The following is a 57,671-nucleotide window of genomic DNA, read 5'->3' on the forward strand; positions in this document are numbered from 1 at the left end:
TACCCTGCCCATAAACGGTAATCAGGTATGTTCCGGTTATTGTCTTTGTAAGTTTATAAGTTGTACTAAATTTATTATTCTGCACCTTTATTTCTTCTACAAAAACAATGTTCCCTCCGGCATCCTTTATTTCCAGCGCGATCTTATCGGATGTTGTTTCTCCGCTTATATATACCTGCTCATTTAATTGATATTTACTTTGATCAGTTTTAACCAGTAACTCATCTGCAGCCAAAACGGGTGTAGCGAGCAGTAGAATAAAAAACAAAGATACTATATAAACAGTAGTTTTTTTAAACACTTAAAAGCACCTCACCCCAGATCAATATATCAATTAATCAACTACAATGTTAATACTCATGCTCTCAGCTAACGGCTTACCATTATTAGATAACCAGTTGCTCCATACAAAAACTTCTGCTATATATTCTCCTTTATTATCCGGGGTAAATAACGTATAGTATTCATTGGTTTGTAGTGCGTTATACTGCGTTTTAATAGCATCAAACTGAACAATCTCTCCTTTATTATTGGTTACCTTCGTAATAACCAAAGCCGGGACCATAGAATCGGTTAAATTTGTTATTTTAGTGTTTAAGTAATACTGATTACCTTTTATTAGATTTTTATTAACCAGATTAAAGGAATTATCTAAAATACCAATCGCAGGGTCTATAGCAAAGCTTGTTTGTTCTGGCGGTGATTCAATAAAGGCAACCGGCAATCGGCCCTCTAGCCCGGCAGAACCGGTAACTTCTATCATAATCACATTGCCTGCAAACCAAGGCTCTACAATTATTTTCATATCTTCAAGATACAATGTTGCTGCATCTGTAGAAGTACCGTTAACCTGCCAAACCGCAACCCGTTGATTTTGCTTATACCCGACAAAATCAAGGGCTACACCGTTATCGCTGTCCTCGTCAATATACACCCACCTGGCTCCTTCCGGCAGTGCCATCTTGACAGTGCGCCCACTGATTAGGCTTTCGGAACCTAGCTCAGAAATTTGAATATCAGCTATCCTATGGGCTATTCCGGTCTGTATTGTGGGAATATGACCAGTATATATTTCCACCCCATAATCTTCTAATTCCGCAACAACAATGCTTTCTGAAGTTGTTTTGTTTCCTGATATTTCTACTACTACTACATCTGAAGTAGTTTCTTCCGGAACATTAATCATCAACCCTGACAAAGAAATAAATCCCGGTTGGCTGCCGCTATTACCTTGGGTAATTTCTATACACAATGTTTGCTCTTCCCAGCCGGCAGCAATTTCCGCTTCTAATCCGTTTGTACCTGTTATGCTAAAATTATCACCTAATACCCAGCGAAAACCTTCAGGAAGCGTTAGTTTAATATAATCGGTAGCACTTGCTTTCAACAATCCTGGCGTAGTTTCGCTTATTCTAATTGTTCCAATTTCTTCGGTGGTGCCTATCTTAATATGGTTAACTTTGGAGATTGTTGTTATAGTATCACCACTAAACACCCGAGCAACGGTAACAAATTCCGAAGTAACAGCAGTTCCCAGTGCACAAATCTCAACTTTAATATCACCTGTTACATCTCTGTCAACATCTACACAACTGAAATCAGGTTCGTTAAAATGAAAATATAAGGTGCTTTCTCCGCCGGTATTGGCATAATCTTCTGTGGCATTAGCTTTTACCGAAATAAAGTCATCACCTGCTGCAACAATTTCCCACCATAAAATTCCTTGCTCTGAGCTTCTTCTATCCACATATGATAGATATTTAAGGGCATTATCATCGCTAACACCCTGCCCTTCCGCATAAACAACCTCTCCAACCGTAGCAATACCGGCATATTCTACACCGGAAAGCAAAATAACGGTAATTACATCATCGGGCTTAAAAAAGGCGTCAGTATCCACGTCTTCTCTTATAGCAATTGATCCCAGTTCGCGGTTATCACCGGTTTCAATTATAGGCACAGTTACTGCATAATTATCGGTTGCCGCTTCCGCTGCTGAATAGTTAGACAGTTGTAAGAAAAGCAGGGCACATAATAATAAGGCGATTTTTCTAAACACTATAATAACACCTCCTGAATTTTCTAAATACTGAATTAGAAGAAATGTTGCAAATTCCTTTAGCATGTTTTGTCGATTACTGTAAATTAACGACAGTCGTCAGGCTATTGCTTTAAAAATTAACTAGAATAGAAAAATTTCTTCATTGGTAAAGCGTTCATGCGGTTGCTGCCTATGATAAGAATAATTAATTCCCTCTGATAATCAGTAGCCGCCATAATTTTTTGAGGACATCATCCCAGAAGACTATCCTCTGCCTGACTTTAAAACCCAAATAAATAACCCGTGTTCTACACGGGTTTTTAGTCGTGGCGGTAAGCGGCATTTTAGAAGCCAATAATTTCTTTAGCGGCAAAAAATACGATTGGAACAAATAAAGAGGGCAGCATATCTATTGTTCGGCAGTCTTTTATTTTTAAAATGCTGATGCCGGAGCTGGCGATTAAGATTCCGCCCACAATGGAAAGTTCAGTCATTAAATCGCCGGTAAAGAAGGAGGCGGATAAGTAGCGGGCTACCAGGTAAATGCTGCCCTGCCAAATAAATAAAACCGGAGCGGCAAAGATCATGCCGATTCCGTAGGTGGATGCCAGCACCATAGAGGTAACCAAATCTAAGGTGGCATTGGTATATAAAAAGGTATTATCGCCGTAAAGGGCACTCATTACCGGGCCCAATATCGAGAGGGTTCCGATACAGTACAGCAGTATTCCCGTTGACAACCCCTGCCCCAAGTTAGACTGGGAGTATTTCCCCACCAGCTTATGAAACCTGTCTTCAATTCTAATTTTATAGCCAATTAAGCTGCCAAGAGCCAAGCTTACTATAAACAACACCGGATAATTGCTGTTGGGCAGATTGTTTACTATGGCGTTAATGCCCAGTGCGGCAGCGGCAAAGCCCATGGCGTTAAAGAGCGCTTCTTGATATTCCTCTTTGATTCCCCTTTTAACGATGCTTCCGGCAACGGTGCCGATAATAATGGTGGCGGTATTTATAATGGTTCCTAACATAAAAAAATCACCTCTACAAGTCTGTCATTAGGCCTATAGAGATAATATTAAACCATCCGGAAGGCAAATGGTCAACTATTTTTGTCTGCCTTTAGCCATGCCAGCGGGCGGGGCCCTTTAATCTTACGTCTACATGGGTAAATGCGCGGTAGCGGCCAATGCCGGCAAAGCCCAGTTTTTGCGCCGCCGCGGCAACTGCACCGGGAGTGATACCGCTGACAACAATGTCGGCAGCATTGCCATATAAATGCTGGCTGTTGCTCACGCCCTTTACTTGTTGGTTGTGTTTTGGACAGCGATAGCCGGAAGTGATTATAATTGGCTTGTTTCCCAAATTTGCTCGCAGTTGTTCCAGCATGCTGATTAAAAATATGTTTACCCTGACCGTGCCGCAGCAGCGGCAGGCAAATTCCGCATCATTAAAGTGTTCGCTTAACCGCCCGCTGGGCCGGTGAGGAAGCAAAAGTTTTAACGCTTTTTGCGAAACCGGGCCGTAAATACCGTCGGTTGCAATCCGGCAGGTGCGCTGCAGCTTTATCAGTGCCCCTTTGGTTTGCGGGCCAAATTCACCGTCTACCGGGCCGGGTGAAAAGCCGGCGGCTGCTAGGTTTCGCTGTAGCTGCTGTACCTCTCGCCCCTTGTCTCCAATTTTCAGCATTACCCTCGCCCCTTGATATCGATTATTTGGCGCATTTGTTCTATATCGATATCGGATTGTTTGGCCACCACCAGCGTGAGCAGGGTAATAGATTTTTGTAAGTCTTTAATTACCGGTTCCAAGCGTACCAGTAAGTAACCGGCAACCACCATCGGAAAGCCGTAGTTGCCGATTAGTTGGAATGCTTGTTCCATTGTGTTTAACCCTCCTTTGTTAAAGATGTGTGGTGTTAAAGGGAAAATAATCGGTTTCCATGCCGCCCCGTATCCGATAGCGTTACCCCGTACATTTCCAAGTTCATGCCCCCTGCACAATGAGCAGCTTGCGCTTTGCTGCTGCCTTTTGTTGTGGCGGAACGCTCAAGGGCGTTCCCTACATTTTGTTTGTCAGCATATCGTTCAGCATAACCGCATATCGTTCAGCATAACCGCACAATGGTTTGCTTTGAGCTTAGTTGTGCCTTTTATCGCAGCGTAACAAGGGGGCGCAATTTTTCGCGCCCCCACACCTCTACTGTTACTGGTTAATTGCCAGCTCAACGGTTTCACGGCTGATTATGCGAGCGCTGTCTATTGCCGCCAAATCGCCGCCCCTGGATGAAAAAACATTTTTGTCAATGATTGTTTCCATCGCCGTTTTCACTTCTTCGGCGGTAAGCCCTTCTTTGGGGTCATTTACCCGAATGGTTACTTTGCCGCCGGCTTCATTTAAAAATCTCAGTTCCAGGTATTTAGTAACTTCATCAGGCATTTAGCATCGCTCCTTTCTTTTTAAATTAGTTAATAAACTAGACTTCTACCAGTGCGCCGGTGTCAATGCGGTTAATTGCGTACAAAGGATACTCCTGCAGTTCGCTGAGAACAAGGCCTACATCGTGTACATCCTGATCCGGGGCATCGGTTTTAATATTGCCGTAGCTTCTTTTGCGGATAACCGGGTTGCCGTTTTGGTCGGTATCCACAACAACTTCTAACTGCAGGCGAGAGTCAACCACGCTTTTTACCACTGCCATCCTACCGTCCTCCTTTTTAGTTTTTTACTTGCGGCAGGGCTAAGCCGGAAAGCCCTGCCTTAAGATATGAAAATATATAAAAAAAGCCGGAAAATTTCTTTCCGGCTTGGTTAGAATGTAGCACAAGTTTTGTATGGGAACAAGTGTTTTTTTTAGTTTAATTTTTCATTAATTTGGTCTCTAAAGGCTTCTACCTCATCCGTCAACTTGTAATTGTTGCTCTTCAGTATTTCCAGATAATCGCTTAATGCCGCCAAATATTTGCTGTCTCCGGTGTTTTCCACCGCTTTGGTGTAAGCTTCCAGAGCCTCGGAGTCCATTGTTTGGTCAGTGTAATCAAATAGGGGCGTATTATTTAAACCGTTAAAGGTAAAAAGCAAATACTTGTCATACAACTCCTTAACTTCTTCAATTTTAACGGAATCACTGTAAGTGTTGATAAATTTTTCTAAGTTTAATGCCCTGTTAATTACCTCACTCCAGCCGATTACCAGTGCCCCATCTTTAGCGGGCACTTGGCTTGATTCAACAGCCATAATATCAATGTAGGCTTTTAAATCATCGGTTACATAATTGCGGAAGTTTTGGTAGAACCGGTAATCAATTACCGGGAAGTAACTTCCCTCGGCAGTTTCCAGCTTGTAGCCGCTGTTTGCCAGTTTGGTTAACAACTCTTTTAAGGCGGCATCTTCAACCTCGGCCTCTTTACTGATAATTCCTTGATATGCATTGTGCATTTTCATCTGCATATCTTCGGTAAAAATAATTTCTTCAAACTGGGCAATGCCGTCTTGCTGGATTTTTTCAAACTGATTGACCATCTCACTTGCCTCTTGTGCCGAAACCCGGGCAATATTTTGGTTAATAAAATCTGCCACCTGTTCTACCCCTGTGTAATCTTGGATGAGAGCATTAAAATCTGCCATAATGGCTTTGCTCTCTTCAGAATCCTTTTCGGAATCGGCACTTTGCCGGGCACAGCCCACCACCAGCAGCAGGCTAAAACAAAGCAGTATTACAGTTAGTTTTTTAAACATTAAAGAGCCTCCCTTAGAATGTCTTTTTATTAAAAGACTGTTTACCTAAGGGAAACGTTTCAGTTAGTATAAATAAAAATTTTTCCAATTGCCTGCAACCGCACCATGATTAGGTTGGGGTATAGGGCAATTAATCATTCACCAGTGCTTTGAAATAATTTACCGGTGATACGGTAACAAAATTGCCTTCGGCAAAAACAACACTTTTTCTCTTTTTAATCTGCACTTGATTCAGTATCCTGATTAATTCTGTACGTTCGTTTTCGTCAATGTTAAACTCAATGCCGTATTCATACAAGTTATGCTCCAGCTCCCCCCGCCATACGGGGTAGCCGTATAACTTAAGTTCTTTGCCTATTAGTTGAGTAGTAAACTGCAGAATAATAAATTTCTTCACCGGGAACCTGATATTAGAAATAAAGCATAATCCTCCCGGGCCGATATTTTTCACCAGCACTTTGGTATTGCCGACGTCTACCTTTTTGCCGTTAATTTCTAAAATAGTTAAATCAGCTTCTAACAACTGCAAAAACCTTATTCTAAAATACCTGCGCCGGTTTTCCCTCAGCATTAAACTGCCGTTACTTACAATCAGCGGATTAATTTTGCCCCTAGCCAATATTTTGGCAAAATCTTCAGCCGGTTCCGGTTTGCCGTAAATGTACCCCTGCCCGCAGTAACAGTTTAAGTCTTTTAAGACCGATAACTGCTCTTCATTTTCTATGCCTTCAGCCACCATTTTAATTTTCAGCTCTTTAGCTAATTTTATAAGTGCATTTACAATCACGACACCGGCTTGGTTGGAAATTGATTTTTTAATTAACGAACCGTCAATCTTTAAAATATCAATGTTATATTGATTTAGATAAGCCAGGGAAGAAAAACCGGTTCCAAAATCATCAAGAGCCACCTCTATGCCATAGGATTGTAAACCTTGAATCTTGGAGGCTATTCTTTCGGTGTGTTTTGTTAACATGCTTTCAGTAATCTCGATAATTAAAAACCGCGGATCCAGTTTAAATTCTTCAATTATTTTAATGATGTTATCGACAAAATCTTTTTCTAAAAACTGAACAACAGAATAATTAACGGATATTTTAATATCAGGCAACCCGGCCTGCCGCCACTGCCGATAAAGGCGGCATACTTCACGCAAAACCCATTTGCCCAAGTCAACAATTAGCCCCGTTTCTTCGGCTAAATAAATAAAATCGTCAGAGGATACCGTTCCCCAGTCCGGGTGCTGCCATCTAATTAACGCTTCCGCTGCCAGTATTTCGTTAGTTTGCAAATTAACCATCGGTTGAAAATATACTTTAAATTGTTCTTTTTCTATCGCATGATGCAAATCATTGCGCAGCACAAATTCTTTATAATGCTGAATATCTAAATCAGAAGAATAGAATTTGTATGTGTTTTTGCCCTCTTTTTTGGCGCGCAGCAGGGCTATTTTGGCCTGCTTGCCCAGGGCGTCAATACCTTGTTCATTGGGATAAACGCATATGCCGATATTTACCGATAAATCTATTTCGTACTTGTCCACGTGAAAATGTTGGGCAAAAGAGGCAATTATTTGCTTGGCTATATCTTCATATTTAAGATTTGTGCCTGGCTCCGGAACTATCAGCGCAAAATGGTCTCCTGAGTAGTGACTGATAAATATATCGTCACCTAAACATTGCATTAACCGCCACACAACTTCTCTAAGTAACGGTTTTTCATAGTCGTACCCTAAGGAGTAATTTATATATTTTAATCCGTTAATTTCCAGCATCATTAGGGCAAATTTTGTTCCGTTTTTTTGCGCCATTTGACACTGTTGCCTTAATTGCTTTTTAAAATAAACACTGTTCGGAAGCCCGGATATTTCATGATGGGTAGCCATGTAGGTAATTTCTTTTTCCAGCGCTACCCGGTCGGTAACATCGCGAAAATTTACCGTAATACCTTCCACCGCCGGATCATGCAGCATATTCTGCAAATGCACGTCTAAATGAATTTCTCTACCGTTCGAGGTTTTTAGCTTAACATCCCCCTGCGCTTCCCGACCGTAGCCGGCTAAAACAAAGTTTAGCATACCGGTTAACTTTGCCGGTTCCGCTAGCGCAAAATCTTTAAATATGTTTTTGCCGATTAATTCTTTTGGTTTTACGTCATACACTTTCTCTATCGTTTCACCGATATATTTAATGGTTCCGTCGGAAGCAAGAACGGCAAAGACATCAATAGATTTTTGCACTAAATATTCTAAACGCCTTCTTATTTTGTTTATTTGCTGCGGCGTTTTTACTTGCAGCTGCCGGGTTAGCGGTTTGTTATCGGCGATATTTTCTTTTTCAATCATTTCTCTATCTCCCCCAATTTTTTTCGACACACTTTTTCGCAAAAAAGTTATTAGCTAGTTTACTAACATTTTAACAAGGTGCAGTGTTATATTGTTAACTTTTTAAAAATGTTTTAAAAAAGGCACTTAACTATTTTATAGCCACATTGTACTATTATTGGTATTTTTCTGCAATACTTTATAGCATTTTGGGGATATAAGTAACTTTTTATCGTATTTTCTAAATATTATGTGAATTATATGGTAATATAAGGTAGGTTTTTCTTTTGCCTGCAAACACAGCCACCGATTTATAATCATCAGCTTTATTTGGCTGCAAGAAAGCGGTGCATCCACAATTTAAGATAAACAAGTAATTCATATCAGTATTATTTATGTTTGCCATACGGCATTTATAATGTAAATGTAATAAATTGGAAAACAGCAACCTGCGCTGCACCTGTTGTTGTTCGCAAACAAAAAATCATGGAAGTAAAGTTAACAGTGGAGGGATTTTTTAATGACCTATAGGGTAAAAGGGGGAGAAATTGCCCAACCGGCAAATTCAAGATTTGCTTTGGATTATGGTAGGAGATAGCTGCTGACAGATTTGCGGTGCTTATATTTCTAGGGGCTGGGGGATTTTATCAGCAATTTTAGCAATTAGTTAGGGTGGCTTGCACGCCACCCCCTAGGCTTGTTCGTTTATATGTACTTCACACAACCGCACAATAATTATATCAACTGCAACAACCTTACTCTAAAATAGCTGTACCGGCTTTTCTCTAAACTGCCATTGTTAACATAAGTTTAGTTTTGCACTTAGACAATTTTTGGGCAAAGTGTTCAGCCGGTTCCGGCTTGCCGTAAACATGCCCCTGTCCGTAATGACAGTTTAAGTCTTTTAAGAGAGATAACTGTTCTTCATTTTCTATGCCTTCAGCCACCATTTTAATTTTCAGCTCTTTAGCTAATCTTATAAGTGTACTTACAATCACGACACTGGCTTGGTTGGAAATTAATTTTTTGATAAACGAACCGTCTATCTTTAAAATATCAATGTAAAACTGATTTAGATAAGCCAGGGAAGAAAAACCGGCTCCGAAGTCGTCAAGGGCCACCTCTATGCCATAGGATTGTAAACTTTGAATCTTGGAGGCTATTCTTTCGGTGTTTTTTATCAATATGCTTTCAGTAATTTCGATAATTAAAAACCGCGGATCAAGTTTAAATTCTTTGATAATATCGATGACGTCATTGACAAAATTTTTTTCTAAAAACTGAGCGGCAGAATAATTAACGGATACTTTAATATCGGGCAACCCGGCCTGCTGCCATTGCCGATAAAGGCGGCATACTTCACGCAAAACCCATTTGCCCAAGTCAACAATTAGCCCCGTTTCTTCGGCTAAATAAACAAATTCGCCGGCAGATATCATTCCCCAGTCCGGGTGCTGCCATCTAATTAGCGCTTCCGCTGCCAGTATTTCGTTAGTTTGCAAGTTAACCATCGGTTGAAAATATACTTTAAGTTGTTCTTTTTCTATCGCATGATGCAAATCATTGCGCAGCAGAAATTCTTTATAATGCTGAATATCTAAATCAGAAGTATAAAATTGGTATGTGTTTTTGCCCTCTTTTTTGGCGTGCAGCAGGGCTATTTTGGCCTGCTTGCCCAGGGCATCAACATCTTGCTCATTGGGATAAACGCATATGCCAATATTTACCGATAAATCTATTCCATACCGGCCAACTTGAAATTGGCGGGCAAAAGAGGCAATTATTTGCTTGGCTATATCTTCATATTTAAGATTTGTGCCTGGCTCCGGAACTATCAGCGCAAAATGGTCTCCTGAATAGTGACCGATAAATATATCGTCACCTAAACATTGCTTTAACCGCCACACAACTTCTTTAAGCAACGGTTTTTCAAACTCGTATCCTAGGTAATAATCTACGTACTTTAAACCGTCAATTTCCAGCATCATTAGGGCAAATTTTGTTCCGTTTTTTTGCGCCATTTGATGCTGTTGCCTTAATTTCTTTTTAAAATAAACACTGTTCGGAAGCCCGGATATTTCATGATGGGTAGCCATGTAGGTAATTTCTTTTTCCAGCGCTACCCGGTCGGTAACATCGCGAAAATTTACCGTAATACCTTCCACCGCCGGATCATGCAGCATATTCTGCATATGCACGTCTAAATGAATTTCTCTGCCGCGCGGGGTTTTAAGCGCGACATCTCCCTGCGCTTCCCGACCGTAGCCGGCTAAAACAAAGTTAAGCATAGCAATTAACTTTGCCGACTTATATCCCGCTAAATCTTTAAATATGTTTTTGCCGATTAATTCTTTTGGTTTTACGTCATACACTTTCTCTATCGTTTCACCGATATATTTAATGCTTCCGTCGGAACTGAGAATGGCAAAGACATCAATCGATTTCTGCACTAAATATTCTAAGCGCTTTTTTAGTTTGTTTATTTGCTGCGGCGTTTTTACCGGCAGCTGCCGGTTTAGCGGTTCATTATCGGCTATATTTTCTTTTTCAATCACTTGCCATTCCTCCAAGTTATTCCGGGATATTTTTATATCCGCAAAACGTTATTGGTAAACTTGCTAATTTTTTAACTAAGCACAGTGTTGCCTTGCTAACACTTTAACAAAAGTTAAAGCAATGCACTTAACTATTTTATAGCCACATTGTACCATCATTGGTATTTTTTTGCAATACTTTATTTTATTTTTAGCATAAAAGTAACTTAATGTCACTTTTTCTAAAAATTTCGAAAACAATAATGTATTTTAGGAAGAATTGCCTTTTTCTTAAAAACTGCCACTGCAAACAAAAGCATCCCCTAAGAAGGCAAAATAAGCAGAATGGTAAAAACGAAGGCGGCAAAAGGCATTGATGATCATGATCATCACATATTTTTATTTTTGTTTTTGTTTTTGTTTATGTTTATATAATGTGCCCCTTTTGATGTTCTAACTGTGCTCCTTTTGTGGCACCTTCTGTTTCACCACCTGTTGTCCCTTCTGTTGCCCCTTTTGAACAATCGAAAACTGTTTCATGCAAAGTAATTCTCTCTGCCATCCGATCTTGCCGCAAACAGCCGGCTGTTTTGACGATTTTGACTGTAATGCAGCTGCACCGGCAGGCAGCGGGTTTACCGCTTCCGTTTCTGATGCTAAAACCTTAAGCTAAGTAATTGCCTAGATATCAGCTTTTAAATCTATATAAATATTAACTTAGGTATAAAAATTTGATACCTTTTTAATATCTTTGCTGGTACCTTTTTCTTTTCCAAACTTAGGTCTTTTTAATTAATTTTATTCGCATTTCGCAAGCGTGTCAAGGGCGGCTTCCGTATGTTTACTTTTTCTTGCTCGCATCATGTGTCAGCGCTCGTTGAGTTAAAACCCAACCCGGCGGCCCTGATATCTCAACAATAACGCCACCTTCTTTTTTACCGCTCAAAAATAAAAGAACCGCAGCACCTTTAAAAATAAAGGGTTTGCGGTTCGGAAGTCGGTAATTAAGTTATATTTCCATGATAATCGGCAGGATCATTGGCCTTCTTCTTGTCTTTTCATATAAAAATTTGCCCAATACATCTTTAACATGGGATTTGATGGCAGACCATTCTTTAATGTTGCGTTCGCAGCATTTTTCCAGTTCTCGTGTGACACGTTCTTTTACTTCATCCATCAAAGCCTCAGATTCACGCACATATACGAACCCCCGGGATACAATATCCGGGCCGGATACAATCATGCCGCTGTCGCGGTTAATGGTAACCACTACAATTAAGATGCCGTCTTGAGACAGCTGTTTTCGGTCGCGCAGCACAATATTCCCCACATCGCCCACACCCAGACCGTCAACCAGCACCCGTCCGGCAGGAACACGACCGGCTATCCGGCCACGCCTTTTGGTAAATTCCAAAACCATACCGTTTTCCGCTACAAAGGTGTTTTCTTTCGGTATTCCTAACTGCTGCGCCAGTTCGGCATGCTTAACCAGCATACGGTGTTCCCCGTGAACGGGAATAAAGAACTTTGGCTTCAGCAGGTTAAGCATTAGTTTCAGCTCTTCTTGCGCCGGGTGACCGGAAACATGAATGCCGTCTACGGATTCATATATTACTTTTGCTCCCCTTCTAAAGAGTAAATCAACTACTCGCGCTACCAGTTTTTCATTGCCCGGAATAGGGTTGGCAGAAATAATTACGGTATCGCCGGGCAGGATTTCCACCTGTTTGTGGTCTGACATCGCAATGCGGGTCAGGGCGGACATCGGCTCACCTTGACTGCCGGTGCACAGCAGTACCACTTTATTTTGCGGCAGGCGGTTTGCTTCATCCAGATCAATCAGCAATCCTTCGGGAATTTGCAGATAGCCCAACTCATAAGCAATGTTCACCACATTAAGCATGCTGCGTCCAATAATCGCCACTTTGCGGTCATACTTACAGGCGGCCGAAATGACCTGTTGCAGGCGATGCACGTTAGACGCAAAAGTAGCAACAATTATCCGCTCTTTACAGTCGGCAAAAGTTTCTTCAAATGTATGACCTACTTCACTTTCCGATGGGGTGTATCCGGGCTTTTCTACGTTAGTGCTGTCAGCCATCGCCACCAGCACACCCTTTTCCCCCAATTGTGCCAGCTTATAAAAATCGGTTACTTCACCGTCTACCGGCGTGTGGTCAATTTTAAAATCACCGGTATGGACAATAACACCAACCGGTGAATGAATGGCAATGGCCACAGAATCCGGAATGCTGTGGGAAACTTTAATAAATTCCACTTTAAACGGACCAATTTGTACACGCTCTCGCGGTTTAACGGTATTAAGCTTTGTACCTTTAAGCAAATTGTGTTCTTTTAGCTTGTTTTCCAGCAAGCCCAAGGTTAACTTTGTTCCGTACACCGGGGCATTAATTTGTCTTAAAACATACGGCAGTGAGCCGATATGGTCCTCGTGCCCGTGAGTGAGCACAATGCCGCGCAACATATGTTTGTTTTCCAATAAATAAGTAATATCCGGGATTACTATATCAATACCCAACATTTCCTCTTCCGGAAATGAAAGCCCGCTGTCTATTAACAAAATGTTGTCCCCAAACCTCACCGCTGTCATGTTTTTACCGACTTCACCAAGCCCCCCAAGGGGGATAATTTGTATTTTTTGCTCTTTGGCCAATCCTACACCTCCTAGTTCACTTGCTGCAAAACAAAAAACGTATACTTTTTGTTGGTGAGCATGTAGAAGAAGGCGGGGATTTTGTTAATAGAGCGGTTGGGTAATATAGCCTGATTTTTTCTATTCTGGTTTATTATACTCAAATTACTTTTGGTAAACAAGTGCAGAATAGGCGGCATGTGTCAAATTTTTGGCAGAGTAAAGCACTTTTTATTTATCATAACCGATCCGGCGGACAAAGAAACAAGGGCATTGTAAAAATGCCCTTGTAGAAAATTTTATTTGGTTTATATTAAATTTTTTTCAGTCAATACAGCACTTAGTTTTTCTTTATCTTCGGCACTCATATTTACCAGCGGCGGACGTACGCCGCCAACATGCATGCCCATCATATTTAGCGCTTCCTTAACCGGTACCGGGTTGCTGGTAATAAACAGGCCTTTAAAAATCGGGAACAGGTCGGTATGCAAACGGGCTGCTTTAGCCACGTTGCCTTGAATAAAGGCCTGCACCATTTCCTGAATGTCGGGGCCAACAATGTGGCTGGCTACGCTGACAATTCCCTTGCCGCCCAAAGCTAAAATCGGCAGCGTTAAAGAATCGTCACCGCTGTAAACGACAAAATCGTCCGGCAGCAGCCGCATTAATTCACTTACCTGATCCATGTTTCCGGCTGCTTCTTTAATGGCTACAATGTTGGGAACATCATTGGCCAACCGGGCTACCGTTGCCGGCAAAACGTTAATGCCGGTGCGTCCCGGAATATTGTACAGCATTACCGGCAGCTTGGTGCTTTCAGCCACTGCCTTAAAATGCTGATACAAGCCTTCTTGCGACGGTTTATTGTAGTAGGGTGCTACCAACATCACACCGTCTACGCCGGCTTTTTCCGCCTCTTGGGTAAAAGCAACGCTTTCGGCAGTATTATAGCTTCCCGTTCCGGCAATTACCGTTGCCTGGCCCCCTACTTCCTCCACCACCGCTTTAAACAGCGCCATTTTTTCTTCTTTATTCAGTGTGGGAGATTCACCGGTCGTTCCGCTAACCACCAAACCGTCCGAACCGTTTTCTACTAAATAGCGGGCCAGTTTCTTAGCCTGGGGAATATTTACATTTAAATTTTCATCAAAGGGGGTCACCATTGCCGTCAGTACACGACCAAAATCAACAGACACGGCTTTCACCTTCCTAAAAAAGTAATTATCTTCCTTGCAGCACAGCCGTACCTTTATTTATTATTTATTTTTCTCTTTATTTTTTTTACCTAGTTTAAATTGGTTGTGTAAAGCGCAAACCGCTTTTTCGGTATCTTCTTTTTTAACCAACACCCAAATGGTGGTATGGGAATCTGACGACTGCAGAATTTCCACACCGGCACGGGTAAGTGATTCCACCACGTTAGCCATTACTCCCGGAACGCCGGTCATGCCCGCACCCACCGCCGCTACCTTAGCACAGTTATGGCGCATCTGCGGCTGAATGCCGATATTTTCCAATACCTGCTGCGTTTTGTCGGCATCTTCTCCTTTTACGGTAAAGGCAATATAGCGGGTGTTGACGTTCCAGAAATCAACGCTGATACCGGCCAAGGCCAGGCCTTTAAATACTTTTAAGTGCGGATTTTCTACATCTAAGTTATCTAACGGAATGGTTACCTGAGTAATATCACTCATACAGGTAATGCCGGTGATGGTGCGATCCATGGTGATGTCAATGGTGCCGTTAAACAGGTGCCCATGGCTGGTCACCAGTGTGCCGGGTGCATCACTGAAAGTACTTTTTACCCGCATTGGTATGTTTTTCTGCATGGCAATTTCCACCGCCCGCGGATGAATTACTTTTGCCCCCTCGTGGGCCAATTGACAGATTTCGTTGTAGGTTACTTTATCTAAAATGGCGGCATCATCCACAATGCGCGGGTCGGCAGTCATAATTCCCTCCACATCGGTATAGATGTCGATGCATTCCGCATCTAAAGCAACCCCTAACGCTGCAGCGGTGGTGTCGCTGCCGCCTCGGCCCAGTGTGGTAATTTCTCCGTCTTCGGTAACACCTTGAAATCCCGCTACCACCACTACTTTGCCTTGCTCGGCATGTTTGATGATTTTCTGCGGCTCAACCCGCAAAATGCGCGAATTGTTATAATTGTTGTCTGTTATTATACCCGCCTGCGCACCGGTTAAAAACACCGCCGGGCAGCCGGCTTCAATCAGTGTGTTAACCATCACCACGCCGGAAATTATCTCACCGCAGCTCATCAGCATATCCAGTTCGCGGGGCGGAACATCGCGATGCACTTGTTTAGCCAAGGATATTAAAGTATCTGTCGCATAAGGGGCCCCGCTTCGGCCCATGGCCGAAACCACTACCACCGGAGTAAAGCCCTGTTCCTTGGCGGCAATAACTTTTGCCGCCACTTCCTTTCTGAATTCCGGTGTGGTCAGTGATGTACCTCCAAATTTTTGTATTAAAAACCTCATGTTTTATTTCTCCAATAAGCAGTTGTACTTAATTACCAATTCGGCTATCTGCACCGAGTTGGTTGCCGCTCCCTTTCTGATTTGGTCACCTACAACCCACAGATTAAGAGCGCTGTCATGAGAGTTGTCTTCCCGAATGCGTCCGACAAACACTTCATCTTTATGGGAAGTGTCTACCGGCATGGGGTAAATGTTGTTTTGTGGATCGTCCAGCACCACCACCCCAGGAGCATTGGCCAAAAGTTCCCTTGCTTCCTGCGCGGTCAGCTTGCGTTCGATTTCCACATTGATGCTTTCCGAGTGACTGCGGTAAACAGGCACCCGAACGGTAGTGGCAGTTATCTTCATATCCGGTTGATGGAAGATTTTTTGCGTTTCCTTCACCATTTTCATTTCTTCTTTGGTGTAGTCCCCTTCCTGCCAAACATCAATATGGGGTATTAAGTTAAAAGCAATTTGATGCAAAAAGGCGTTCGGCGGGTATTCCTTGCCTTCTAAAATTGCCCGCGTTTGTTCAGTGAGCTCTTCAATGCCTGCTTTGCCGGCACCGGATACCGCTTGATAGGTAGATACAACCACCCGCTTAATGCCGGCTTGATCATGAATCGGCTTCAGCGGTACCGCCATAATGATGGTTGAACAGTTTGGGTTGGCGATGATCCCTTTATGCTGCTTGACGTCTTCGGGGTTAACCTCAGGCACGACAAGCGGCACATCGGGATCCATGCGGTAATTGCTGCTGTTGTCAATGACGACACAGCCTCTTTTTACCGCCTCCGGCCCAAACTGCAGGCTGGCTTTGCCGCCGGCAAACAATGCTATATCCATGCCGTTAAATGAATCGGGTGTAGTTTCTTCTACAACATAGGTTTTGCCCTGAAATTCAATCTCTTTGCCTTTAGATCGGGCTGTAGCCAATAAACGCAATTCACCGAGAGGGAATTTTCTTTCATCGAGAATATTCAGTAGTTCTTGCCCCACTGCCCCTGTAGCGCCAACAATAGCAACATTATACTTTCTCAATACCAAACCCTCCAAAAAAATGATATACATTATATTATCATATTCCTAATTGTATCACCATTCTTACAATTTTGGGGCGGTAAAAATATATTTTAAGACTGATAACTAATCATTACGGGCTGTAGTTGCTTTCCTTGCAGTGCCGCTTCAATGGTTTCTAAAATCAATCCGGTTTTTGACTTAATTGAATTTGGTTTGGTCTGGGGATTGTCCTGCCCGAAAGGCACTAGATAAATATTCTTGGTGTTCAATAATAACCCGATGTTTTTGGCGTTCAAGCCTAAACCGTCGTTGGTAGAAACAGCAATTACTACCGGTCTTAAGTTTCTCAAATGTGCTTTGGTTGCCATCAATACACTGCTGTCGGTGATACCGTTGGCAAGTTTAGCAATGGTATTGCCCGTACACGGAGCAATGACCAGCACATCCACCAACTTGTTCGGTCCCACCGGTTCGGCATCTTTTATGGTGGCAATTGGTTCTTTGCCGGTAATTTCTTTTAATTGTTCAATCCATTTAGCGGACGGGCCAAATCTGGTATCCGTTGTTTTTACCGTTTCACTGACTATCGGCAGCACATCGGCCCCTTCATCTACCAGGCGTTTTATTTCCGGCAGGGTTTCTTCAATAGTGCAATGTGAGCCGGTAAGCGCCAAGCCAACACGAACTCCCTTTAATCTCATGTTAAGCACCTCCACGGCTTTCCGTTTTGCATATGCCTAATTCCTCAGCCAAAATACGCGGCACAATGCGCGCCAATATTTGACCGGCAGTTTTGGGAGCCACTTTGCCGGGCAATCCGGGCGCCTGCAAAGCCTTAATGCCTAATCTCTTGGCCGCTTCAAAGTCGGTACCGCCCGGAGGAGATGCTACATCAATTACTACCAATTCGTTGGAAGCCTTGCTTAGTACTGAGTTAGTGAGCACCATGGCAGGAACGGTATTGAAAATAATATCCGCTTCCTGTATATAGTCAGGTAGTTCATCGTAAGTCATCGGACGCATTCCCATTTCGTAAATGCGGGCAAATTTTGCGTCATTTGTTGTCAGTACCGTTACGTAAGCGCCCATTCCCTTAAGTAAATTGGCTATTGTCGCTCCCGTGCGGCCATATCCCAATACAAAGGAATTACTGCGGTGAATGGTAATCGGTGTTGCTTCAATAGCCATTTGAATAGCTCCCTCAGCAGAAGGAATAGAGTTGAGAATGGCGATGTCATCCCGCTTTAACAGTTCTATTAAGCGCAAATTACAGCGTTTAACCATCTCTGCCAAACGTTCCCGAGCATACCCGGCAAATACCGGGGTATTAGCCGGCAGCGTAACCAGCTGCTTCTCGGTTAACTCCATTGGCTGATCGAGAAAAACGCTGTAAATTGTACCGTCTTTGTTTAATCCGGGGATGGGAAGTATTACTGCCTGAACATCCTGCAACGCCTCGGCAACGGTAGAACATTCAATTACGTTGTAATCGTTTTCTACGGGTAACCCCAATACTTTTACAGTTGCCCCCAAGCGGGCCAACTCCGATGTGAGGATAATTTCCCGGGCATCTCCGCCTAGTACTGCTACTTTTATGCCTTGTAAATCTGGCTGCATGCCTGGAAGCCCCCCTTTATCGACATATGGCTTATATTTAATTTTCACTATATGAAATGTCGCGGGGGGAGGTGCTTGTATATGCAATAAAATTGTGTTGGCCGGCAACAATTTTGTGCAAAAGTGGAAAATAAACCTTATTCAAAAATCAGTTTATCTAAGCCGTAAATCAGTTCGTCACTGTACATTACTTGGCGTATACCCATCAGCAGCCCCGGCATAAATGATTCCCTGTTAATAGAATCATGCCGGATGGTTAAAGTTTGACCGGTACCGCCAAAAATAACTTCTTGATGAGCTACATAACCCGGCAGGCGCACACTGTGAATGCGCATGCCTTCAAAATCCGCACCGCGGGCACCTTGCAGTTTTTCTATTTCTGTGGGCAGTCCTTGTCTCATACGGCCACGCACTTCGGCAATTGCTTCCGCTGTTTTAATTGCCGTACCGGAAGGGGCATCCGCTTTTTGATCGTGGTGCAGTTCAATTATCTCTACATGGGGAAAATACTTGGCGGCCATGGTGGCAAAATGTATCATTAACAAAGCGCCGATGGCAAAATTAGGCGCAATTAATCCTCCAATATTCATTTCTTTGGCCATATTTTGCAAAGTTTTTATCTGCTCCATTGACAAGCCGGTTGTGCCGATAACCGGCCGCACTTTGTTGCGCAAAGCAATTTGTACATTTTCATATACTGCATTGGGGTGAGTAAAATCTACCATCACATCAGGCCTTAGCTCTTGCAGTGCCTGTTCTAAATCAGCGTAAATCGTCAAATCAACGCCATCCAAACCGATTACTTTACCTAAATCCTCACCCCCGTGGCGCAGATCAACAGCACCTGCCAATACCATATCATCGGCCTTAAAAACCGCCCGGCAGGATTCTGCACCCATGCGTCCCGCTGCTCCTGATACCAATACCCTAATCACCCTTATTACCTCCTAAATTACTAAAATCTACATAGTATTTCTTTTGCTCTCATATTTTGCCTGTGCATAATTATTCTATACCAAGAGCAACTTTGTCAAGCCGAAAGGCTTGAGAGTGCGGGGCCTTCCCTTTATTGCTTTCTGTAGATGTTGATTCTGTATTTGTATAAACGGGCGGGCCTGTTTCCCTGCCCATACAGTTGAAATGTTTGTATCAATGATTTTACATCTGTGTAAACAGATAGGGTATGTTCCTCTGGCTTTACAGGCTAAAGAACATCCTAACGATAAAATGTAGGGGTCAATTTCCCTTGCCCTCCCGCAAACAAACATTGCATGTGTGTGAACGGACTGGGGTGCTTCTTTGCTCTTACATATGGAAAGACCTTTGCAGAGCGCCAAGGCATTTGACCTTACGCTTTCGATTAGCCGGCTAATTCAAAAGAGCATTGCTAATACCGAGGACTCTTTGCGGAGCTTTGCTCCGGGTTCCGCAGGCCCCCGGAGGCGGCGGAGCTCGTCCAATTATATATGCCCGCGTGCTTGTACTATCAACTATCATAATAAACTAAGTTTCCTTTACGAAGGTAAATGCCCTGGCGCCCGATAGAAACGTTACATCTGTAAAAACCGAAACAGAACTTACAAATTGAAAGGCGTGCCGCAAACTACATATTAGTAGTGTGCGGCACGCCCGTTACACCGAATATTTTCTAAAATTTAAATTCCCCTGATCAAGTTCAACAATGATTACTTCCTCACCGATTTTACGCACCAGTTCCCACGGAATGACCATTTTCTGCCGATCCACCCAAAAGTTCAAAAAGTTGGCCCGCTGCGGCAGGATAATGCACTGAATTTCCCCGCTGACGGCGTCTATCGCCAAATCTGATTCACCAATCACCCCCAAACGGGCACCGTTAACAATGTTAACTATTTCTTTGCCCACCAATTCGCTTAATTTCATCGGTGCCTTTCCCTCCTTACCTAATCACGTTTAATCAAGCTGAGCACAAAGGGCTGAATGAGCGCAATTAAAATAGATATTGCTGCCAGTGGTTCTAATTCAAACTGCCATACTTGTACTCTGGCAGGTATCTCCATTTCTAAAAAGGAAGTGAGCATTACGATCGAAAGGTATATACCGCCGGCAGTGCCAATCAAACCGGCCAGCGCGGAAGACACCGGCGATGTTTTGGCTTCACTAAGTATGCCTCCCTTAAAGTCAATATCGCAGCCGCGGCTTTGTTTTTTGAAGTTGTAAAGCATTCGCTGCCGAACAGACAAAACTACCAGCAATAGAACAATCAAACCTAAAAGCAAGCTATACATCTCGTCCCACCCCCACTAAATTTTATTGACCATGGACGAGATATATTACAAAAATAAACCGGGGCTGGCCCGGAATAATTCACTGATTATGCTCTCTGTATAAAGATGCTTTTAAACATAAAAAAAGAGCGGTTTTCCGTTTCAGGAAATAAGCTCTTTTATTCAACAGTCATTATGTTAATCACCGCGCGCAGTAACCCGCTAACAACGCTGAAGGGCCTTTGCCTAATGTTATTTGATTTCTACTTATTCCGACATATTATTTTTAGTGCTGACATAAAGGGTTTTTATTGCCTCTGTAGAAAAAACACAAAATAACTCTGCCTAATTGGGATTGGAGGTGAAAATATGGAATATAACTTCACATTGATAGCCCAATTATTTAACTTATTAATCCTGGTGCTGCTTATTTTTGGCGTAATTTTTGGCGGATATAAATTAATTAAAACTTGGATAAGCTTTCACCACAACGCCCTTTTGCAAAGAGAGGAAATAATTAAGAAACTTGATAAGATAGAAGAAAAGTATAATGAGATACTGGTGTTGCTGAAGAGGGATAAGGGGTAAAGAGGGTAGTTAGGACCGCCGCCAAGGCCATTTGACCTTGGCAAACGATAGCCGGCTAATTCAAAGAGCATTGCTAACGGAGGACAAGTGCCGAGGACTGTTTGAGCGTCAGCGAGTTCACTTTCTTCTAAATTAAGAATTTAGGATGAAAGTACACTGCCGCCCGGCACCCGAAGGCAGTAGAGCTCGTTCATTTTTATGTGCCGGCGTGTTTGTAAAGCGTAAATGCCTTGGCGGCCTTTATTGCAGTTGCATTTACTGCAACCTTTCTTAATAGGTTGACGTGGAGCCAACCCTACAATTTAGCAATCACATTTCCTTTTCCCTGAGGGGTAAAACTCCTACCCTATCCGTTCTCGTACCATGGAATCCGGCCCCTACTTTTTTGTCTTGCCACTTACCTGGGGGCAGTTGCCCCATGTTTGCTGGTTCCCGTATATGCAATGCCTCTTAACGGGCCGACGTGCCAACCCCTATATCTCCTCAACCGCCCCATTGACTTTTAAGCCAACGCCCTTTACCGCCGGGACGAGGGCGCTGAGTGATTGGGTGCCTTCTTCGGTTTCTACATCGCCGGTAAATAAATACATCGGCTGCAGGTAACGGTTTTCAGAAGCACTGCTTGGTTCCTGGTAGTAAACCAAGCGCACATCGTAAATTGTTGCCTGCCCCAAGACCGATTCAGCTGCTGTTTGGTAGTAAACCTCGCCGGCCTCCAGCTCGCGCATTGCCTGGTTAAGGGTTTTTAAGCGGCAGGTTTTGTGCCGCTCGATTTCCTGATAGCCTTTAGTTATTCCTTCTAACTGGCCTTGGTGCCCGATATGCACCGCCAGCTTGGCGGCCCCGTTTATTTCATATCCGTCCACCTGCTGATAAAAATATACCGTTTTGCCGATTACCCTATTGTTTTCGGTAGTGGTACCCAAGGCAACCGAAGAAAACTCTTCGGCAGAGATACCTACCTGGGCCAAATAATCTTTGGCTAAATTAACCACTTCATCATCCGACGGAATACTGCAGGTCATTGTGTCAACACTGTATTGGCGGCCGATGTCGCGGTAAGTCCACATTCCGGTGTACTGTTCGGCAAGCAATATTTTGCCGTTAGCGTTTACTGTATACTCGCATGTCTCATCGTTGTAAAAACACTTCCCCCTTATTTCCAAACTTTCTGCCAGTTTTTCCACATCAGCCTGCGACATTTCTTTATTTTTATATTTATAAACCGTTAACCTTGCAGGCAGTTGATAATCCTCCGGCACCAAAGTAAAATATACGCTGCTTGGTGCCGCCCCACCGGCCGGCACGTTGACATCCGGCAAGCCCTCTTGCCGGCAGCCTTTTATCAGCAGCAGCAGTACTGCCGCTAACAGCAAGGCCAAAAGCAGCGGTTTAATTTTTGCCAGTCGGTATAAATACCAGCGCATATTTTCCAAACCCCTTAATGGAGTTGCCAACCCTGCAATATTAATGTAAAAATTCGCTCATGCAAAGGGATTATACGTATAAGCTGCCTTTAATAGATATATATTTTAATTAATTAATTCTATGTGACAAAACTTTGTTATTAAAAGACAAAATCCTCCACCCTTGGGAGGATTTCCCTAATCACGCAGCTTATCTAATTCTCTTTGTAAGTCGCCGCAGTCCTGCCACGGCCCAATGGCCGCCATCGAGAAGTTTTCCGGCTTAAACATTTGGGAGGCTACTCTTTGAATGTCTTCGTTGGTAACTTGATACACTTCTTTAACGATTTCTTCCGGTGACTTTACCCGTCCCAAATACAGTTCTGATTTCCCCAAACGGCTCATGCGACTGTTGGCGTTTTCCAGCGAAAGATACAATCCGCCTTTCATTTGGTCTTTGGCCCGTTGCAGTTCCACTTCGGTAATGCCGTTGCGGGCAATATCTTTCACTTCTTTAAAAATCAGTTCCATTGCCTGGTTGACGTTGTCTTTGGATAGCCCGGCATAAACGGCAAACATGCCGGTATCGTGATAAGAGCTGTGGTAAGAAAATACCGAATAAACCAAACCGCGCTGCTCGCGAATTTCCTGGAACAAGCGAGATGACAAGCCGCCGCCCAGTACGGTATTCAACAACTGCGCAGTATAAACATCTTTGTGATCCAGCTGATAGCCGGGAGTGCCAATCACCATATGTACCTGTTCCGTTCCTTTATTTAAACAGTTTAAGCCGCTGACACCCTTTGGCGGCGCGCTTTGCCGCACCGTTTCTCTCGGTTTAAATTTTTCAAAGATTGGCCTTAACTTTTCTACCGCTACTTCGTGCTTTATGTTTCCCGCCAGTGCAACAATCATGTTATTAGGATTATAGTGCTGACGGTAATATTTAAGCAAATCATCTCTGGTAAAGGATTTGACAGTCTCTACGGTACCGATAATCGGCCGCCCCAGCGGATGCCCCTGCCACAAAGTTTTGGTAAATATGTCGTGCACCAGCTCATCGGGAGCATCCTCATACATTTTTATTTCTTCAATGATTACATTTTTCTCCCGCTCGATATCTGTTTCGTTAAATTTAGAGTTAAACAGCATGTCGGTGAGCAGGTCAATCGCTAAATCAATGTGTTCGTCTAAAACCTTGGCATGATAGCAGGTGTACTCTTTAGTGGTATAAGCGTTTAACAGGCCGCCTACCGCATCTAATTCTTCAGCAATATCTTTCGGACTGCGCCTTTCCGTTCCTTTAAACATCATGTGTTCAATAAAGTGCGATATGCCGCTGATTTCATCCTGCTCATCACGGGAACCGACATCTACCCATATGCCGATGGAAACTGAGCGCACGTGGGGAATTTCTTCGGATAAAATGCGTAATCCGTTGTCCAATGTTGTCTTTTGGTACATCCACTGACCTCCTTAAAAACAAAAAAATAGTGCACGAAACATAATATTGCCGTCATAGAATTACCTAAATGTATAACATTCCATTTATCAGCCGATCACTCCTGCATATTTTAACCTTTTCGGCAAAAATAATCCAAAAGGGCTTTTTTTATGATAATTTTTTTCTTCTTTTAAGTTTATTGTATTTAACAGCCGTAAAAACAATCAGCGGCACCCTTTGTGCGGCGCCGCTGAATAATAAAGCTCATGTTATTTACCGGCCATTATGTTTCTAAAGGAAAGGATTCCGTTCACAATGCCTTGGGCCATTTTTTCTTGGTTTTCTTTATTCCATAGAAATTCTTCTTCCTGGGGATTGCTGATAAAGCCGGTTTCAATTAAAATTGCCGGCATTACGGTATGTTTAATCACGTAAAAATCCGCTTCTTTATCTCCCCGATTATATTGCCCGGTTTCCGCCACGATAGAATTAACTACAATGCGGGCAAAAGTATGATCTGAGCCCCGTTTGGTATAAACCTCCACCCCGTGGGCCTGACTGTTTAATGCCGAATTGGCGTGAATGCTGACAAAGGCAAAAGCATTGGTTTGGTTAGCGATATCCACTCTCTCCTGCAGGGAGCGGCTTTGGTCTCCCGGGCGGGTCATTACGACTTTAATGCCTTGGTTTTCTAATTTTGCTTTAGCCAGTTGGGTAATATCAAATACCAAGTTTTTTTCGTATTTGCCGGAGGCGCCAATGGCCCCAACATCATTTCCGCCGTGTCCCGCATCCAGTACAATTAGGTTATAATCCGGCTTCCAAGCTTTCTTCGGCTTGACGGTAACAATTAATTTATCTTTTTGTTGGTCTAATGTGTAATTTACCTCTTGCTTTAAGTCCAGCACCACTCTGGTTTTGGTGGCACTGTTTTGGGCCACCCTCACTGCAGACACCCAATCGTTTTTAAACCGGGGAATATCTGCATCTTTCCAGGCGGTGTCTTCTAAATCAATAACTAACCGGTGAGGGTTTTTCAGCGTAAAGCTGTTGTTTACCCCGGATTCTACTGCCAGCTCTAAAATAAATAACTCTTCATCATCGGTATCAAGGACATTTATTTCGGTTAATGAGCGCTTCAATTCAACAATCGGCTGCTCGTCCTCATCTTTGCCGCTTTGCTCACTGCCGGTAATGTTAATTACCAGCCGGCCGGATATTTTTTGCGCATCCACGGTACAGCCGAAATTTTCACTGATAAAGCGCAAAGGCACCAGCGTGCGGCCGTTAACTATTTTGGAAGCCACATCCAACTGCACCGCTTTTTCGTTGACATACCCGATATTCTTGCCGATTGGCAGCCGAATAGTTAAATCATCCTTAACGCCAACAGCGGTTCTGGTGGCAGTATCGTAACTTACCTCTGCCCCCAAAGCCTCAAAGATTTGCCTAAAGGGCACCAATGTACGATCGTTATCAATAATCGGCGGGGAATCAAAGGCCAGTCGATGACCGTCAACATAGACCTCAATATCAGCGGCAAAAGCCTGCAGCGGGAACATTACTGCTAAGCATAGAAAAATTAGTAGTGTGATTATTCGTTTCATTATAACACCCCATAATAAATTAATGTATTCCTTGCAACACACCGCCACCAATTTTTGATATACTTTGATCAAATTTTCTGTTTTGGTGAAAAAAGGAAATTAACCTTTAAATTGATGCAGCTTGCCTTGCAATCATTTTTTACTTTTTTCAACAATATAGACGCTGCTGCCCACCATAATGTTCCCTTTAAAAACAAATATTGTCTTTTGTGTGGGGGGGATTTGTAGGAGCAAGAAAAGCAAGCCTACTCCTTCTCTGCAGCGCTTCTTTGCCGCCAAGGCATTTGACCTTACGCTTTAGATTAGCCGGCAAATTCAAAGAGCATTGCTAACGGAAGATTAGCGCCGAGTCTGTTTGAGCGTCAGCGAGTTCACTTTCAACTTTTATTAAATTAAGGATGAAAGTACAGGCCACCCGGCGCCCGGAGGCGACGGAGCCCGTTCATTTATAAGGCCGGCCTGTTTGTACTATCTAACAATCATATAGACTAAGGATGATAGTATAAGAAAACTATAGTTTCCGTCTGCGCCCTTTTGCCTTAACGGAAACTAAGTTTTCTTTACGAAGGTAAATGCCTTGGCGGCTTACACTGCAGTGGCATTTATAACAAGGTTTCCTTGCGAGGTGGCACAGAAACCGGCCCCACATTTTACCGGTAATATTTCCATAAAGCTATCAAGGTAATTATTGCAAAAACAAACGGAACGGTTTTCCGTTCCGTCACCCAACAATTTTCTTTTCATCAATATCGAGCAGTAGCTACAAGCAACGCCGCAATTTTTTATAAACCTTTAAGTGCATGGGCAGTTTATCGGTTTCGCAGGCGGTAATCAGGTTTACCCGGCCGATTTCCTGGCCGTTGTAGCGCACTTGCAGTTCACCTACTTTACTGTGCATGCGCACCGGGGCCTTTAGCGTGCGATTGAGCGTCAGTATTTGCTCATATGCCCCCTGGTATTTTTTCGGCAGGGCTACATATAAACTTTCTTCAGCAATTACCGGCACATTTTGGGCATAGCCGTCAGTTACTTTTACAGTGGCATAGTGCTCTCCTTTAAGAATCACCGGCACGGTGGTAAAATTTTCAAAGCCATAATTTAATAGCTTTAAAGTATCCCGATAGCGATCACGGCTGTGCAGCACAACACATATCAGCCGTCTGCCCTCTTTTTGGGCGGAGGTAACTAAACACTGCCCCGCCGCATCGGTAGTACCGGTTTTAACGCCTTCTACCCAGCTATAGCTCCACAACAGTTTATTTGTATTTGTCAAATGGCGGTCAATACTGCCCGGCCCGCTGATGGTTTTTTGCCTGGTATGCACCATTTGGCAAAAGTTTTTATTTCCCATGGCATAGCGGGTAAACAGGGCCAAATCATAGGCGGATGAATAATGGTTGTCATCAGGCAGGCCGTTGGTATTGCAAAAATTGGTGTTATAGCCGCCCAAAAGTTTGGCCTTGTAATTCATCAGGTTAACAAAATTAGCTTCACTGCCGGCAATGTGCTCGGCAATGGCTACACAGGCGTCGTTTCCTGAGCGCAAGAGAGCTCCGTACAGCAGCTCTTCCAGGGTAAGCTCCTCATAGGCTTGCAGATGAATGCTGGCTTCCCCTACTGAGGCGGCATGAGGGCTCACGATCACCTTTTGTTTAAGATCGCCGCCCTCTAATGCCAACAGGGCGGTCATTATTTTGGTGGTACTGGCCGGCGGGCGCCTTTGGTGCATGTTTTTATCATACAGCACCTGACCGGTTTGGGCGTCCATCAGCACCGCCGCATCCGCGGTTACTTCCGGCGGATTTAGGTCCGCAGGTTCCGCCCCCGCCGGCGAAACAACAAACATAAGGATTGCAAAAATCACTGCGGCAATTAATCTGCATCTAGTGTGCAATTTGCTCCCACTCCGTAACCATTGCTAGTCTAAAGTAAAGCTTACCCCGTTAGAAAAGCAAATATTATGGGGAGCAAAATTTGCCGCCGTTAATTTTTAACTTCTTTGGTTTCTACCGACTGGGCATCCATATCTTTAATCAGCTGTGATACCGTCACCATTTGGTAGCCGTTGGCCTTAAGTTCTTTAATTATCTCCGGCAGTGCCTTTACCGTAGGGGCGGTGGGGTGCATCAGCACAATCGCCCCGTTGTGGATTTTTTGCGTCACCCGCTGCACAATTGTTTCCGGTGACGGACGCTGCCAGTCAATTGTGTCCACGCTCCACAAAATAAACCGGTACCCTGCTTCTTCCGCCGCTGCCAGCACTTCATTGCCCCGCTCTCCATAAGGGGGAGCAAACAGTTTTACTTTTTTACCGGTGATCTCTTCAATAATTTTTTCCGCCCGCTGCATTTCCCGTAAATTCCCCGCTTTAGAAAGCTGATCGGGGTGGGGATGGGAATAGCCGTGGCTGCCAATCTCGTGCCCGGCGGCAGCAATTTGTTTCAATAAATCGGGAAACTTTTCCGCCCACATGCCGCCGATAAAAAATGTCGCCTTTACATTGTGCTCCTGCAAGGTTTCCAGCATTTGGGGCAGGTATTCTTCCCCCCAGTAAACGTTTACCGTCAGCGCAATTTCCCTTTTGTCTTCCGCGCCTTGGTATATGGGGGCCAGGGTGGGATAATCATCATGCATGGCTAAATAACCAACCAACACAAACAGCCCCAGCAACAAAATCCAGGCAATTACTTTAAAGACCAACCCGCGCCGGATGTATAAAACATTCATTGTCGTGCCTCCCATTAAAATGTCCATCTTTAAAAAAATATGCGGGTCGGCCCGTCCAATATACGCAACATCTTTCCGAGGTGGGCGGTATTTTAAGATCAAAAAACCCCACCGCTCGTTTTGGTGGAGTTTGGGGGGTTAGTTTTTCGCCCGATATGGTTTTTTCGCCTTTGGCCTGCGGCTGCCTCGATCCAACCGCCCGCCTTCCTGACCTTTCGGCGGCGGAGGCATGGCATCTTTTTTAGACAGCTTCAGCCGCCCCATATTGTCGTAGCCTAAAACTTTAACGGTAATAATGTCCCCTTCTTTAACTACGTCTTCTACCCGATCTACGCGGTTGTAAGCAAGTTGAGAAATATGCACCAAGCCTTCTTTGCCCTGCATGCCCATAATGCCCGGCACAACTTCCACAAAGGCTCCAAAATCCGTCACCTTCACTACCGGCCCGGTAATAATTTGCCCGGCCTCTATTTCCTTGGTCAGTATCTCGATATATTCACAGGCCTTTTTGCCGGCGTCACGGTTAACGGCAGAAATAAATACCCGTCCGTTATCTTCAATGTCAATATCGGCGCCGGTTTCCTCAACAATGCGTTTAATAATCTTACCGCCCGGCCCAATGACATCGCGAATCTTTTCCGGATCAATCTTCATGCTGATAACAGCGGGAGCATATTGGGAAATCTCCGCCCGCGGTTCCGAGATAACCTTGAGCATTTCATTTAATATGTGCATCCGGCCGCGGTGTGCCTGTGCCAATGCTTCTTTAAACACTTCTTTGGTAATGCCGGGTATTTTAATGTCCATTTGCAACGCGGTAATGCCTTTTGCCGTACCGGCAACTTTAAAGTCCATGTCACCCAGCGCATCTTCTATGCCTTGAATATCGGTAAGTACGGTAAAATCATCGCCTTCTTTTATTAAGCCCATGGCCACACCGGAAACAGGTGCCTTTATTTTTACCCCGGCATCCATTAAAGCCAAGGTGCTGCCGCAAACACTGCCCATCGACGTGGAGCCGTTAGATTCAATCGCCTCAGATACTACCCTGATGGTATAAGGAAATTCATCTTCCGGCGGCAGTACCGGCAACAGTGCCCGTTCAGCCAGTGCGCCATGTCCGATTTCACGCCGTCCGGGAGAACGCATTGGTCTTGTTTCTCCGGTACTGTAAGGCGGGAAGTTGTAGTGGTGCATGTAGCGCTTGGTTTCTTCCACACCCAAGCCGTCTAATATCTGCTCTTCACTGATGCGCCCTAATGTGGCCACAGAGAGAATTTGAGTTTGTCCACGGGTAAATAAGCCGCTGCCGTGTGCCCGCGGCAGTATCCCTACTTCCACTGATATCGGCCTTACCTCTTCAACCCCCCGTCCGTCGATGCGGATTCCCTCTTCAGTGATCATCCGGCGCATTACTTTCTTTTCTTGTGCTTTAATAATTTCCTGCACCAACGGCAGCTCTTCTTCGGCAATTTCCTCCTGCAACTCTTCCACAATGCCGTTGGCAACTTCTTCTAAATAAGCCTCCCGGGTTTTCTTGTCTAAACGCTCGGCGGCACATTTCTTGATTGCTACGGTAAACCGCTCTTCAGCCAGTGCGCTGACTTTTTGTTCTAATTCGGCATCTAATTCCTCTGCAACAACTTCAATTTTTTCCCAAGCCAAGCCCATGGTAAGGGCTTTTTCCCTGAATTTTTCAATAAAGTCTACCACCTGCTTGGCCGCTTCATGGCCAAACAAAATGGCCTCTAATACCTCATCTTCCGGAACTTCCTGGATTCCCGCCTCTACCATCATAATGGCGTCTTTTGTTCCGGCCACTGTTAAGTGCATATCGCTTTGGGCCTCTTGCTCGGTAGTGGGGTTAATCACCAGTTTGCCGTCAACGCGACCGACAACCACGCCGCCAATGGGTCCTTGAAAAGGAATATGGGAAATATGCAGGGCAGCGGATGCGCCAATCATGGCCGCTATTTCCGGTGCGTTGTTTTGATCTACCGACAGCACGGTAGCGACAATTTGCACTTCATTGCGCAACTTTTGGTTGAACAGTGGTCTAATTGGGCGGTCAATTAACCTTGCCGCTAAGGTAGCTTCTTCACTGGGGCGTCCCTCACGCTTAATAAATCCGCCGGGAATTTTGCCCACAGCGTATAACCTTTCTTCGTAATCTACGGTCAGAGGGAAGAAATCTATTCCCTCCCGCGCCTTTTGCGACATAGTTGCCGTCACCAGCACCACCGTGTCGCCATAGCGCACCAGTACCGACCCGCTAGCCTGTTTTGCCATTTTGCCTGTTTCCAGCACTAACGGCCGGCCGCCCAAGTCCATCTCCATTGTTAAGTATTTTGGTTCTGCCATTAATATACCTCCTGATCCAACTGCTCGAAAAATCTATAAAATGTTGGATAATAATAACAAATGTTATAAGTTCTACATATGTAGTATTATTTCCTTCATAAATAACATAAAATACATAAAACTAATCGACCGCCACACCCCTAATAAAAAACCGGGTGCGCCGCATATTTGGCGTGCAACCCGGTTTTTATTACTTACGCAGTTCTAATTTTTCTAAAATCACACGATAGCGGTTAAAGTCATTGTCGCGCAGGTAATTAAGTAGTGCCCGACGTTGACCGACCATTTTCAGCAAACCGCGCCGTGAATGGTGGTCTTTCTTGTGCACTTTCAAATGCTCGGTTAGCTGATTAATGCGCTCAGTTAAAATGGCAATCTGCACTTCCGCGGAACCGGTATCGTTCTCGTGGATCTTAAACTTGTCGATAATTTCACGCTTTTTCTCTGCAGACAGTGCCATCTACTTCACCTCCTTCACTTAGTATCGCCGTTAGCCAAGCAGATCGCCGGAGGAACGAATCCCCTAGCTAACAGTTCATAAAAGTTACTTTCCAATTATAGTTATTACCAGCCGACCGCCGGGAATATCTTTGGCCACAATGTCAAACATGCGGCCGGACTTGGCAAAAAAACCTCTAAACCTGGTAGCAGTAGGAATACGTCCGGGAATTTCTTTCGCCGCAAGAATAATATCCTGGGTGGTGATTTTATCCTGACGTATATCCTTTAAGCGCTTGCGCGCATGGGCGGTAATAATAACCCGCATTTCCCCATCACCGCAGCCTAACAGCCCTGCGAACGGTAGCCCATCACATCATCTTCGTGCTGGGCTAAAAAGGCGTATAGTGCGTCTTGAAATGCAGTTATTCTTACATTATCCATATTTGATTTTACATATAAGCTTTCCAGCTCCCGTTTTAAGCTTTGAAATTCTTCAGATAAACAAATTAACGCAATATGATTTAACCAGCGTTTAATCTCCTCCTCGGGAGAATCACACTTCGGTACTCCCATAGGGCAACGTCTCCTTTCCAAATTTTAAGACGTTTGCCGCGATTATTGTAACATAAACTGATGGCAATGTAAATCAGCAATCCCTACAGCAATCACTAAAATATATATTGTCGCCGGCCTGTATTTATTCGGCTATCCGGGCTAATAACACCTGTCAATTAAAGCCATTTGTATATCCTGTTGAATTTGGTTAACTAAATCATTTACTGAATTAAAGCGCAACTCATTTCTCAGCCGCCTTAAAAATTCCACCCTTATTTTTTCACCGTATAAATCCCCCCGAAAATCCAGCAGGTGTACTTCTAAGTTGCGTTTTTTCCGGTCCCGGTTAAAAGTCGGTTTGGTACCAATGTTAGCCACACCCAAATAAAGCTCACCGTTAATACGCACATGGGTACTGTACACGCCATTGCCGGGGGCGGCTAATTTCTCATCCAGTTCAATGTTTGCGGTGGGAAAGCCTATAGCGTTGCCTCTCCTGTCGCCGGTAACCACTTCGCCTTCAATAAAGGGTTTGTAACCTAAAAACTGTGCTGCTTTTTCTACATTGCCCGCTTTAATTAATTCCCGAATTAAAGTGCTGCTGACAACTTGTCCCTCATGAGTAACCGGCGGAATAATATCAACGGTATAACCCAATGCGGGCCCATACTTTTCTAATGTGGCACCGTTGCCCGCGCCGCGATTGCCAAAGGTAAAATTATACCCCACAACCACACCCCGCACCGCTAACTGCCGGTGCAAAATATTATGTATAAATTCCTCCGGGGTGATTTGGGCAAATTCTATATTAAACGGGATGGACAAAATAACATCAATCCCCAATTTGCCAATCGCTTCCTGTTTTGCCTCCTCGGTTAACAGTTTCGGCGGTTCTTTCTGGGGGGTTAACACTGCCAGCGGATGGGGATTAAAAGTGAGCACCATTGCCGTACCATTAATACTGCGTGCCCTTTCCACCACGGTGCGAATTAATTTTTGATGTCCGAGATGCACCCCGTCGAAATTTCCCATGCCCAGTACAATATTTTTAAATTGTTTTTTCAAATCCAGGTACGAGTCCGTTACAATCATTACGCCAACCTCCAATGCTTTAAGCAATACCGCGAATGATGCATCATGTTATATGCCGGCGGCAATGACTACCGGTTTGTTTTTATAATACAGACCGGCTTATATACCGTTCTATGCTCATGATGCTCATACTGTACTTCGGCCAGGGCAAGTAACTCCCCTTTATTTTTTAAGCGCACCAAACTACCGCTTATAAGATCCACCGGCTGCTCTGCTACCCCGGGCGGATACAGTTTTGCCCCCGAGATAACTGATTTTACCGCCCGATCCTTTACCGTCACTGCCGGAAAAGCCTGCAGTGCACTGTCTATATCCATCAGTGCTTTTTGGCCTTCAGAGCACTGCGCCAATTCTTCCAAGGTCCAAGATTTGCTGATCTCAAAAGGACCGCTCTTCAGGCGCAACAAAAAACTCATATAAGCACCGACACCCAAATGTTCACCGATATCTTGACACAAGGTGCGGATATAGGTTCCCTTAGAGCAAGTTATATCCAACAAGGCCCGCGGATGATTAGTTCCCCAACCGCAGGACCAAATATGCCTGATATCGTAAATCTTAACCTGCCGGGCGGGGCGCGCAACATCAATGCCCGCTCGCTTAAGCTCGTACAATTTTTTGCCGCCGATTTTCACAGCGGATGCCATCGGCGGAACCTGTTCAATATCACCGATAAAATTACCTAAAGCCTGAACAAACATTTCTTTGGTGATGTGTGAGGCGTCTTTTACCTGTTGAACTTCTCCTTCGCCATCTAAGGTATCAGTGGTAATGCCTAATGTGATTTCCGCGCGATATTTCTTATCGAAACCGGTAATATATTGGGCCACCTTGGTTGCCCTGCCGACGCAAACAGGCAGAACGCCTGCCGCCGCCGGATCTAAAGTGCCGGTATGCCCCACTTTTTTAACTTGGTACAACTTGCGCACAAAATTCACCACATCATGGGAAGTCATACCCGGTGGTTTTAATACATTTAATATGCCGGTTAAACTCACGCTAAGTTCCCCTTTGCACCGCTTCAACCGCTTTCTGCACTACTTCTATTATAACCTGTTTCAGATCCCCTTTCACGGTACAGCCGGAAGCCCGCAGGTGACCGCCGCCGTTAAATTCCGCCGCCAGTTTATTGACATCCACAAAGTAATTAGAACGCATACTCACCTTCACCAGCCCGGGTTCTACTTCTTTGAAAAACAAAGCCACTTCTACCCCTTTTATGTTGCGGGGATAATCAACCAGGTTATCGGTGTGTTCATCGGTGACGGCTAAGGACTTTCTGGTGGCGTAGTCCACCGCAATCCAGGCCACGCGGCCGCATGCCGACAGACTTAAGGTAGACAAGGCTTTCTCCAGCACTTTGTAGGCTACCAGCGGCCGCTGTTCAAAAATCAGCTTGGAAACCTTGGCCACCGGCACACCGATATCCACCAGTTCCGCCACTCGCCTGTGGGTGTCCGCAGTGGTGGCATCATATCTAAAAGAGCCGGTATCAGTGACAATGGCGGTATATAGGTTGACGGCCATATCCAAATCTAAATCAATCTGCATCAACTGCAGCAGATCGTAGACTATTTCTCCGGTTGCCGCCGCGCGGGAATCAATGTAACTTATATCGGCAAAGCATTCATTGCCGACGTGATGATCTATCACCACTACTTTTAGGTTTTTGTTTAACAAAGGCTCAAGGTTTTCCCCTATGCGGTCAGGCGCCGAACAATCCAAGACGACAAAGGTGTCGTAACTGCCAGACGGCAAACCGCACTGCAGGCGCTCGGCACCGGGTAAAAAGGCATACTTTTCAGGCAGCCCATCCGGACAGGTCATGGTCACCTGTTTTCCTAATTTCTCCAAGGCCAGCCCTAAAGCCAATGTCGACCCAATACTGTCACCGTCTGGCGCCACGTGTCCGGAGATAATTATTTTTTCCGCATTAAATAAAGCATTGGCTATACTGCTTAGTTTATTCATTTGCCGGGTTTTCACTTTCACTCTTTACCTCATCCAGTAATTTTGCTATTTTCACCCCATGGCTAATGGATTCATCCAACACAAATTGCAATTCCGGCGTATAGCGCAGTTTGATTCTTCTGCCCAGCTCGCTGCGCACAAAGCCTTGAGCCCCTTTTAAGGCCGCCATGGTATCATTAACCTGCTGTTCATTGCCCATGACACTAATGTAAATTTTGGCATGACGCAGATCCCTGCTTACTTCTACAGAAGTAACACTGGCAAAACCAATGCGGGGATCTTTTAATTCGCGCTGAATTATAGAAGAAGTTTCCACTTTAATTGCTTCCGCCAATCTTTCGGCACGGTGTGACATAGTCCACACTCCTCACAACTTAATCTTAGCTTAAGCCAGCTCCCGTTTAACTTCTTCCGTGATATAGGCCTCAATGATATCTCCTTCTTGAATATCATTGTAGTGTTCAATGGTAAGGCCACATTCATAGCCCTGCGTTACTTCCTTAACATCATCTTTAAAGCGTTTTAAACTGTCTAATTTACCCTCATGGATGACAATGTCATCGCGAATGACCCGCACACTGCTGTCGCGGGTAATTTTGCCTTCTAAGACGTATGAACCGGCAATAGTACCGATTTTGGAAGCCTTAAAGATTTTACGCACTTCTACCCGACCGATAACTACTTCTCGCTCTTCGGGATCTAAAAGACCGCTCATTGCCGCTTTAATGTCTTCTATGGCATCGTAAATCACCCGATACAGGCGGATATCCACTTTTTCCGCTTCTGCCGCCTTGCGGGCATTGGCACTCGGGCGTACGTTAAAGCCAATGACAATGGCATTGGAAGCTGACGCCAGCATAATGTCGGTTTCGGTTATGGCACCTACACCGCCGTGAACCATAGTTACTTTTACCTCATCAGTGGCCAGTTTAGCTAAGGACTGTTCTAAAGCTTCTACCGAGCCCTGAACATCGGCCTTAACGATCAGCGGCAGTTCTTTTATATTGCCTTCCTGAATATTCTTAAACAAGTCATCCAATGACAGTTTGGTGGATGCTTTTAGTTCTTCCGCCCGTTTTCTCTCGGCACGTTTTTCAGCTACAGCCCGGGCTACTTTTTCCTCTTTAACGGCCACTAACACATCGCCCGCTTCCGGAACGCTGTTCAAACCCAAGACTTCCACCGGCACGGAAGGACCGGCTTTTTTCACCCGGCGCCCCCGATAATCCATCAAGGCTCTAACTCTGCCCCAGGTATTGCCGACAACAACCACGTCTCCGATATGCAGCGTGCCGTCTTGAATTAACACCGTTGCTACCGGACCGCGGCCCTTGTCTAATTCCGCCTCAATAACGGTACCGCGGGCACGTTTGTTGGGGTTGGCCTTAAGTTCGGAAATCTCGGCTACCAGCAAGATCATTTCCAGCAGTTCTTCTATACCGGTTTTCTTTTTCGCCGAAACTTCCACGCTGATCACATCCCCACCCCACTGCTCAACAACCAAGCCGTGCTGGGTTAACTCCTGGCGTACCCGATCGGGGTTGGCTTCCGGTTTATCCATTTTGTTGATGGCCACAATAATGGGCACATCCGCCGCTTTGGCATGATTTATGGCCTCTACCGTTTGCGGCATCACACCGTCGTCAGCAGCGACAACCAAGATGGCAATATCCGTTACTTGAGCGCCCCGAGCGCGCATGGCAGTGAAAGCAGCGTGTCCCGGCGTATCCAAGAAAGTAATCTTCTTGCCGTTTTTCTCTACCTGATAAGCGCCGATATGCTGAGTAATGCCACCCGCCTCGGTAGCTGTCACTTTAGTTTCCCGAATGGCATCCAAAAGTGAGGTTTTACCGTGGTCAACATGACCCATCACGGTCACTACCGGCGGACGAGGCTCCAGGTCTTTTTCATCATCCGGCTCCTCGGCCATAATCAGTTCCTCAATATCTTCTTCTTTCTTGACAATTACTTCATAACCAAAATCATTGGCAATCAGGGTAGCGGTGTCGGAATCAATTTCTTGGTTAATGGTGGCCATAACACCATAGCTCATCAGCTTTTTAATGACATCCGCAGCGGTGTGGCGTATTTTTTCTGCCAACTGCTGCACGGTAAGGGATTCGCCAATAGTAATCGGTTTCTTTTCCTGGGGTTGAGCGGGCACTTGTTTTTCTGCCTTTTTGACTGATTTTTTGCGGTTATTTTTCTTCTTGCTGGGTTTAATATTCTTTTCTTTCTTATCGCGCTCTTCCACCAGTCTGTCTTTATCGGACATTTTATTTACCTTGCCACGCTGTTCAATTCTGGTCCGTTCTTTTTGCTGGGCACTGACAACCGGATCGGGTTTTGGGATATTGATTTCCTTTTCTTTGGCTCCACTGTCTGGCGTCCGCACCGGTTTATCCTGTTGAGTTTTGGCATGCCGGCGATGATTGCGATTGCGCCGTCTTTTTTGTTGATGGTCTCCGGATTGATGTGTTTTACCTTCTGACTTATTTGCCATCGGTTTTGCCTGCTGCTCCCCCTTATGATGAGTGTTGGGTTTGTTTTTCTGATTATTTGTATGAGCCTTTCTTTCTTCAAACCGACGATCCGGTGGACGTGACGGCACCCGATCTACTACCCCGTCAAAATTTTTCTTCGGGCTTTCACTACTTTTTTTCTTATCTGCGGCTTTTTCACTTTGCAGCTGCTGCTTAAGTTTTTGAGCATCCTTTTCATCTACCGTACTAAGCACTGATTTAATCTCAATACCCAGGTCATTTAGTCGTTTAATCACTTCTTTACTTTCTATATTTAACTCTTTGGCAAGTTCGTGTACTCTTTTTTTTGTCATATATTCACCTCCATAAGATGACGCAACCGAAAATTACGTCTTCCCCCCTTCCAGCGCGGCAATAATTCCTTTGGCAAAATTCTCATCGGTAACGGCCACTGCCGCCCGGGGGGATTTTCCAATGGCCAAACCTAACTCTGCCTTCGTTCCGGCTTTAATTAATTTAACCTTGTATGCTTTGACTAAATGATAAAACTCTTTTTGCGTACGGTCGGATGCGTCTTCAGCCAGCACAAGCAGTTTTGCCCGGCCGCCCTTAACAGCGGACTTAACCATACAGTCACCGGACACAAGTTTACCTGCCCGCTGACACAGCCCAATTAAATTAAGGGCTTTATTATTGCTCATTTTCTATTTCCTGCCTTAACGCATCGTATACTTCCGGATTGATGTCATGTTTTAAGGCTTTACTCAACCGTTTGGCTTTCATGGCCAACTCCAGGCACTCTTTTTGCGGGCAGATATAGGCACCGCGTCCGTTCTTTTTACCGGTACGGTCTAGCTCCACGGTCAGTTCCGGTGTACGCACAATTCTAATCAACTCTTTTTTCGGCTTCATCTCTTGACAGCCAACACACATCCGCATCGGTATTTTTTTAACTTTAGGCATGATCCTTCCCCCTCAAACAAAATACCCCTTTGTTAATCTCGGTCTTCTTCCAGATCAGCCTCATCTGCCGGCTCGCTGTCATCCGCAAGCTCATGTTCGTCTATCGGATAATCCTCTTCATAATAATCGTCAAGGTAATCTTCAATATTGTCATCGCTATAATCGTGGTCGTCGCTAAACTGACCGTATTCGGGATAAAGTTCTTTCATCTGGGTTTCGCTCTTAATGTCGATTTTCCATCCCGTCAATTTGGCCGCCAAACGGGCGTTTTGACCTTCTTTGCCAATGGCCAGGGAAAGCTGATAATCCGGGACGATTACCCGCGCTATTTTTTCCTCCTCCCATATCTCTACCGCCAGTACTTTGGACGGAGATAAGGAGTTGGCTACAAACTTAGAAGGTTCTTCATCCCATTTTACAATATCAATCTTTTCACCATTTAGTTCATTGACAATATTTTGCACCCGCATTCCCTTCGGGCCCACACAGGCCCCAACCGGGTCGACGTTTTCATCTCGGGAATAAACGGCAATTTTAGAACGGCTGCCCGCCTCCCGGGCAATAGCCTTTAATTCCACAATTCCCTCCTGCAGCTCCGGCACTTCTATTTCCAACAATCTTTTCAATAGGCCGGGGTGGGTGCGGGAAACCATAATCTGCGGCCCTTTGGTGGTCTTGCGCACCTCTACGATATAGGTCTTTAAGCGCTGGCCGGGATAATATTCTTCGTTCTCCATCTGTTCCGACTGGGCCAGAACCGCTTCCGTTTTGCCCAGTTCAATATAAACGGTGCGGTGTTCTACTCGCTGGATAACCCCGTTGACGATATCGCCTTCGCGGTTAGCATATTCTTCATATATTACATCCCGTTCCGCTTCCCGGATACGCTGTACCACTACCTGCTTTGCCGTTTGAGCGGCTATGCGGCCAAAATTTTTCGGGGTAACTTCATTTTCCACAACATCGCCCAGGCTGTAATTGGGATTAATTGCCTGGGCCTCTTCCAAAGAAATTTCAAATCGCTCATCTTTTACTTCATCTGTCACAACTCTTTGCGAAAACACCTTGCAATCGCCGGTTTCCCGATCTATAACTACGCGGGCATTCTGAGCGGAACCAAAGTTGCGTTTATAAGCGGATAACAAGGCCGCTTCAATTGCCTCTATTAGTACATCAACAGAAATACCTTTCTCCTTTTCCAGGTCATACAATGCTTCCAAAAACTCAGTATTCATTTGTTGATCCTCCTAAAACTACTAAAATTCTACTGCCAACCTGGTCAGTGAAATTTTATCCTTTGGTATCACAACACGTTTGCCGTCCACGTCCAAGTGCACACCGTCATCATGCAAGCCGATTAAATTGCCGGTAAAACTTTTCTTACCGTCTATCGGCGCATAAGTGTTTACCGTTACTAAACTGCCGGCAAAGCGTCGGTAATCTTCAGGTTTTTTTAGCGGTCGCTCAATCCCCGGTGAAGACACTTCCAAAATATATGATTGTGGAATAGGATCTTTCTCGTCTAAAAGCACGTCCAACCGCTCGGATACAGCCTGACAGTCATCAATATCCACACCGCCCGGTTTGTCAATGTAAACCCGCAGATACCACTGACTGCCTTCTTTGACAAATTCAACATCCACCAGTTCTAAATCAAGTGCGTCTACTATTGGTTTAACCAGTTCTTCTACTTGTCGAACAATTTTTAAATTGCTCATTGTTACCTCCTTATAAGATATGCCGCCCTAATCCACTAAGATAATACGAAAGAGTGGGCAGCACCCACTCTTTCCATAAGCTTCCTTAGTTGCATACAGATTTAGTATATCACACCAATCAATTGTAATCAAGGCATTCTGGCCGCAAGCCCGATTATAGCCTTAGCGCCTACTAATAATTTATCCCAATTAAAGGTGAGATATACACACAAGTTATAAAAACAAACTAAGCTGGTCGGTTTCATTCATTCCGTTAAGGCAGCCGTGCCGCTGCAGTATTTCAATCACCGTTTTTGACACTTTCGCCCGTTTGCGCAAATCTTCAATGGAAGTAAAGGCCGCTTCTTCCCGGGCCTGCACAATATTGCGGGCCGCCGCTTCGCCCAAACCCTGCAGTGAGGCCAACGGTGGCAGCAAATTGCCGTCAACAATTAAAAATTTCGTGGCATCGGATTCTTTTAAACTTACCCGATAAAAACCGATCCCCCGGCAGTACATTTCCAGCGCCACTTCCAAAATAGTGAGCAGGTTTTTTTCTTTAGCGGTAGCGTTATTCCCTTTTTGTTCTATTTCTTCAATTTTCTTCAGTACCGCCTGCTTGCCGTTGACAATTAAATCGGCGTCAAAGTCATCTGCCCGCACCGTAAAATAGGTGGCATAAAAGGCCTCCGGATAGTTTACTTTAAACCAGGCAATGCGAAAAGCCATCATCACATAAGCGGTGGCATGCGCCTTGGGAAACATGTACTTTATTTTGCGGCAGGATTCAATGTACCATTCCGGTACACCGTGTTTTAGCATGACTTCCTCTTCTTCCGGAGACACCCCTTTGCCCTTGCGCACCTTTTCCATAATTTTAAAGGCCAAGCGGGGCTCTACCCCTTTTTGCATTAAATAAACCATAATGTCATCCCGGGCGGAAATGGCTTCCGACAGCTGACAGGTTCCGGAACGAATTAAATCTTGGGCGTTGTTTAACCACACATCGGTGCCGTGGGAAAAACCGGAAATACGCACCAGCTCACTAAAGCTGGCGGGCTTGGTATCTACCAGCATTTGCCGCACAAACTTGGTGCCGAATTCCGGGATGGCATAAGTACCTACTTCCGAGCGAATTTCCTCCTTGGTTACCCCTAAGGCTTCGGTAGAAGAAAACAAGCTCAAAGTGGCGGGATCATCCATCGGTATTTCCTTTGCATTAACCCCGGTTAAATCTTCCAGCATTTTAATTACCGTCGGATCGTCATGACCGAGAATATCCAGCTTCACCAAACAGTCTTGAATAGAGTGATAATCAAAGTGGGTAGTAATAACCCCGCTGCTTTTATCACCGGCGGGATACTGCAGCGGTGTAACGTCGTGCACATCCACATCCTTCGGCACCACCATCACGCCGCCGGGATGCTGACCGGTGGTGCGCTTGACGTTGGTGCAGCCGGCAACAAGGCGGTTTATTTCCGCTTCCCGCTTTACGATGCCCTTTTCATCAAAGTATTTCTTGACAAAACCGTATGCCGTCTTTTCCGCAATGGTGCCGATGGTTCCCGCCCGAAAAACATTGTCCTTGCCGAAAAGTTCTTCGGTATATTTGTGGGCCCGGGATTGATACTCGCCGGAAAAGTTCAAGTCAATATCCGGCACCTTATCCCCCTCAAAACCTAAAAATGTTTCAAAAGGAATGTTGTGGCCGTCTTTCGCCAGTTTGCTGCCGCAGCGGGGACAGGCTTTGTCCGGCATATCGGCGCCACAGCCGTATCGACCGTCGGTGATAAACTCACTGTACTTGCACTGTGGACAGCGGTAGTGGGGCGGCAGCGGGTTGACTTCGGTAATGCCGGTTAATGTCGCTACCAGTGAAGAACCGACGGAACCCCGTGAGCCAACCAAATAACCGTCTTCAACTGATTTTTTAACTAGTTTGTGAGCGATTAAATACAGCACGGCAAAGCCGTTACCGATAATGGAGTTTAACTCCTTTTCCAAGCGCTTTTCCACCAGTTCCGGCAATGGCGAGCCATATAATTGCTGCGCCGTCTGATAGGACATCTCGCGGATTTGCTGTTCCGCCCCTTCAATTTTCGGCGAGTAAGTTTCACTGGGAACCGGCTTAATATCTTCAATCTGTGCCGCTATTTTGTTCGGATTGACCACCACCGCCTGATAAGCCTGCCGTTCACCCAGATAGGCGAAATCCGCCAGCATTTCATCAGTGGTTTTAAAATAAAGGGGCGGTTGCCGGTCGGCGTCGCTGTAACCTTGGCCGGACATCAAAATGCGGCGGTAAATCTCGTCTTCCGGATTTAAAAAATGCACATCCCCGGTAGCCACTACCGGCTTGTTCAGTTCTTTGCCCAACTGCCAAATGGTTTGATAGATGTTTTTCAAATGCTCCATGCTGGGCAGCCGGCCGCTGTGCACTAAAAATTCGCTGTTGCCCAGGGGCTGAATTTCTAAATAATCATAAAAGGCCGCTATTTTTTTCAGTTCCTCATGTGGCCTGCCGGCTAAAAGGGCCTGAAACAATTCACCGGCTTCACAGGCGGAACCAATGAGCAAGCCCTCGCGGTAGCGGCTGAGCAAACTTTTGGGAATGCGCGGATGGCGATGATAATACTTTAAGTGGGAAAAACTGATCAGCTTGTACAAATTTTTCAAACCGGCCTGCGTCTTAGCCAGTATCGTCACGTGATTAGGCCTTACCTTATCCAGGTTGCCGTTTCCTGACAGCTCATTGAGGGCGGCAACGGTAAGCTTGCCCCGTTTGCTGCATTCGGCCAAAAATATTTTCAACAACTCGGCAGTAGCATTGGCGTCGTCTACCGCCCGGTGGTGATTTTCCAGCGGCACTTTAAATTCCGCACACAGGGTGTTTAATTTGTGATTTTTTAATTCCGGATAAAGCTGGCGGGCCAATGTGACGGTATCCAGCACCGCATTGTCCACCGTTTGGCCTAATTCCTTGGCATAGTGCACCCGCAAAAAACCGACATCAAAAGAAGCGTTGTGCGCCACCAGCACCGCCTGACCGGCAAACTGGTGAAAGCGCTCTAAGGCTTCCGCTGCCGACGGGGCGTCTTTCACCATCTCATCGGTAATGCCGGTAAGTTTTACTATTTGAGCCGGAATGGGCTTGCTGGGGCGCACAAAAGTGGAATAGCGGTCAACCACCCTATTGCCGCGCATTTTAACCGCCCCGATTTCAATGATCTCTTCCGTGTGGGCATGCAGTCCGGTGGTTTCCAGGTCAACCACCACAAACTCCGCCTCATCCAATGCCTCTTCACCGGCGTTTTCCACAATCGGCACGCCGTCATCTATTAAGTAGCCCTCAACACCGTAAATCACTTTTATTCCGGCCTTTTTGCCGGCACTGTAGGCCTCCGGAAATGCCTGTACCACTCCGTGATCGGTAATTGCCAGGGCAGGATGCCCCCACTTGGCCGCCTGCTCTACCGCCTCTTTCACACCCAGCACCGAGTCCATGGCACTCATTTTGGTGTGCAAGTGCAGTTCAACCCGCTTTTCAGCGGCAGTGTCCCGGCGCTCCGGCGGAGTAACCTGATTGATGTCATAAGCCATCAGCGTCAGTTCACGGGTATAGTTATCAAATTGCACCGGGCCCCGCACCTTAAGCCACATGCCCTTTTGAATCCGCTCGGCGGTTTCCAGTTTATCTTTTTCAATAAAATTCTTCACCGTAATGGAATCGGTGTTATCGGTAATGTTAAAGGTCAGTAAATACCTGCCGCTGCGCAGTTCCCGCAGCTCGGTGGCAAAAACCCGTCCCTCTACCACTACCTGCCGCTCTTCTTCTTGCACCGAACTTAAGGGCTGCGGTTCATCTTTAATACTATGCCCAATAAAAACACCCGTTTCCGCGGGTGTGGATTTTTCCTCCTTATTGACATCAACCTGTGGCTTGCTGTTATTTATCATTTGCTTAATAAATTCTTCTTCTGCCTTGCTCTGCCATTCAGCCAGATCCCTATCGGTTGTTTGCGGGCTGCAGGTTAAATTTATTTCGGGAATTACACCGGTGTAGGAGAAAAAAATATCCTGCGCCTGTTTAACTAAGCCACGCTGCTGCATAATTTTTAAACCCAGCTCATTTTTTAAGCTGATGTTTAAAACGGCATCTTGATAAGTATACTGCGCATCCGCCAGCCATCCGTTGACGGCCGGCGCCTGCGCAGCCAAATCAGTTACCAGTTTTGCCCAGATGTCCGGCAGTTGACCGGTTATTTCTTGTTCAGACAATCTTTTTATCACCGTAAACTCAATTTTTTCCAGCTCCGGTACTAACTCAAACAGGTGCTGCTTGACCCGCGCCAACATCGTATCAGCAAGGGGTTTTTGCGCATACAGATGAATCACCCACAGTTTTCCGGCGATATCCACCTGCACTTCCTTCACCGCCGCGTCAGGCAGTAGTTCGGCAAAGATATCTTTTGCGGTACTCAATGCTGCACCCCCAGTACACTGTCACCTTTTGGGTAGGCTAAAAAATTGCGCTACTTGGTATTAAACAACAACTCTTTCACCGTAGAAAGCAAGGAGCCGCGATCTACGTCAAACTTCTCGCGGGTTCTACGATTGAACACTTCCACCAGGTTATCGGCAATAGTCTTTTTGCCGATCACCAGCCGCACCGGATAGCCGATCAAATCGGCATCTTTAAACTTAACGCCGGGGCGCTCGGGGCGATCATCCAATACGGTCTCTATTCCCTGCCCGCAAAGTTCTTGGTAAATTTCTTCGGCAGCACTCATTAGTTGCTCGTCTCTGGCATTGACCGGAACAACGATCACATGATAGGGGGCAATGCTTACCGGCCAAATAATTCCGTCTTCGTCATGGTTTTGCTCTACGGCAGCGGCCATGGTGCGCCCTACACCGATGCCGTAACAGCCCATTAGAATGGGTTTTTCTTGGCCCTTTTCATCTAAAAAGTTGGCTTTTAATACCTTACTGTATTTATCCCCTAATTTGAAAATCTGCCCCACTTCAATTCCCTTGGCTTCTATTAACCTACCGTCGCATTTGGGGCATTTTTCCCCTGCGGTTACCACGCGAATGTCCGCTTTCAGGTCAATGGTAAAATCTCTGACGGGGTTGACATTGAGGAAATGGGCGTCGGTTTTATTGGCACCGGCAACGGCATTTACCATTGCCGCCACTTCTTCATCGGCAATAATGCGCACGTCTTTTAAGTTTACCGGACCGGCATAGCCTACCGCCGCGCCGGTAATTTCCTCCACCGTTTTGGCATCCGCCAATTCCAGTCTTAAGCAGCCAAGCACATTGTACAGCTTTACTTCATTTAACTCCCTGTCACCCCGCACCAATGCGGCTACCACTTCCTGATCGGTTTTATAAATTAATGTTTTAATAATTTGCTTGGCCTCTACATTTAAAAATTCCGTCACCTGCTCTACGGTGTGGGCCTTTGGCGTGCTTACTTCTTTCAGCTCTTTCGGCTCCTCACCGGTTATCCGTTCAACGGCCGGCTGTGGCACTTTTTCTACGTTAGCGGCATAATCACAGCTGTCGCAGTACAAAATAGTGGCCTCTCCGGACTCCGCCAGCACCATAAATTCGTGGGTGGTACTGCCCCCAATGGCTCCGGAATCCGCTTCCACCGTGCGGAACTTCAAGCCGCAGCGGCTGAAAATGCGGTTATAAGCCTCATACATTTTCATGTAGCTTTCGTGCATGCCTTCCTCGTCCCGGTCAAAGGAATAGCAGTCCTTCATAATAAACTCCCGGCCGCGCATCAAGCCAAAGCGGGGACGCCGCTCATCGCGGTACTTGTTGCCGATGTGATACAGCAGCATCGGCAGCTGCTTATATGATCTCACTTCATGGCGTATCAGCGTGGTGATTACTTCCTCATGGGTGGGGCCCAGGCAAAAGTCGCGATTGTGCCGGTCTTTAAAGCGCATTAATTCCGGACCGTAAACGTGCCAGCGCCCCGATTCCAGCCACAGCTCAGCGGGCTGCATGATCGGCATCAGCATCTCCTGGGACCCCTGGCGATCCATCTCTTCGCGAATAATGTTCTGTATTTTTTTCATCACCCGCCAGCCCAGTGGCAAATATGTATAAACACCGGCAGCGGTTTTGCGAATAAAGCCGGCCCGAAGCAGCAGCTTGTGACTGACTACTTCCGCCTCGGCAGGGGTTTCCCGCAAGGTAGGTATCAGCATTTGAGAAACACGCATCTAAGTCATCCTCCATTAAATATAGTGAGCAAGTAAAAAGTAATATTTATTATAGTAAATTTCTGCAAGTCCTTCAATAAAGTTCATTGGCCGCCCGTCTACCGGTCGGTTTTTTTCTCCGCCACTATTTTTTCTATTTCCGCCAGCAGCTCATCAACCAGCTTGTCCTCCGGCACTTTACGCACCACTTTTCCCTGGCGAAAGATTATTCCTACACCTCTGCCGCCGGCAATGCCCACATCCGCCTCCCGGGCTTCACCCGGGCCGTTAACCACACAACCCATTACCGCCACCTTCAGCGGCACATCCAGCCCGGTAAGCTTTTCTTCCACTTGATTGGCAATGGAAATTAAATCTACTTCCGTACGCCCGCAGGTGGGGCAGGAAATAATCTCCACCCCCCGGTGGCGCAAACCGAGGGACTGCAAAATTTGGTAAGCCACTTTTACCTCATGGCGCGGATGCCCGGTTAAAGATACGCGGATGGTATCCCCGATGCCTTCTGCCAACAGCGCTCCGATGCCCACGGCCGATTTAACCGTTCCGGAACTTACCGTTCCCGCCTCAGTCACCCCCACGTGGAAGGGATAGTCGACTTTTTTCGCCAACATACGGTAGGCCGCCAGCATCAGCGGAATATTTGAAGCTTTTAAAGATACCTTGATATCGTAAAAATTTAATTCCTCCAGAATGTTGATGTGCTTTAACGCACTCTCCACCAAAGCTTTAGGGGTAACACCGCCGTACTTTTCCAAAAGGGCTCGCTCCAGGGAACCGGCATTGACACCGATGCGAATGGGAATGCCTTTGTCTTTGGCGGCGGCCACCACCTGCTGCACCTTATTTTTGCCGCCGATATTGCCGGGATTAATGCGCAAACCGTCCACTCCGGCCTCAATAGCCTGCAGTGCCAGCCGGTGGCTGAAATGGATATCGGCAATTATTGGTATGGAAATACCGCTTTTAATTGCCGGCAAGGCTGCAGCCGCCTCTTCATCCGGCACCGCCACGCGGATTATTTCGCAGCCAATGGCGGCCAGTTCGTTGATTTGACTGACGGTTTCCGCAACATTGCGGGTGTCGGTATTGGTCATCGACTGTACCGAAATGGGAGCATCTCCGCCCACTTTTACCTTGCCCACTTTAATCTGGCGGCTTTTTCGTCGGATAATTTTAGTCATTGTTTATTACCCTCCGGGCGTCAATAAATTGAGAATATCCTTGTAGGTAATGACGATCAGCAATAACAGCAGCAGCCCAAAACCTACGAAGTGAATAAACCCTTCTTTAGCCGGGTCAACCGGTTTGCCGGCAATTTTCTCCCAACCTAAAAACAACAGCCTGCTGCCGTCCAGTGCCGGAATGGGAAAGAGGTTAAATAAACCGATGTTAATGGACAAAAAGGCGGCAAACTGGAACAAGGTAAAGATGCCATATTCCGCCGCATTGCCGATCTCTGCCACCACCCGCACCGGCCCGGCAAGATCCACCGGCGCTTCATTGGCAATCATTTTGCCGATAAAAGTAATCAGCAACACCACTACCTCTGCCGTGGTTTTGATCCCCAGCCACAAGCCCTTAATGGGGTTTTTTTCCATTTCCGGCAAAATGCCGATAATATAGCGGCCGTCTTCACTCTTAATGGGCTTTACCGTAACCGTTCTCACTTGATTGTTTCTCTCGACCTCAATATTCAACGGTTGCCCTGCATATTCATTCACCAGTGCGGTCATGTCTTTCCAGCGATCAACCGGGGTTCCGTTGATCGCAACGATGCGGTCGCCTGATCTAATGCCGGCAGCATAAGCAGGCATATCTTCATTTACCGCCCCGACAGCGGTGCTATCTTTCGGAATGCCGCCAACGGTAAATATAATGGCAAAGAGCAAGGCAGCCAAGACAAAGTTCATCAGCGGCCCGGCGGCAATGGCCGCCGCCCGCTGGGCAACGGTTTTTTTATGAAAGCCGTAAGACTCGTCATAGTCTTTGTCTTCGGGATCCATGCCGGCCATGCTGACAAAACCGCCCAGCATAAAAAAGAGCCTTACGTTGTAAACCGTCTCCCCTCTCTTGGTGCCAAACAATTTGGGGCCAAAACCCATACTAAACTCATTAACTCTAATACCTACCGCCTTGGCGGCAGCAAAGTGCCCCAACTCATGAAAAAAAATCAATATACCAAATACAAATATCGAAGCCAATAAAGTTTGCATCTATCCACCTCGTAATATCTTTACGAAATTAGCTAATGTTTTGCGCTGTCTCCCGTGCCCAGCGATCGGCATTCAGAATGTCATCTAACTTTGGACGGGCAATATTTTGGTGTTTTTCCATCACCGCTTGCACAGTCCGGGGGATGGCCAAAAAGCCGATCTCCCCTTTTAAAAACCGCCAAACGGCTACTTCATTGGCGGCATTCATTACCGCCGGCATCGTTCCGCCAAGTTTACCGGCATGATATGCCAGCCTTAAACAGGGGAAATTGTCCATATCCGGCGCTTCAAAGGTAAGTTGGCCGATACTTAAAAGATCAAGTCTCGGCAGCTCGTTAGGCCAGCGCTGAGGATAGGATAAGGCATACTGAATGGGAATGCGCATATCCGGAATGCCCAGCTGGGCAATCACCGTGCCGTCAGCGTATTCAACCATCGAATGAACGATGCTTTGGGGATGCACCAGCACATCGATGTGCTCAAAATCCAGGTTAAAAAGCCAATGGGCTTCAATTACTTCCAGCCCTTTATTCATCAAAGTTGCGGAATCAATGGTAATCTTGCTGCCCATATTCCAGTTGGGGTGTTTTAGGGCTTGTTCCGGGGTGATGTTCTTCATTTCGGCAGTAGTTAAACCGCGAAAGGGGCCCCCGGAGGCAGTGAGAATAATTCTTTTTAAGTCCGCCCGATTTTCGCCGTTTAAGCACTGCCAAATTGCCGAGTGCTCGCTGTCTACCGGATAAAGATTAACCCCGTGTTGTTTTACTTTTTCCATGACAATTTCACCGGCAGCAACCAATGTTTCTTTATTTGCCAGCGCAATATCTTTTCCTGCTTCAATAGCCTTAACAGTTGGCATCAGCCCCACCGTACCGGTAACAGCGGTGAGCAGCACGGTAGCTTTTTCACAGCCGGCTACCGCAATCAGCCCCTCTTCTCCGAATAAAATCTCCGGTTTTTTTGGGCCGCCCAACATGCCACTCAGCTTTTCTGCATGCCGCAAGTCACTTACCGATACCACCAGGGGCTTAAATTCATTGATTTGTTCCGCCAACAATTCAATATTGCGGCCGGCGGCCAAGGCCACTACTTTTATGTGCTCCGGATTATTGCGGGCCACGTCTAAAGCCTGCCGGCCAATGGAACCGGTACTGCCGATAATGGAAAGATACTTCATAAGATACACTCCAAACTATATATTTTATCCGGGAAATCCTTTGCGCCCTTTAAAAGCGGCCTGAATGGCAATTAATAAAATCGGACCGAGAACTAAGCCAAAGAAACCGATCAATTTAAAACCAATGTACATCGCCATTAGGGTAGCCAAGGGGTTTAAACCCAGGTTAGCCGCCACTACCCGGGCTTCCAGCAGCTGCCGGGTGACCAAAATTATTAAATAAAGAATACTAAGCTTTATGCCAAAGGAAATTTCTCCGCTAATAAAGGACCAGACAACCCACGGTATATATATTCCTGCCGGACCAAGAACAGGTAAAATATCTAATAAACCAACTATCAAACCAATGGTTAAGGCATATTTCGCACCGATTATATGCAAACCGATAATACTGGTCAACATGGTAATGGTGACCAAAATACTTTGTGCCTTCAGGTAGGCTAAAAAGGCACTTAATACTTCGTTTACAACGGAAATACTTCTGTCACCATAAGGTGCGGGAATAACCCGGCGCCAAAATAAAGTAATCTTCCGCCGGTCTTTAGAGATGAAATAAGTAGCTAACAGTGTCACTATGATTCCCAGCACTGTCCCCGGAACCAAGGAAAAAAAGGACACCATTGATGCAGCGGCAAATTCAACAACCCTTTGCAGGGCAGAGCTGAAATTGCCGATAGCATTTTGCATATATGTAATGATCTCCGGCGGCAGTTCACCGTAAAAACGAATGGCTGTGGGAATAAGCTTTTCTATCGACAGCCAAATCTCGCGAGATACTGCCGGCAGGGCTGCGGAAATGGAAATTAGCTCGGAAATCAGTTCAAAACTTACCAGCACCAAGAGGGTTCCCAATGAACCCAGGATCACCAGCATCGACAAGGCAACGGCCAAGCCCCGCGGCATTTTCAGCCTTGATTGCAGCAAGCAAATCATCGGTTCCATTATAAAGCTTAAAAACAAAGCAAAAACAAAAGGCAGTAAGGCGGGAAACAGGCGGGCCAGCAGCCAGATTAGGGCGGCGGCCAGTGCTAAAGCCAAGAGTGACGCACCGGAAAACATAATTGTGTTTTTTGCATAATTGTACCACTTGGGAACCATTATTTCACCTCATTAAATTATAAACACTGTTGCAAAATAGTATACCAACGGTGCCGTAAGCATCATACTGTCGAAACGGTCCATTACGCCGCCGTGCCCGGGTATTAAGTTGCCGGAGTCTTTAGTGGCACACAGTCTTTTAAAGGCACTTTCAATTAAATCGCCAAGCTGACCGGCGATACTGATCCCCAATCCCATTAGCAGTATTAAACCAAAGGAAACGGGCATCACCAACAGGCAATAAACATACACCGTCACTATCGTGCCCAATACACCGCCGACCGCTCCTTCCCAGGTTTTTTTCGGGCTTAAAACCGGTGTTAATTTGTGTTTGCCAAAAGCCCGGCCGGCAAAATAGGCAAAGGTATCACTTGCCCAGGTGCCTAGCAGCATCAAAAACAGCCACTTTCTGCCCTCCGGCAGCGTGCTGATTAAGTATATATAAATCAAAAGGCTGATGTACAAAGTAATAAATAACCCGGCTGCTCCGTCAAGAACGGTAAATTTAGGGAAGCGGCCAACAAGCATTAGCAAATGCAACACTAACAGCAAGGTAAAAAGCGCAATGACCAGCCCCCAATTTTGCAGGTAAGCGGCAGCCAGCAGCACGAGCGGGCCAAGCAGTGTCAGCCCTTTATTTGGCTTGACGTTAATATTATTCAGCATGTTGACGGTTTCCAGCGCCCCGATAACAGTCAGGGCTGCCACCAGTAGCATTAAAGCCCAGCCCCCCTGCCAGGCAATATATATTATTAACGGTACGCCGACAATGGCACTTAATACTCTTAATTTTAGCAAATTTAATTTCACCAACCTATGCGTTGAACATTTTAACTATTCTGCTGCTTATTCTTTAAACCGCCAAATCTGCGCTCCCGGTTTTGAAAATCATAAATGGCCTGCAGTAAATCCTTCCGCCGGAAATCCGGCCACATGACGTCAGACAGCCAAAACTCGGTATAAGCTAACTGCCAGAGCAAAAAGTTTGATATGCGGTAGTCACCGGAGGGCCGAATTAACAGATCGGGATCCGGCAAACCGGCAGTATACAGATTAGCGGAAATCAGCTGTTCATCGATATTATCCAGTGATATCTCACCACTCATCGCTTTTTTGGCAATGATCCGCATGGTATCTACCAATTCTGAGCGGCCGCCGTAGTTTAATGCCAGGTTAAACACCAATCCGTCATTGTCGGCAGTGCGCTCACGGGCATAGGCCACCGCTTCTTGGCATTTTGGGGGCAGTTTATGTATCCGCCCAATGGCCCGCACCTGTACCTTGTTTTCATCCAGTTCATCAATTTCTTTATAAACATACTCCACCAGCAAGTCCATTAAGGCGTTAACTTCTTCCCGCGGGCGCTTCCAGTTTTCCGTAGAAAAGGCATAAACGGTCAGCACCGGTATCTTTATTTCATTGCACACCTTGACCACATCGCGCAAAGCCTCTACACCATATCTATGCCCGGCAATCCGGGGCAGACCTCTTTTTTGGGCCCATCTGCCGTTACCGTCCATAATAATCGCAATATGCTTAGGCAAACGCTCAAAATCAATTAATTGCATCAGCCGTTCAATTTCCTTTAATTCGTCAGCATTTTCCTGTTTGCGAAAGTAATTTTTGAACATGATTCCTCCTAATCATTAGGTAAGTTTATGTAAAATTATACCGCATACTTCGCCATACCAAAACAACCCCCTCGACGCCGAGGGGGTGAGTTGTTATCCCGTTACTGTTCAATGATTGCCCCTGCAGGGCAAGAATCAAGGCATAGCCCACAATCATCGCATAGCTCTCTATTTATGCTGTAACGTTCAACACCAATGATAATCGCGTAAACCGGACAAGCATCTTTACAGGCACCGCAGCCAAAACACAAATCACTGATTACTGTGGCCATTAGGCTTTACCCCTTCCACCGCAAACTTCAGACGTTACCGTCAGCAAAAGGGTACGCTCGTCAATAAATTTTACCCGTACCAGCCTCTGGGCGCCCTTATTTACCGCAAACGGGGTATCGGTGTACTGTATTTGATAATTAAATCCGGCGCTGTCTAAATAATACAGCGCCTCTTCCAGCTTCATGGCAAGCAAGTCAGTTGGCTGCATGTTTATACCTGCATAATTTCTTTTTCTTTAGCTGCGGTTAATTCGTCTATTTGCTTGATGTATTTGTCGGTTAATTTTTGAATGGCATCCTGACCGCGCTTAACTTCGTCTTCAGAAATGTCTCCGTCCTTTTGGGCTTTTTTCAGGGCATCGTTGCCATCTCTTCTTAAATTGCGGATAGCCACTTTGCCTTCTTCCGCCTTCTTTCTGACCACTTTAACCAGCTCATTGCGGCGTTCTTCCGTCAATTGCGGAATGGCCAGTCTGATTACCGTACCGTCATTGTTCGGGTTAATGCCCAAGTCAGATTTTAAAATCGCTTTTTCAATTTGCGGCAGGGCGTTTTTATCCCAAGGCTGAATTAGCAAAAGGCGTGGCTCCGGTACCGTAATGCTAGCCAATTGATTTACCGGTGTGGGCGTGCCGTAGTAATCTACCGTAATTTTATCCAGCAAAGCAGGTGTAGCGCGGCCGGCCCGCATCCCGGCAAATTCACTTTTAGTAACTTCCACGCTCTTTTTCATTTTTTCTTCCAGTTCCTTGAGGACTTCGTTGATCATACTTTCTCTCCCCCTACGTACGTGCCGATTTTATCTCCCATAATAGCTCTTTTAATATTACCTTCTTGAGTAATATTAAATACTATCAGTGGGATTTTATTATCCATGCAGAGCGATGCTGCAGTAGAATCCATTACCTGTAAACCTTTATTCAGAACCTCTATATAGCTAAGAGTATCGAACTTCTCGGCATCTTTGTTTTTCAGCGGGTCAGCGGTGTAAACGCCGTCTACTTGTTTGGCCATCAGTATGGCTTCTGCTTCAATTTCCGCTGCTCGCAGAGCGGCAGTGGTATCAGTGGAGAAATAAGGGTTACCGGTGCCGGCTCCAAAGATAACCACCCGGCCCTTTTCCAAATGCCTGATTGCTCTGCGCCGAATATAGGTTTCGGCAACGGCTTTCATTTCAATGGCCGTTTGTACTCTGGTATCGACGCCGATATTCTCTAAAGCATCTTGTAAAGCCAGGGAATTGATCACGGTCGCCAACATACCCATGTAGTCGGCTGTAGCCCTGTCCATTCCTTTGGCACTGCCGGCAACGCCGCGCCAGATATTGCCCCCGCCGACTACTATGGCTAACTGAACCCGCATTTCTACAACTTCTTTAATTTGTTTTGCTATCGAATACACAACTTGCGGGTCAATACCGAACCCTTTCTTACCGGCTAAAGATTCACCGGAAAGCTTAAGAACCACACGCCTGTACTTGGGAGTCATGTACATTGATAACCTCCAGTTCGGTTTTAAATATATTCAACAAAATTGCCCCAATTCCTTTTAAAGGGAAAGAAAAACAAATCAAACCACGCAGACGGTTTATATTATTCCGAAAATTCCATAAAAGTAACGGATACAAATTGACTTACGTCCTGGCAAAAGCCGCGGAACGTAAGTCCCATTTGTCAGAGTTACTTTTTCATTTGCGCCATTACTTCTTCAGCAAAATTATCTTGTTTCTTTTCAATGCCTTCACCCAGCTCGAAGCGGGCAAAGCGGCGAATGACAATATTTTCACCGATTTTGGCAATATTTTCGGTAACCAGTTGCTTTACGGTCTTGTCCGGATCTTTAATAAAGGGCTGTTCCAACAGGCAAACCTCTTTGTAATACTTTTCAATCCGACCTTGAACCATTTTCTCTACAATATGTTCCGGTTTGCCCTCATTTAAGGCCTGGGCTTTCAATACCTTCATTTCTCTTTCCAGAACTTCTTCCGGTACATCTTCACGGCTGACATATTCCGGCTTAGCAGCGGCCACCTGCATGGCAATGTCTTTAACTAAGGCTTTAAAATCATCCGTTTTGGCTACAAAGTCTGTTTCACAGTTTACCTCTACCAGTACACCGATACGTCCGCCGGCGTGTATGTATGATTCAACCAAGCCTTCTGCTGCAACCCGACCGGATTTTTTAGCCGCTGCCGACAAACCTTTTTCCCGCAGCAAATCAATAGCTTTTTCAACATCACCGTTGGTTTCGGTAAGGGCTTTTTTGCAGTCCATCATACCGGCACCGGTACGCTCGCGCAATTCTTTGACTAATTTAGCAGAAATCTCAGCCACAAGATTACCTCCCAATCTATAAAATGTTTACTGAACAATGTTTTACTTTGCTATTATAACCACAATATTCCACACACAAACATGCAAAAAGGGCAGGGAGACCCGTTAAGAGATGCCCCCCCACCCTTTCATCATCAACTACTCACTGACTTGCTCGCCTTGTTTACCTTCTAAAACAGCATCCGCTATTTTACCGGAAAGCAGTTTAATGGCACGTATAGCATCATCGTTACCGGGTATGACGTAATCCACTTCATCCGGATCACAGTTGGTGTCAACGATAGCTACAATCGGTATTTCTAATTTACGTGCTTCCGCAACGGCTATACGCTCTTTGCGTGGATCAATGACAAAAACGGCATCAGGAAGTTTATTCATGTTCTTAATTCCGCCCAAAAACTTGTTTAACCGTTCTTTTTCATGCAAAAGCGCGGCTACTTCTTTCTTGGGCAGGAGTTCAAGAGTACCTTCCTCTTCCATTTTTTCTAATTCTTTTAAGCGGTCAATACGATGACGAATAGTTTGGAAGTTAGTCAGCATTCCGCCAAGCCAACGCTGATTGACATAGAACATGTCGCAGCGCTCCGCTTCCTCTTTAACCGCTTCCTGAGCCTGTTTTTTCGTGCCGACAAACAAAATATTACCGCCGTTGGCCACGGTTTCTTTTACAAAGTTGTAAGCTTCTTCAACCTTTTGCACCGTTTTTTGCAGATCGATTATGTAGATACCGTTGCGATCTGTAAAAATATAAGGTGCCATTTTGGGGTTCCAACGTCTGGTTTGATGTCCGAAGTGCACGCCGGCTTCCAGCAATTGTTTCATGGTAATAACGGCCACTGCTACTGCACCCCCTTCCTTGCCGGTTTTTTCCCTCCGCTGCCATCATCTTATTGACGAGACCCAAACACCGGGCACCCTCGCCAAAATCCAACAGCGTGTGTATTTAACACCAAAAAGAATAATAGCATAATTATTGGGCAAAGACAAGTAATAGTCAAAAAAAAAGCCGGAGTAAACCTCCGGTTTTTGTCAAAACTTGATTTTTTGCTCAACGAAGAAGTTCTAACCCATTACATTACTTAAGTTTTTCCAATTCCTCCAACAGTCGATCATTTAACACCCGAATATAGGTGCCTTTCATACCCAACGATTTGGATTCAATAACACCGGCGCTTTCAAACTTACGCAGTGCATTAACAATTACCGATCTGGTAATACCTACCCGATCCGCAATCTTACTGGCTACCAATACTCCTTCCTCACCATCTAACTGTTTAAAAATGTGCTGAATGGCATCCAACTCACTGTAAGATAAGGTGCCTAAGGCAATTTGTACCGCCGCTTTTTTGCGTGCCTCTTCTTCCATCCGATCGGCACGGGCCCGCAGTATCTCCATGCCAACAACTGTAGCTCCGTACTCAGCAAGAATCAAGTCTTCATCGGTAAAGTGCTTGTCATATTTGGCTAAAACCAATGTTCCCAAACGGGTTCCGGCACCGACAATCGGTACTACGGTAGTTATTTTGTTTCCGTTTGGACAGCCCTCGTCGTTAAAAAAGACGCAGGCATTTTCCCGTTGACAGAAATTAGCGTAGGTTTCCGTTACTTTTAACAGCTCATTATTGTAATTTTCCGGAAATCTTTTGCTGCCTTTAACAATTTCCTTCATGATGTCACAGGAAAACTCATCCATAAAAGCGTAGCCTAATGCCCGACCCCGCTTATCAATGATGTATACATTAGAAATTATATTATCTGATAGAACTTTGGCGATTTCTGCGTAATCCACCGGATACCCCGCTGATTTCTGCAGCAATCTGTTTATCGCTCTTGTCTTTTCCAGTAGTCCGCTCATCTAGAGACCCTCCTGATTCTTATAAAATGTAACGAGTTAGATCTTCGTTTGCTACGACTGCACCAAGCTTGCTTTCAACATATGCCCGGTCAATGACAATTTTTTGCCCGGACATTTCCGGCGCTTCAAACAATATATCTTCCAACAACTTTTCCATAATGGTGTGTAACCTGCGAGCACCGATATTCTCTGTCTGCTCATTTACAGTATATGCTATTTTCGCAATTTCTTCAAGAGAATTTTTTGAAAATTCAATAATTACACCCTCAGTGCGAATTAGCTCCTGATACTGTTTAATTAAGGCATTTTGCGGTTCGGTAAGTATTTGTAAAAAGTCTTGCTCAGTCAAACTCTTCAGTTCCACTCTAATGGGGAAACGCCCTTGCAGCTCAGGGATCAAATCTGACGGTTTAGTAAGATGAAATGCTCCGGCGGCAATAAACAAGATGTGATCAGTTTTTACCGGGCCGTACTTAGTATTTACTGTCGAACCTTCTACAATAGGCAGTATATCACGCTGCACACCGCCCCGGGACACATCCGGCCCGCCGTGAGAGTAATCTTTGACCGCAATTTTATCAATCTCGTCTAAAAACACAATGCCTTCTTCTTCTGCCCGCTTAATGGCCTGGGCGGTCACCTCATCCATATCAATTAATTTCTGTGCTTCTTGCTGCGTAAGTATTTTGCGGGCTTCTTTGACGGTAAACTTGCGCTTGTGTTTTTTGCTCGGCAAAATACCGCCAAAAAAATCCTTTATATTGATACCCATCTCTTCAACACCGGAACCGCTGAAAACTTCCAGCATGGGCGTGTTGTTGTCTTCTACCTCAATCTCAATATATTCGTTTTCCAGC

The 57,671-nt window shown here is 45.4% G+C and carries 54 protein-coding genes (2 of these 54 only partly in view); 1 reads left to right on the forward strand and 53 read right to left on the reverse strand.

What is annotated here, in order from left to right; all coding sequences use genetic code 11:
- The 19 genes from ACZ5NG_RS06055 to ACZ5NG_RS06145 form a co-directional block, all read right to left on the reverse strand.
- Nucleotides 1–301 carry the 5' end (the start) of a copper amine oxidase N-terminal domain-containing protein gene (locus tag ACZ5NG_RS06055; protein WP_464250929.1) on the reverse strand. 1,103 nt of this gene lie to the left of the window's left edge, so only the first 301 of its 1,404 coding nucleotides appear in the window; the start codon lies at nt 299–301; the stop codon falls past the left edge of the window.
- Nucleotides 302–334: 33 nt separating this feature from the next.
- Nucleotides 335–2,059 carry a hypothetical protein gene (locus ACZ5NG_RS06060; RefSeq protein WP_464250930.1) on the reverse strand — a complete coding sequence of 575 codons (1,725 nt, stop codon included), beginning with the start codon at nt 2,057–2,059 and terminating at the stop codon, nt 335–337.
- Nucleotides 2,060–2,385: 326 nt separating this feature from the next.
- Nucleotides 2,386–3,072, reverse strand: coding sequence for a DUF554 domain-containing protein (locus tag ACZ5NG_RS06065; RefSeq protein WP_464250931.1), 687 nt, complete (start codon nt 3,070–3,072; stop codon nt 2,386–2,388).
- A 91-nt stretch (nt 3,073–3,163) separates the two neighbouring features.
- A complete protein-coding gene (locus ACZ5NG_RS06070) occupies nt 3,164–3,730 on the reverse strand; it encodes a D-Ala-D-Ala carboxypeptidase family metallohydrolase (protein WP_464250932.1) in 567 nt (188 codons plus the stop codon).
- Entirely contained in the window at nt 3,730–3,924 is a 195-nt protein-coding gene (locus ACZ5NG_RS06075; protein WP_464250933.1) for a YvrJ family protein, read from the reverse strand. The genes ACZ5NG_RS06070 and ACZ5NG_RS06075 overlap by 1 nt, the downstream gene beginning before the upstream one ends.
- 322 nt (nt 3,925–4,246) lie before the next feature.
- A complete protein-coding gene (locus tag ACZ5NG_RS06080) occupies nt 4,247–4,480 on the reverse strand; it encodes a DUF2922 domain-containing protein (protein WP_464250934.1) in 234 nt (77 codons plus the stop codon).
- A 37-nt stretch (nt 4,481–4,517) separates the two neighbouring features.
- Nucleotides 4,518–4,742 (reverse strand): DUF1659 domain-containing protein, encoded by a 225-nt coding sequence (locus ACZ5NG_RS06085; RefSeq protein WP_464250935.1) that lies wholly within the window; start codon nt 4,740–4,742, stop codon nt 4,518–4,520.
- 152 nt (nt 4,743–4,894) lie between these two features.
- Nucleotides 4,895–5,779: a hypothetical protein gene (locus ACZ5NG_RS06090; protein WP_464250936.1), complete on the reverse strand. Its 885-nt coding sequence runs from the start codon at nt 5,777–5,779 to the stop codon at nt 4,895–4,897.
- A gap of 130 nt (nt 5,780–5,909) precedes the next feature.
- Entirely contained in the window at nt 5,910–8,123 is a 2,214-nt protein-coding gene (locus ACZ5NG_RS06095; RefSeq protein ID WP_464250937.1) for an EAL domain-containing protein, read from the reverse strand.
- Nucleotides 8,124–8,887: 764 nt separating this feature from the next.
- Nucleotides 8,888–10,657, reverse strand: a complete 1,770-nt coding sequence (locus ACZ5NG_RS06100; RefSeq protein WP_464250938.1) for a putative bifunctional diguanylate cyclase/phosphodiesterase — start codon at nt 10,655–10,657, stop codon at nt 8,888–8,890.
- Between the two features lie 988 nt (nt 10,658–11,645).
- Nucleotides 11,646–13,310 carry a ribonuclease J gene (locus ACZ5NG_RS06105; protein WP_464250939.1) on the reverse strand — a complete coding sequence of 555 codons (1,665 nt, stop codon included), beginning with the start codon at nt 13,308–13,310 and terminating at the stop codon, nt 11,646–11,648.
- Between the two features lie 287 nt (nt 13,311–13,597).
- Entirely contained in the window at nt 13,598–14,485 is an 888-nt protein-coding gene (gene dapA / locus ACZ5NG_RS06110) for a 4-hydroxy-tetrahydrodipicolinate synthase (RefSeq protein WP_464250940.1), read from the reverse strand.
- A 60-nt stretch (nt 14,486–14,545) separates the two neighbouring features.
- Nucleotides 14,546–15,790, reverse strand: a complete 1,245-nt coding sequence (gene dapG, locus ACZ5NG_RS06115; protein ID WP_464250941.1) for an aspartate kinase — start codon at nt 15,788–15,790, stop codon at nt 14,546–14,548.
- A 3-nt stretch (nt 15,791–15,793) separates the two neighbouring features.
- Complete coding sequence (locus ACZ5NG_RS06120) at nt 15,794–16,813, reverse strand: aspartate-semialdehyde dehydrogenase (protein WP_464250942.1); 1,020 nt, start codon at nt 16,811–16,813, stop codon at nt 15,794–15,796.
- A 92-nt stretch (nt 16,814–16,905) separates the two neighbouring features.
- Nucleotides 16,906–17,496, reverse strand: a complete 591-nt coding sequence (locus ACZ5NG_RS06125; RefSeq protein WP_464250943.1) for a dipicolinate synthase subunit B — start codon at nt 17,494–17,496, stop codon at nt 16,906–16,908.
- A gap of 1 nt (nt 17,497) precedes the next feature.
- Nucleotides 17,498–18,412, reverse strand: a complete 915-nt coding sequence (gene dpsA / locus ACZ5NG_RS06130) for a dipicolinate synthase subunit DpsA (RefSeq protein ID WP_464250944.1) — start codon at nt 18,410–18,412, stop codon at nt 17,498–17,500.
- 137 nt (nt 18,413–18,549) lie between these two features.
- The gene (gene dapB, locus ACZ5NG_RS06135; protein ID WP_464250945.1) at nt 18,550–19,347 is read right to left on the reverse strand and encodes a 4-hydroxy-tetrahydrodipicolinate reductase; all 798 of its coding nucleotides are present in this window, start codon (nt 19,345–19,347) and stop codon (nt 18,550–18,552) included.
- A 697-nt stretch (nt 19,348–20,044) separates the two neighbouring features.
- Nucleotides 20,045–20,314, reverse strand: a complete 270-nt coding sequence (locus ACZ5NG_RS06140) for a YlmC/YmxH family sporulation protein (RefSeq protein ID WP_464250946.1) — start codon at nt 20,312–20,314, stop codon at nt 20,045–20,047.
- Between the two features lie 20 nt (nt 20,315–20,334).
- On the reverse strand, nt 20,335–20,679 hold the full coding sequence (locus tag ACZ5NG_RS06145; RefSeq protein WP_464250947.1) for a hypothetical protein: 345 nt from the start codon (nt 20,677–20,679) through the stop codon (nt 20,335–20,337).
- 348 nt (nt 20,680–21,027) lie between these two features.
- On the opposite strand from ACZ5NG_RS06145, the gene ACZ5NG_RS06150 reads away from it, so the two are divergent.
- A complete protein-coding gene (locus ACZ5NG_RS06150) occupies nt 21,028–21,246 on the forward strand; it encodes a hypothetical protein (protein ID WP_464250948.1) in 219 nt (72 codons plus the stop codon).
- Nucleotides 21,247–21,719: 473 nt separating this feature from the next.
- On the opposite strand, the gene ACZ5NG_RS06155 is transcribed toward ACZ5NG_RS06150, so the two are convergent.
- The 34 genes from ACZ5NG_RS06155 to hslU form a co-directional block, all read right to left on the reverse strand.
- Nucleotides 21,720–22,673: a hypothetical protein gene (locus tag ACZ5NG_RS06155; RefSeq protein ID WP_464250949.1), complete on the reverse strand. Its 954-nt coding sequence runs from the start codon at nt 22,671–22,673 to the stop codon at nt 21,720–21,722.
- 177 nt (nt 22,674–22,850) lie between these two features.
- Nucleotides 22,851–24,116: a M16 family metallopeptidase gene (locus ACZ5NG_RS06160; protein WP_464250950.1), complete on the reverse strand. Its 1,266-nt coding sequence runs from the start codon at nt 24,114–24,116 to the stop codon at nt 22,851–22,853.
- A gap of 249 nt (nt 24,117–24,365) precedes the next feature.
- On the reverse strand, nt 24,366–25,703 hold the full coding sequence (locus ACZ5NG_RS06165) for an N-acetylmuramoyl-L-alanine amidase (RefSeq protein ID WP_464250951.1): 1,338 nt from the start codon (nt 25,701–25,703) through the stop codon (nt 24,366–24,368).
- Nucleotides 25,704–26,463: 760 nt separating this feature from the next.
- The gene (locus ACZ5NG_RS06170) at nt 26,464–27,597 is read right to left on the reverse strand and encodes a D-alanyl-D-alanine carboxypeptidase family protein (protein WP_464250952.1); all 1,134 of its coding nucleotides are present in this window, start codon (nt 27,595–27,597) and stop codon (nt 26,464–26,466) included.
- Nucleotides 27,598–27,686: 89 nt separating this feature from the next.
- Nucleotides 27,687–28,430: a polysaccharide deacetylase family protein gene (locus ACZ5NG_RS06175; protein WP_464250953.1), complete on the reverse strand. Its 744-nt coding sequence runs from the start codon at nt 28,428–28,430 to the stop codon at nt 27,687–27,689.
- A gap of 138 nt (nt 28,431–28,568) precedes the next feature.
- A complete protein-coding gene (locus tag ACZ5NG_RS06180) occupies nt 28,569–30,791 on the reverse strand; it encodes a polyribonucleotide nucleotidyltransferase (RefSeq protein WP_464250954.1) in 2,223 nt (740 codons plus the stop codon).
- A gap of 190 nt (nt 30,792–30,981) precedes the next feature.
- The gene (gene rpsO, locus ACZ5NG_RS06185; protein ID WP_464250955.1) at nt 30,982–31,251 is read right to left on the reverse strand and encodes a 30S ribosomal protein S15; all 270 of its coding nucleotides are present in this window, start codon (nt 31,249–31,251) and stop codon (nt 30,982–30,984) included.
- 84 nt (nt 31,252–31,335) lie between these two features.
- Nucleotides 31,336–31,557, reverse strand: a complete 222-nt coding sequence (locus ACZ5NG_RS06190; protein ID WP_464250956.1) for a hypothetical protein — start codon at nt 31,555–31,557, stop codon at nt 31,336–31,338.
- Between the two features lie 17 nt (nt 31,558–31,574).
- Nucleotides 31,575–31,805 carry a hypothetical protein gene (locus tag ACZ5NG_RS06195; RefSeq protein WP_464250957.1) on the reverse strand — a complete coding sequence of 77 codons (231 nt, stop codon included), beginning with the start codon at nt 31,803–31,805 and terminating at the stop codon, nt 31,575–31,577.
- 141 nt (nt 31,806–31,946) lie between these two features.
- A complete protein-coding gene (locus tag ACZ5NG_RS06200; protein ID WP_464250958.1) occupies nt 31,947–32,879 on the reverse strand; it encodes a bifunctional riboflavin kinase/FAD synthetase in 933 nt (310 codons plus the stop codon).
- 68 nt (nt 32,880–32,947) lie between these two features.
- On the reverse strand, nt 32,948–33,877 hold the full coding sequence (gene truB / locus ACZ5NG_RS06205) for a tRNA pseudouridine(55) synthase TruB (RefSeq protein ID WP_464250959.1): 930 nt from the start codon (nt 33,875–33,877) through the stop codon (nt 32,948–32,950).
- A 1-nt stretch (nt 33,878) separates the two neighbouring features.
- Nucleotides 33,879–34,871 carry a DHH family phosphoesterase gene (locus ACZ5NG_RS06210; protein ID WP_464250960.1) on the reverse strand — a complete coding sequence of 331 codons (993 nt, stop codon included), beginning with the start codon at nt 34,869–34,871 and terminating at the stop codon, nt 33,879–33,881.
- Nucleotides 34,843–35,205, reverse strand: coding sequence for a 30S ribosome-binding factor RbfA (gene rbfA / locus ACZ5NG_RS06215; protein WP_464250961.1), 363 nt, complete (start codon nt 35,203–35,205; stop codon nt 34,843–34,845). The genes ACZ5NG_RS06210 and rbfA overlap by 29 nt, the downstream gene beginning before the upstream one ends.
- A gap of 30 nt (nt 35,206–35,235) precedes the next feature.
- Complete coding sequence (gene infB / locus ACZ5NG_RS06220) at nt 35,236–37,686, reverse strand: translation initiation factor IF-2 (protein WP_464250962.1); 2,451 nt, start codon at nt 37,684–37,686, stop codon at nt 35,236–35,238.
- Between the two features lie 33 nt (nt 37,687–37,719).
- A complete protein-coding gene (locus ACZ5NG_RS06225; protein ID WP_464250963.1) occupies nt 37,720–38,034 on the reverse strand; it encodes a L7Ae/L30e/S12e/Gadd45 family ribosomal protein in 315 nt (104 codons plus the stop codon).
- Entirely contained in the window at nt 38,024–38,296 is a 273-nt protein-coding gene (gene rnpM / locus ACZ5NG_RS06230; RefSeq protein WP_464250964.1) for an RNase P modulator RnpM, read from the reverse strand. The genes ACZ5NG_RS06225 and rnpM overlap by 11 nt, the downstream gene beginning before the upstream one ends.
- A 32-nt stretch (nt 38,297–38,328) precedes the next feature.
- Nucleotides 38,329–39,531, reverse strand: a complete 1,203-nt coding sequence (gene nusA, locus ACZ5NG_RS06235) for a transcription termination factor NusA (protein ID WP_464250965.1) — start codon at nt 39,529–39,531, stop codon at nt 38,329–38,331.
- 21 nt (nt 39,532–39,552) lie between these two features.
- The gene (gene rimP, locus ACZ5NG_RS06240; protein WP_464250966.1) at nt 39,553–40,014 is read right to left on the reverse strand and encodes a ribosome maturation factor RimP; all 462 of its coding nucleotides are present in this window, start codon (nt 40,012–40,014) and stop codon (nt 39,553–39,555) included.
- Nucleotides 40,015–40,227: 213 nt separating this feature from the next.
- Nucleotides 40,228–44,475 (reverse strand): PolC-type DNA polymerase III, encoded by a 4,248-nt coding sequence (locus tag ACZ5NG_RS06245; protein WP_464250967.1) that lies wholly within the window; start codon nt 44,473–44,475, stop codon nt 40,228–40,230.
- Nucleotides 44,476–44,525: 50 nt separating this feature from the next.
- Complete coding sequence (locus ACZ5NG_RS06250; RefSeq protein WP_464250968.1) at nt 44,526–46,235, reverse strand: proline--tRNA ligase; 1,710 nt, start codon at nt 46,233–46,235, stop codon at nt 44,526–44,528.
- A gap of 98 nt (nt 46,236–46,333) precedes the next feature.
- Nucleotides 46,334–47,416, reverse strand: a complete 1,083-nt coding sequence (gene ispG / locus ACZ5NG_RS06255) for a flavodoxin-dependent (E)-4-hydroxy-3-methylbut-2-enyl-diphosphate synthase (RefSeq protein ID WP_464250969.1) — start codon at nt 47,414–47,416, stop codon at nt 46,334–46,336.
- Nucleotides 47,417–47,422: 6 nt separating this feature from the next.
- Nucleotides 47,423–48,448: an RIP metalloprotease RseP gene (gene rseP / locus ACZ5NG_RS06260; RefSeq protein ID WP_464250970.1), complete on the reverse strand. Its 1,026-nt coding sequence runs from the start codon at nt 48,446–48,448 to the stop codon at nt 47,423–47,425.
- A gap of 28 nt (nt 48,449–48,476) precedes the next feature.
- Nucleotides 48,477–49,625, reverse strand: coding sequence for a 1-deoxy-D-xylulose-5-phosphate reductoisomerase (locus ACZ5NG_RS06265; RefSeq protein WP_464250971.1), 1,149 nt, complete (start codon nt 49,623–49,625; stop codon nt 48,477–48,479).
- A gap of 24 nt (nt 49,626–49,649) precedes the next feature.
- Nucleotides 49,650–50,723, reverse strand: a complete 1,074-nt coding sequence (gene ytvI / locus ACZ5NG_RS06270) for a sporulation integral membrane protein YtvI (RefSeq protein ID WP_464250972.1) — start codon at nt 50,721–50,723, stop codon at nt 49,650–49,652.
- Nucleotides 50,724–50,735: 12 nt separating this feature from the next.
- Nucleotides 50,736–51,521, reverse strand: coding sequence for a phosphatidate cytidylyltransferase (locus ACZ5NG_RS06275; RefSeq protein WP_464250973.1), 786 nt, complete (start codon nt 51,519–51,521; stop codon nt 50,736–50,738).
- A gap of 32 nt (nt 51,522–51,553) precedes the next feature.
- A complete protein-coding gene (locus ACZ5NG_RS06280) occupies nt 51,554–52,354 on the reverse strand; it encodes an isoprenyl transferase (protein ID WP_464250974.1) in 801 nt (266 codons plus the stop codon).
- A gap of 101 nt (nt 52,355–52,455) precedes the next feature.
- Nucleotides 52,456–52,626, reverse strand: coding sequence for a DUF362 domain-containing protein (locus tag ACZ5NG_RS06285; protein WP_464250975.1), 171 nt, complete (start codon nt 52,624–52,626; stop codon nt 52,456–52,458).
- Nucleotides 52,626–52,835 (reverse strand): hypothetical protein, encoded by a 210-nt coding sequence (locus ACZ5NG_RS06290; protein ID WP_464250976.1) that lies wholly within the window; start codon nt 52,833–52,835, stop codon nt 52,626–52,628. Before ACZ5NG_RS06290 ends, ACZ5NG_RS06285 begins: the two co-directional genes overlap by 1 nt.
- 2 nt (nt 52,836–52,837) lie before the next feature.
- The gene (frr, locus tag ACZ5NG_RS06295) at nt 52,838–53,395 is read right to left on the reverse strand and encodes a ribosome recycling factor (protein WP_464250977.1); all 558 of its coding nucleotides are present in this window, start codon (nt 53,393–53,395) and stop codon (nt 52,838–52,840) included.
- Nucleotides 53,392–54,114 carry a UMP kinase gene (pyrH, locus tag ACZ5NG_RS06300; protein WP_464250978.1) on the reverse strand — a complete coding sequence of 241 codons (723 nt, stop codon included), beginning with the start codon at nt 54,112–54,114 and terminating at the stop codon, nt 53,392–53,394. The genes frr and pyrH overlap by 4 nt, the downstream gene beginning before the upstream one ends.
- A 191-nt stretch (nt 54,115–54,305) precedes the next feature.
- The gene (tsf, locus tag ACZ5NG_RS06305) at nt 54,306–54,959 is read right to left on the reverse strand and encodes a translation elongation factor Ts (RefSeq protein WP_464250979.1); all 654 of its coding nucleotides are present in this window, start codon (nt 54,957–54,959) and stop codon (nt 54,306–54,308) included.
- Between the two features lie 138 nt (nt 54,960–55,097).
- A complete protein-coding gene (gene rpsB, locus ACZ5NG_RS06310; RefSeq protein WP_464250980.1) occupies nt 55,098–55,796 on the reverse strand; it encodes a 30S ribosomal protein S2 in 699 nt (232 codons plus the stop codon).
- A gap of 238 nt (nt 55,797–56,034) precedes the next feature.
- A complete protein-coding gene (gene codY / locus ACZ5NG_RS06315; RefSeq protein WP_464250981.1) occupies nt 56,035–56,814 on the reverse strand; it encodes a GTP-sensing pleiotropic transcriptional regulator CodY in 780 nt (259 codons plus the stop codon).
- Between the two features lie 19 nt (nt 56,815–56,833).
- A protein-coding gene (gene hslU / locus ACZ5NG_RS06320) for an ATP-dependent protease ATPase subunit HslU (protein ID WP_464250982.1) crosses the window boundary here: on the reverse strand, nt 56,834–57,671 show its 3' portion. Its footprint extends 569 nt past the window's final position; only the last 838 of its 1,407 coding nucleotides appear in the window; its start codon lies beyond the right edge, outside the window — the gene reads right to left on this strand; the stop codon is at nt 56,834–56,836.

The sequence above is a fragment of the Desulfovectis peckii genome, assembly GCF_055391705.1.

Excerpts from the sequence above, each read along its gene's own strand:
- ACZ5NG_RS06065 (WP_464250931.1), bottom strand. The coding sequence starts at position 3,072 with ATGTTAGGAACCATTATAAATACCGCCACCATTATTATCGGCACCGTT.
- ACZ5NG_RS06070 (WP_464250932.1), bottom strand. The coding sequence starts at position 3,730 with ATGCTGAAAATTGGAGACAAGGGGCGAGAGGTACAGCAGCTACAGCGA.
- ACZ5NG_RS06075 (WP_464250933.1), bottom strand. The coding sequence starts at position 3,924 with ATGGAACAAGCATTCCAACTAATCGGCAACTACGGCTTTCCGATGGTG.
- ACZ5NG_RS06080 (WP_464250934.1), bottom strand. The coding sequence starts at position 4,480 with ATGCCTGATGAAGTTACTAAATACCTGGAACTGAGATTTTTAAATGAA.
- ACZ5NG_RS06085 (WP_464250935.1), bottom strand. The coding sequence starts at position 4,742 with ATGGCAGTGGTAAAAAGCGTGGTTGACTCTCGCCTGCAGTTAGAAGTT.
- ACZ5NG_RS06090 (WP_464250936.1), bottom strand. The coding sequence starts at position 5,779 with ATGTTTAAAAAACTAACTGTAATACTGCTTTGTTTTAGCCTGCTGCTG.
- ACZ5NG_RS06095 (WP_464250937.1), bottom strand. The coding sequence starts at position 8,123 with ATGATTGAAAAAGAAAATATCGCCGATAACAAACCGCTAACCCGGCAG.
- dapG (WP_464250941.1), bottom strand. The coding sequence starts at position 15,790 with ATGAGGTTTTTAATACAAAAATTTGGAGGTACATCACTGACCACACCG.
- ACZ5NG_RS06125 (WP_464250943.1), bottom strand. The coding sequence starts at position 17,496 with ATGAGATTAAAGGGAGTTCGTGTTGGCTTGGCGCTTACCGGCTCACAT.
- dpsA (WP_464250944.1), bottom strand. The coding sequence starts at position 18,412 with ATGCAGCCAGATTTACAAGGCATAAAAGTAGCAGTACTAGGCGGAGAT.
- ACZ5NG_RS06140 (WP_464250946.1), bottom strand. The coding sequence starts at position 20,314 with ATGAAATTAAGCGAATTGGTGGGCAAAGAAATAGTTAACATTGTTAAC.
- ACZ5NG_RS06145 (WP_464250947.1), bottom strand. The coding sequence starts at position 20,679 with ATGTATAGCTTGCTTTTAGGTTTGATTGTTCTATTGCTGGTAGTTTTG.
- ACZ5NG_RS06150 (WP_464250948.1), top strand. The coding sequence starts at position 21,028 with ATGGAATATAACTTCACATTGATAGCCCAATTATTTAACTTATTAATC.
- ACZ5NG_RS06155 (WP_464250949.1), bottom strand. The coding sequence starts at position 22,673 with ATGCGCTGGTATTTATACCGACTGGCAAAAATTAAACCGCTGCTTTTG.
- ACZ5NG_RS06160 (WP_464250950.1), bottom strand. The coding sequence starts at position 24,116 with ATGTACCAAAAGACAACATTGGACAACGGATTACGCATTTTATCCGAA.
- ACZ5NG_RS06165 (WP_464250951.1), bottom strand. The coding sequence starts at position 25,703 with ATGAAACGAATAATCACACTACTAATTTTTCTATGCTTAGCAGTAATG.
- ACZ5NG_RS06175 (WP_464250953.1), bottom strand. The coding sequence starts at position 28,430 with ATGAATGTTTTATACATCCGGCGCGGGTTGGTCTTTAAAGTAATTGCC.
- ACZ5NG_RS06180 (WP_464250954.1), bottom strand. The coding sequence starts at position 30,791 with ATGGCAGAACCAAAATACTTAACAATGGAGATGGACTTGGGCGGCCGG.
- rpsO (WP_464250955.1), bottom strand. The coding sequence starts at position 31,251 with ATGGCACTGTCTGCAGAGAAAAAGCGTGAAATTATCGACAAGTTTAAG.
- ACZ5NG_RS06190 (WP_464250956.1), bottom strand. The coding sequence starts at position 31,557 with ATGCGGGTTATTATTACCGCCCATGCGCGCAAGCGCTTAAAGGATATA.
- ACZ5NG_RS06195 (WP_464250957.1), bottom strand. The coding sequence starts at position 31,805 with ATGGGAGTACCGAAGTGTGATTCTCCCGAGGAGGAGATTAAACGCTGG.
- ACZ5NG_RS06200 (WP_464250958.1), bottom strand. The coding sequence starts at position 32,879 with ATGATTGTAACGGACTCGTACCTGGATTTGAAAAAACAATTTAAAAAT.
- rbfA (WP_464250961.1), bottom strand. The coding sequence starts at position 35,205 with ATGTCACACCGTGCCGAAAGATTGGCGGAAGCAATTAAAGTGGAAACT.
- infB (WP_464250962.1), bottom strand. The coding sequence starts at position 37,686 with ATGACAAAAAAAAGAGTACACGAACTTGCCAAAGAGTTAAATATAGAA.
- ACZ5NG_RS06225 (WP_464250963.1), bottom strand. The coding sequence starts at position 38,034 with ATGAGCAATAATAAAGCCCTTAATTTAATTGGGCTGTGTCAGCGGGCA.
- rnpM (WP_464250964.1), bottom strand. The coding sequence starts at position 38,296 with ATGCCTAAAGTTAAAAAAATACCGATGCGGATGTGTGTTGGCTGTCAA.
- nusA (WP_464250965.1), bottom strand. The coding sequence starts at position 39,531 with ATGAATACTGAGTTTTTGGAAGCATTGTATGACCTGGAAAAGGAGAAA.
- rimP (WP_464250966.1), bottom strand. The coding sequence starts at position 40,014 with ATGAGCAATTTAAAAATTGTTCGACAAGTAGAAGAACTGGTTAAACCA.
- ACZ5NG_RS06250 (WP_464250968.1), bottom strand. The coding sequence starts at position 46,235 with ATGCGTGTTTCTCAAATGCTGATACCTACCTTGCGGGAAACCCCTGCC.
- ispG (WP_464250969.1), bottom strand. The coding sequence starts at position 47,416 with ATGACTAAAATTATCCGACGAAAAAGCCGCCAGATTAAAGTGGGCAAG.
- rseP (WP_464250970.1), bottom strand. The coding sequence starts at position 48,448 with ATGCAAACTTTATTGGCTTCGATATTTGTATTTGGTATATTGATTTTT.
- ACZ5NG_RS06265 (WP_464250971.1), bottom strand. The coding sequence starts at position 49,625 with ATGAAGTATCTTTCCATTATCGGCAGTACCGGTTCCATTGGCCGGCAG.
- ytvI (WP_464250972.1), bottom strand. The coding sequence starts at position 50,723 with ATGGTTCCCAAGTGGTACAATTATGCAAAAAACACAATTATGTTTTCC.
- ACZ5NG_RS06280 (WP_464250974.1), bottom strand. The coding sequence starts at position 52,354 with ATGTTCAAAAATTACTTTCGCAAACAGGAAAATGCTGACGAATTAAAG.
- ACZ5NG_RS06285 (WP_464250975.1), bottom strand. The coding sequence starts at position 52,626 with ATGGCCACAGTAATCAGTGATTTGTGTTTTGGCTGCGGTGCCTGTAAA.
- ACZ5NG_RS06290 (WP_464250976.1), bottom strand. The coding sequence starts at position 52,835 with ATGCAGCCAACTGACTTGCTTGCCATGAAGCTGGAAGAGGCGCTGTAT.
- frr (WP_464250977.1), bottom strand. The coding sequence starts at position 53,395 with ATGATCAACGAAGTCCTCAAGGAACTGGAAGAAAAAATGAAAAAGAGC.
- pyrH (WP_464250978.1), bottom strand. The coding sequence starts at position 54,114 with ATGACTCCCAAGTACAGGCGTGTGGTTCTTAAGCTTTCCGGTGAATCT.
- codY (WP_464250981.1), bottom strand. The coding sequence starts at position 56,814 with ATGAGCGGACTACTGGAAAAGACAAGAGCGATAAACAGATTGCTGCAG.